The following is a 57,671-nucleotide window of genomic DNA, read 5'->3' as shown; positions in this document are numbered from 1 at the left end:
ATATCAGATGGTAAACATCGCATCATGATGCGCTAAAACCGACCAACGGAGCAATCAATGGAAATCGGCATCGTTCGGCCCGTCAGTATCACCAACGAGATGCGGACGGCCTATCTCAGTTACGCGATGAGCGTTATCGTCTCACGCGCGCTTCCCGATGCGCGTGACGGTCTCAAGCCAGTGCAGCGCCGTATCCTGTACGGCATGTGGGATATGGGCTTCCGCAGCAACCAGCCCTACAAGAAGAGTGCCCGCATTGTCGGCGATGTGCTCGGCAAGATGCACCCCCACGGCGACAGCGCAGTCTACGATGCGCTAGCCCGCATGGCGCAGCCGTGGAGTATGCGCTACCCGCTCATCGATGGTCAGGGTAACTTCGGCTCAATCGACGGTGACCCACCGGCGGCAATGCGCTATACCGAAGCCCGTCTTGCCCCAATTGCCGAAGAGCTACTCAACGAAATCGAGAAGGATACGGTCGATTTCCGCGACAACTTCGATGGCAGCTATCGCGAGCCGGTAGTGTTGCCCGCTATCTTGCCCAATCTGCTGCTCAATGGCGCATCCGGCATCGCAGTCGGCATGGCTACCAATATCCCGCCGCACAATCTGAGTGAGCTGTGCGATGCGATCAGTTATCTCATCGATCATCCGGAAGCGACGGTCGAAGAGCTGATGAAGATCATCCCCGGCCCCGATTTTCCCACTGCCGGCTTGATCCTCGGCACAGATGGCATCCTCGCTGCCTATAGCACCGGTCGCGGTCAGATTACCTTGCGCGCCAAGACTCATATCGAAGAGGCCGGACGCGGCGCATATATGATCGTCGTGACCGAATTACCCTATCAGGTAAACAAAGCCCGTTTGCAAGAGCGCATCGCCGAGCTGGTCAAAGATCGCAAGATCGAGGGAATCCGTGATGTGCGTGATGAAAGCGACCGCAATGGGATGCGGCTGGTCATTTTGCTCAAGCAAGATGCGCAACCGAAAAAGGTGCTGAATGCGCTGTACAAGCATACGCAGATGCAAACCACCTTTGGCGTCAATATGCTGGCGCTGGTCGAGCACGGGCGCCAGCCGCGCGTCTTGACGCTCAAACGGTTGCTGCAAGAGTACATCAGTCACCGCCAGGAGGTGATTCGCCGTCGTACCGAGTTCGATCTGGCCCGCGCGCGCGAACGCGCCCATATTCTCGAAGGGTTGAAGATTGCGCTTGATAATCTCGACGCTGTGATCCAGACGATCCGCAATTCGCGCACGGCTGAAAGCGCGCGCAACAATTTGATGCAAAACTTTGCTCTGACCGAACGGCAGGCCCAGGCGATCCTCGAGCTGCAATTGCGTCGGCTGGCTGCGCTTGAGCGCAAGAAGATCGAAGATGAATATCGCGAGGTGATCAAGCTGATCGCCGAGCTGGAAGACATTCTGGCCAATCCACGCAAGGTGTTGCATCTCATCCAGCAGGATTTGGCGCGACTGAAGGAAAAGTACGGCGACCCGCGACGCACGCGCATCATTCCTGACGTTACCGGTGAAGTCAGTGACGAGGATTTGATCCCTGATGTGCGGGTGATGATTACCTTCACCGATCGAGGTTATATCAAACGTCAGTTGCCTGATGCTTACCGCACTCAGCGTCGTGGTGGGCGCGGCATTAAAGGGATGCTGACCCGCGAACAGGACATTGTGCGTCACCTGTTGACGTGCAATTCGCTCGATAACCTGCTCTTCTTCACCGACCGTGGCAAGGTCTATCAGCTCAAAGCACACGAGGTGCCCGACAGCTCGCGCACTGCCAAAGGTTTGCCTCTGGTGAATCTGGTTTCACTCGAACCGGGTGAGCAGGTGACCTCAATGCTGGCTGTGCGCGAATTCGATGCCGAGTATCTTGTGATGGCAACAGTGCGCGGCAAGATCAAGCGGACACAACTGCGCGAGTATAGTCAGGTGCGCTCGAATGGTCTGATTGCAATCGGGCTGGAAGAGGGTGATGTGCTGGGTTGGGTGCGGGTGAGCCACGGTCATGAAGATATTCTGCTTACAACTGCTCGTGGTCAGACACTGCGCTTCGAGCAGAGTGAAGTGCGTCCAATGGGCCGCCCCGCCACCGGTGTGATCGGGATTAATCTGGCTGAGGGTGACCGGGTTGTCAGTATGGACCTGGCAGAGGACGGCGCCGATCTGCTGGTCGTCACCGCTCGCGGGATCGGTAAGCGCACTGCGCTCAGTGAGTATCCGGTGAAGGGGCGCGCTACCGGTGGGGTGATCACGATCAGACTGCGCAACGAACAAGATGAGGTGGCGGCTGCCGCAGTTGTACACGAGCGCTCGTTGCTGACCTTCATCACGACCGGTGGGATGGTCATGCGCACCAGCGCCAGCGAGATTTCGCGCCTGGGGCGGGCCACGCAGGGGGTGACGGTGGTAAACGTTGCGACCGGTGACCGCGTGGCTGCGCTCTCAGTGGAGGATCCGGACGAAAATGGCAATGGTTTCGCGCCAACCTTGATCGATCCAATGGGATAAGCAAAGCGCGCGAAAGAGGTGTGGAGTCAGGCGACCGGGGCGCAATACGCTGCGCCCCGGTTGCGCTCTGAGTGACCATCGCGCCGTTCGCTATCTTGCGCTCCATCATGATGCTTGCCGGTATCGACTCGACGATCTCTTTATCTTGCTCTGGGAAACGATCATCACTTTTGCATATCATCATTTGCGAGAATGTGCCAGACCAGGTGAGGCCCAATTTGGCATAAATCACCTGGTCTTTGGCGCAGCATTGAATACGGTCTTTTCGTGTCTGGCTGTAAAGTTGCTACCCACGAGAGGCAGGCAGCTCACAGCGCGCTGTGAGCCGGTTTACTCTGTTCAGGGTGATGACGAATCGGGTGTTGGAGTTAGCTCCGCCTCAGGCTCGGCAGTCGCTTCTGGTGTGGGTGAAGGTGTTGGTGTAGGGATCGGCACGATAGTTATCGTCACTTCTGGTGGCTCGCCGACGATACTCACCCCATTGGGGAGATTGGGCCGCACAGGAAATGGGTAGACTCCCGGCGCAAGGTTGCTCAAATCGAACTGAACAACTAATGGCGCAGCAGCCAGTGCCGTCAGTTGATCGCTTATCCCCGAAAAGGTGATCTCAACCACGCCAGGTTGCACCGTTGCGATCACATCACTGCGCGCGCCAGTGAGGGTGATTTCAACCGGTAGCCGCACTTGAAACGGCAAAGCGATGGGCGTGATTTCGACGGTCACGGTCACTACATCGGGTTCGCCCTGCGCCGGCGAGGTTCCGGTTGGTATGATCAACGGCGCGATCCGAACTACTGTCTCGCGCGCATCACTGATGTCAATCACTTCGGTTTGCAAGAGGCTAATCGCGTCAAGCGGACCAGAGCTACCGGTAAGGGTAATCAGTGGTGGTTCAATCTCAATCCTGCTTACGGTATAGCCGGGTGCTGGCGAGCCGATGATAAGTGGGGCAACCGGCACCAGCCGCAATCCGACTACCGGATTGATCGGGATGATCACGGTAATCGTTGCCGGTCGTACCTGTACCCCTTCGATAGGTTGATTATTGGCGTCAACCGGAGTCAGGTTGAGAGGCGCATTATAGGTGGCACGCAACTGGGCAATGTTGGCAACTGTGCGCGCGGCTACCACTCGTAAGACGCGACTTTGGGGGCCGCTGACCTCTACCGCGCGAATCATTTCGCCGTTGTAACGCAGCTCAGGCGTGCCTCGTTCGAAGCTAAATGGCGGTGAGCCGATAATTTCGAGATTGATCGGTACAGTAATGGTCTCGATTGGTTCCAGACGAACAGTAATTGTTGGCGGTTCTACCCCTTCGGATGAGACGCTAAACGAGAGATTGCTCCGAGTTGGTTGTACATTGATCGGCACTATATGATCGCCGGGACCGAGTCCGCTCAGATCGGCCACAACTCGAATGTCAACCGGACGCAATTCTGAACGCTGACGGCGATCAGTGCGTAGAGTGACATCAACTGAAGGAAAGCTGGTGGTGGGAATGCCATTGGCGTCAACGATAGCCAAATCGGTTGCCAGGCCAACAATCTGTAATGTCAAATCCTCGAACCGCGCTGTCTCTTCAGGGTTTTCGCTAAACGAAACGAACGACCAGAGGGCAAAGCTCAGGCCAAAGGCCAGTAATACGCGCAAGACCGTCGAACGCACGCCGTTCATGCTGCCCTCTTCGCTTCTGGTTCAAGCGGCACTTGCATCAAGTCAGCCAGCATTGCCCGCAGCCGACTCTCGGTCAGGTAGCTGACCAGACGACCATCACTGACCAGTGAAATGGCGCCGGTCTCTTCAGACACTACCACCGCCAGTGCATCGGTTTGTTCAGTAATACCCTTGGCGGCGCGATGGCGGGTGCCATAGCGTCGAGGTCCGGAAATGTCTTCGCTCAGTGGAAGCACCACATTGGCGGCTAGAATGCGGTTACCGCGAATGATGACAGCCATATCATGCAGCGGCGAATTAGGATAGAAGATGTTGAGTAGCAATGGCACAGAAATGCGCGAATCGATAATAACGCCGCGATCGGCAAATTCTTGCAACTGGGTGCGGCGTTCGATCACCATCAGCGCGCCAACCCCTTGCTGCGACATTTGCGCAGCAGCGCGGCTGATCACGTTAATAGTTTCGAGCAACTCAGAACGGTTAACTCCGCCGAATGGCCGCCCGAACAGATCGCTTGAGCGACCCAGGCTTTCCAGGGCGCGGCGTAACTCTGGCTGAAAGAGCACCGGAATGGCCACAATCAGCGCCGGTGAGATCACATTCACCACCAGCCAGTTGAGCAAGGTCAGGCGATCGCTGGCAATCGACGGCATCAGAAATGCGATTGCCAGCAAAATACCAACCCCACGCAACAACTGCACTGCGCGAGTACCCCGCACAATGCCCAGTAACCAGTAGAAAAACGCGGCAACGATCAAGATGTCAATCAGCGCAAAGGGCGAGGTCAGTGGATTCAGCCGCGCCCAGAGACGCTCGAACTCTACCATCGTCAACTCTGTGGCGGCGCCGGCTTTCGTTGCTCGAGCATACGATTAGCGGCGCTCAACATCGCTTCGACACGTTCCGTCTCAACACCTGGCATCTTCAACATACGGCGGCACAACTGGCTCGCCTGTCCATACTCTTCGCGCCGCATCAGCATGTCATAGAGCATAAAGTACGCTTCCAGATCTTGCTGATCGAGTCCAATAATCTGGTGCAGCTCGGCGATGGCATTATCGTAATCTCGTTGTTGAGCAAAGATACGGGCGATCTGCTTCTTCTCGCTGATCGCCTCTTTCGTGCGTCGCCCCAGCGTATGCATCAAAGCTAACCACTGGCGCGCCTCAATGTCGTTGGGTGCAATCTGGACGATGCGATCATACATCTCGCGCGCGCGTTCGTGATCGCTCATCATCCAGTAGGTCTGAGCCACTTCCTGCAACGAAGCCACAGCATCTTTCAACTGACCGGCGCGCTTCTGCAATTCGCTGACCCGCACCAGGCCTTTCAATCCCTGATCTAAATAGCCGCGCCGCAGTTGCAACCGGGCCAGCCGATTGCTCATTCCAATGTGACTTGGCGCCAATCGCGCGGCAAATTCGAGCATCTCAATTGCCCGGTCAAGCTGCTGATGCTCTTCGTAGTATGTCGCCAGTTCGTCAAGCTGCGCTAACGCCTCGGCTAATTTCCCCTGGCGGAAATAGACTTCGGCCAGCTTGGTGTAAATTGCTCGATCGTATGGCAGCAGCTTCTTTGCTTCAAGCAACGCCTGTTCGGCGCCGGTCAGATCCTCGCTCAAAGCATAGGCTTCAGCCATGCGGCGCGCGAAGTCGGCCCGCGAAGGTGGAATGGCAAATGGATGCTGAATCGCCGTCTCAGGCGATGTCTGCTCCGAGACTGCCTGACCGCGACGCAACTGATCGAGTGCCGCCTCCGCATTCCCTAAAGCGATATAACTGTCGGCTGCGGCCCGATAGACCAGCGCGGGTGGTAGCAACGGATCGGGTTCGCTTTGCAGGAGCATTTGCGCCTGTTCCAGCGAGAGCAATGCCGACTGATGCTGTTCGTGCTGTTGCTGGATGATTGCCAGCATGTAGTGCAACAGAGCGCGCTCCTCGATCAGGAGGATAGCGACATATTCGGCCTGCACAGCGGTAAAGGCGTTGGGTTGTTGACGCAACTGAGCCAGCACAGTTGCCAGCGAGTCCCAAATCACCTGGGGCTGTTCGCCCATCAGGGCCAGGGTGATATTGAGTCGGGCCAGCGCTACCGGGTCATCAGGCGATCCCAATTCAAGGGCCTGGCGGAACTCATCGAGCGCAGCTTCAAAGCGTTCCAGTTTGAGCAAGGCCAGTCCATATTGAGCGTGCGCTTCCTGATGCTGGGGTGCCCATTGCAACAGGCGGCGAAACTCTTCAAGCGCCTTATTGGTTTGACCGAGACGGAAATAGGTATTGGCAACGTGCAATAATTGAGTTACGGCCTCGTCAATCCGTCCGGTTTGTTTGAGCAACTCAGCCAACTTCGTGCGCGCATTGATTGTATCAGGTGAGAGTTCGATGAAGCGAAAGTAGACATCGATCGCCTTCTCAGCTTCACCGCGCACCCGGTAAGTTTCGATCAGCAATTGATATTTTGCCAGCGCCTCTTCAAAACGCCCCTGCCGCTCATAAATCTCGCCCATCCGCAGATGGATGGGGAGATATTCAACATTGCGGTGAATGACCTCCATGCAGGCATCGAGTGCGGCATCGAACAATTCTTGTTCGAGGTACTTCCCGCTCAACGTCAGCCATTCCGCAGTGATTTCATCAAGGCCGGTCGGATCGAGCGGTGTGGGCGGTGGAAATTTTGGTTGAAGCAGGACAGATGGCGCGCGCTCAACATCTGCTGGCGGTAACTGTTCGACAGCGGTCAGTTCATTGATAAGTGTTGGCTGATCATCGGCGCGACTACCAGAGCGAAGGAAGTCAGTAATCGGGCGAATCTTCCCCCAGCGTTCGCTGGTAGGATCAATCAACGCCGGTGCATCAGAGGGCGCCGGTGGCGGTGATGGTTGTGGTTGCAAAGCGCCGGTGCCCATCGCGCGCAGTCTGGCAAACATATTACGGTCAGCCAGCTCTTTCGATCGACTCTTAAACTCGGCGGCTCGCTCACGGCCCCAGCGTTTACTGGCGAGAAAATCGGCCAGAGTCCCATAGAGGGCTGACGCGCGCGCCAGATCGCCGAGTTGCTCGTAAATAGTAGCAGCGCTCTCGTACATGGCAATCAGATCGTCAGCCTCTGCCTTGCCGATGGTTTCGAGATCGACCAGCCCGATCGTCGTTTCAAACTCTTGCGCTGCTTGCGGCAACTGACCCAGATCGCGGTAGACCTGGCCGAGCGCAAAGTGCGCCGAGAGCGCATATTCCGAATCGCCAGCGGCGCGGGTTAACACACTCACCGCCGCTTTCAGATTGCCGCGACTCTGATAGAGCAAGCCGAGCGAATAGAGCACATCGGCCCGTTCGAGGCCGGCCTGCAATGCCTGCTCGTATAACGTGATCGCCCGTTCTTCATCGCCAGCCTGCTGGCAAGCAATCGCTTCGGTGACCAGTTGTTCTGGTTGGGAAGCTGAACCTCGCAACGCGCTCGTGGGAAGATTCGGGCGCAGACTGCTCGTACCGCGCAGCGGCGTAGCCGATTGGCCGCCGAGCTGTTCGCGCAAGCGATTCGTTAGTTCGCGGGCTACGCGGTGATTGGGCGCCAGGCGCAATGCCCATTCTGCCTCTTTTAGAGCTGCGGGCAGATCGCCCTGCGCGATCAGGCGTTGCGCCAGCTCAAGATGGGTCTCAGCCGCTTCAGGCAAAGCGCCAAAATCCTCGTAGAGCTGAGCCAGGCGACGTCGTTGTCCGTCTAGCTCTGGTTGCAGCGCAAGTAATTCGCGCAACGCTTCTGCCGCCTGCAAGGCGCGTCCCTGCGCGCTATGCAGATCAGCCAGCAGCGTGTAGGCTTCAGCCGCTGCATCAGTGTCGCCTTGCCGGCGGTAGCACTGGGCAATGTAGTCAATGTAGAAAACATTTTCTGGATCGGTCTGGTGCAGGTCACCGAAAGCCTGCAACGCTTTATCGAACCGATTGGTTTGAAAGAGGGCTACTGCCGCTGCCGCGCGCGCCTCGACATCCTGGGGAAATTCTTGCAAGGCTCGCACTGCGGCGCGGAGAGCGTCTTCCCACTGTCCTCGCGCCGATGCGTCCCGGCACTGCTCCATCGCCCGATCGAAAATTGCCCGGTTCCCTGCCATAACGCTCTTTCCACTTCTATTGGCGCTATTTCCCTAACAAGAGCAAGATAAGCGCCTTTTGCACGTGGAGGCGATTCTCTGCCTGTTCGAAAACTACTGACTGCGGCCCGTCAATCACGCCAGCCGTTACCTCTTCACCGCGGTGCGCCGGCAGACAGTGCATAGCGAGCGCGCGCGGTGCGGCGTGTGCCATGAGATCTTCATTGACCTGGTACGGTGTGAAGACCGGACGCCGGCGAGCCGCTTCGTGCTCTTGCCCCATCGATGCCCATACATCAGTATACACAGCATCGGCGCCGCTAACGGCCTCGACCGGCGAAGTGGTAATCATCAGGCTTGCATCGTGTTCTTGAGCTAGCCGTTCGGCCAGTTCGGTAATGTCGGGCGCCGGGCGGTAATCCATCGGACAACCGATGCGCACGTTAACACCGAGTGTTGCGCCGAGCAACATCAATGAGTGACAAACATTATTGCCATCGCCAACGTATGCCAGTGTCAAACCTTGCAGACGACCAAACTTCTCGCGCAGCGTCAACATGTCGGCCAGCGCCTGACAGGGATGTTCACGATCAGACAGGGCATTGATTACCGGTACGCTCGCGTAGCGGGCCAGCGTCTCGACGGTAGCGTGTTTAAAGACGCGCGCGGCGATAATGGCAACCCAGCGACTCAGGTTGCGGGCGACATCGGGCACACTTTCTCGCCCACCCATATCGATATCGTTGGCCGAAAGGTACGACGGATGGCCGCCAAGCTGAGTCATCCCCGCTTCAAACGCGACTCGTGTGCGCAGCGAGGGCTTTTCAAAGACCAGGGCCAGCGTCTGCCCAAGCAAAGGGCGATCATCGGTAACACCAGCTCGCCACGCTGCTTTCAGCGCTGCCGCCCGGTCGAGCAGCGCTTCTGCTTCAGCGCGACTCAGATCAGCCGCAGAAAGAAAATGTCGCAAACTCATGTTCGAAGTGCTTTCTGTTCTTATTAACGTTGCGTATGCGAACTATCGTTGCGCTTTCGGCGCGGATTGTACCGCTGTTCCAGGCTTAAGCGACGGTAATCGCCCGCCTCGATCAAAATTCGTTCCCGGCAAATGGCGGTATCAAACATCCGAGACAGGATGCGCGGATCAATGTCCTTCGGATCACGATTGCTGGTGATCACTGTTGGTAAAGCATAATTATACCGATGGTTCATGATCTGGTAAAGTTTTTCGCGCGCCCACGGCGTTGTGTTTTCAGTACCCAGATCATCAAGAATGAGCAACGGCACATCACGCACCAGCTCGAAACGTTCATCGTAAGCCGTTTCCGAATTGGGGCCGAACGTTGAACGCAGGTGATCGAGCAGGTCGGGCACGACGGTGAAGAGTACCGGTGTGTGACGATCCAGTGCCTCATTGGCAATCGCTGCTGCCAGATGGGTCTTGCCGCAGCCATAGCCGCCAAATAAGATCAACCAGCCCTGCGGATTCTGGGCGTATTCGTAGGCGCGCGCAAATGCTCGTTGCACGCCGGGTACCGCGCGATCGAAGGTCGCAAACGTCTTGTCGCGTAACGGCGCCAGATTTGAAAGCCGCTCCAGCTCTTCATAGCGACGGCGCTCTTTTTCCGCCTGTTTGCACCGACACGTGATCAACACGCCAAAGTTCGGATCGCCGTATGGCACGGCCAGCGTGTAATACCCGGCGCCGCGACAAATCGGACACACCGCTTCAGAGGTCGCTCTCGTCGCTTCCTCGGCGGAAGAGGTGTCCAAGCTGTCCGCTGGTATATTTTTCAATATCGATAGATCGTCCGGTTTGATACGACGCAGATTCTCGTCCATTGGCGGCCCACCTCTCCAGCATGCGCTGAATATAACGCCACGAACGGGCATTGGCCCGCACTGCTTCCCGAATGGCGTCTTCAATCCATTCGGCTGGATAACGGTCGCTGGCAGCGCGCAACTCTTCTAACAGCAGCGGTGTCACCAGCCCGATATTCTGTTCGTACAATTCGATTAACCCTGGTCGCTCGCTTATCTCCTCAAGCGGCGGCGCAATCTTGCCGGCAGCGGCCTGCGCGGCCCATTGCCGGTTTGCCGGCGTGTTAATCAGGTACCAGTTACGCGCTCGTCCGTCGAGTGGTTCGACCAGATGGAGCACCGTGCCGCGTCGCACTGCCGCTGCTAACCCTTCATCGAGCAGCTCTTCAAATGATCGGAGCGAGCTGAGCGCCTGCAATGACCGGCGCAATAGTTCGTCTTTGCGCAGATCGTCCCAACTGATCCGGCGCGGACGGCTACGCAACTGGCTGAGCCGGTAAAACAGATGCAGGGTGACTTTGAGTTCACTCGGTTTGGTGATTGCCGGCAGTACCTCGGTGAAAAATTCCGGTGGAATGCCGGTGAGCCGTTCAGTTGTGAAGCCGTCGAATGCCATGCTGATCCCGCTGCCGGAAGGTGTCGGATCGCCTCCTGATGCCCGCATGATACCGCGATCTGACAATTTATGCTACCACATCTCCATTTCTGGACAAAAGTTGTGCAAAGTATTGACAAAACGTGTGTATTACCATATAATTCGAGAAGCAAACCTTTCTACACGCAAGTGGCCGTCCTTGAGGTAATTGGACAGGCGCGTGCCGACTGACAGAGAAATCTAGTCAGATCAATTAGAGGTTAGCCCTCTTTACGCAATTGGTACGGTGAGGTTCCCAAATCATGAAACGTCGTTCACCACTCGTTTTTATCTTTCTGACCATCTTCATTGACTTGCTCGGCATCGGTATTGTGTTACCGTTGCTGCCTGAATATGTCAAAATTGTTGAACGTTCAAGCTGGCCATGGTTGGCCGACAATCGCGCCGTGATCGTGGGCGCGTTGACTGCTTCCTATGCGCTGATGCAGTTCCTCTTTGCGCCTGTTCTGGGCGCGCTCGGCGATCGTTTCGGGCGACGACCGGTTCTCCTCTTCAGCCTGTTTGGCGCCGGTCTCAGCTACCTGGTCTTCGCGCTGGCCGAGAATCTGACGTTTCTTGGCATAGAGACCGTGATCGGTTTGCTCTTTCTTGCCCGCATTGCTGCCGGAATCACCGGTGCCAGTATCAGCACAGCGCAAGCTTACATTGCTGATGTTACGCTGCCGCAAGATCGCGCGCGTGGCCTGGGGATGATTGGCGCTGCCTTTGGTCTCGGTTTTATGCTGGGGCCGGCCATTGGCGGTTTGCTGGCCAACGTGAGCTTGCAGGCGCCAGCCCTCTTTGCCGCTGCGCTGAGCTTCGCCAATTTCGCTTTCGGTTTCTTCCGTCTGCCCGAGTCGTTGCCACCTGAGAAGCGCGCTCAAACCGTCTCGCGCAACTTTAATCCGGTTAGCCGGCTAATCGCTGTAGCTGCCGACGTTCGCGTGCAACCATTTATTGTCGGTAGCGTTCTGTTTAATCTTGCATTTGCTGGTTTGCAGAGCAATTTTCCGGTTTACAGCGATGTGCGTTTCGGTTTTGGCCCCCAGCAAAACGCGTTGATATTTGCCTTTATCGGCTTGATTGCGGTCATCGTGCAGGGCTTTCTGATCCGCAAGCTGGTGGCGCGCTTCGGTGAGGCGCGGCTGGCTATCGCCGGTCTGACGCTGATGGCTATCGGGTTCATCGCTATTGGTCTTGCTACAGCGTCCTGGATGTTGTTCCCGGCTATCGGTATCGTTGCTCTGGGTAGCGGTATGGTAACGCCGTCACTGACCAGCCTTGTCTCACAGTCGGTGCTGGCTACCGAACAAGGCACAACGCTCGGCGGCGTGCAGGCGTTCACCAGCCTGACAATGGTGTTTGGGCCATTGCTCGCCGGCATGCTGTTCGATCTGATTGCGCCGAGTGCGCCTTACCTGATCGGATCGGCGTTGCTGGTCGGTGCGCTGGTAGTTCTGTTCAGTACCCTGCGCAGCCGCTTTATCACCTTGCCGCAGTCGGCAACAACCGATGTTGCATCAGAGGTGGCGGTTCACGCCGAATAATCGAGGTTTTGTAGAACGGCATATTTCGCCCGTTTGTTCTGGTAAAACGTGGTATACTGAAAGGCAGATTAGTGGCGTCGCCGAAGGGGCGGCGCTTTCTCTTCGTTCGTAGTGTAGCGGAGACGACCGTGGCCAAAACGACAATCGTGATCAAGGGCGCGCGCGAGCACAATCTCAAGGGGATTGATGTCGAAATTCCGCGTGACCGACTGGTGGTATTGACCGGTGTGAGTGGTTCGGGTAAGAGTTCGCTCGCCTTCGATACCCTCTATGCCGAAGGGCAGCGACGTTACGTCGAGAGTCTCTCGGCTTATGCCCGTCAGTTTCTCGGTCAAATGGAAAAACCACAGGTCGATCTGATCGAAGGATTGTCGCCGGCAATTGCCATCGAGCAAAAGAGCGCCAGCAAAAATCCGCGCTCGACAGTTGGCACTGTCACCGAGATTTACGATTACCTGCGGCTCCTGTTTGCCCGGGTCGGACAACAGTATTGCCATCGCTGCGGCCAGCCGGTGGCCGCTCAATCAGCCCAACAAATGGTTGATCGGATTATGACGCTGCCGCCGGGCACGCGCTTTATGGTGCTGGCGCCGGTCGTGTCACAACGTAAGGGTGAGTACAAGGATATTTTCGCTGAAGCCAAAGCCGAGGGGTTCGTCCGGGTGCGGGTTGATGGCGAGATCCGCTCACTCGATGAAGAGATTAAACTCAACAAGAAGGTGAAACACTCTATTGAGGTGGTGATCGATCGGTTGGCTATCCCGCAGGCCATTGCTAATGGCGATCTCGACTCGTTTACAACCCGCCTGACCGATAGTGTTGAGACGGCTTTGCGGGTTGGTGAAGGGAAGGTCATCATCAGTCTGGCCGATGAGCCGACCGATCCCGCCCAACCACGTGAGTGGTTGATGAGCGAGAGTAATACCTGCCCGTCGTGTGGGATCTCGTTTCCCGAATTGACGCCGCAGATGTTCTCGTTCAATTCGCCTCAAGGGGCCTGTCCGACGTGTACCGGCCTGGGCGCGCGGCTCGAAGTTGATCCGGGCTTGCTTGTGCCCAACGGCGCGCTCTCGATCCACGACGGCGCCGTCACCTACTGGGGCGAGATGCGCAAGAAGCAGGATACCTGGGCTTACAAAGCTCTCCTCGCTATCGCTGCCCATTATCGTATCGATCTTGATGCGCCCTGGGATGAGCTGACCCAGCGTCAACGTGATGCCATCATTTACGGCAGCGGTCAGGAGCGTATCCGATTCGCCTGGGAACACGAAGGTGGCTCGCGTGGCGAGTATTATCGTGTGTGGGAAGGGCTGGCCAGTGAAATCCGTCGCCGCTACATGCAGAGTGGCTCGGATACGATGCGCGAATATTACACCCAGTATATGAGCGAACAGCCATGCCCTGACTGTGAAGGCGCCCGGTTGCGCCCCGAAAGTCTGGCCGCGCGCGTAGCCGGGCGCTCGATCCGCGATGTGACCCGCATGAATGTTGCCCAGGCCCTCGATTGGGCGCGTGAGTTACCTAACCATCTCAATGAAACCGCGCTGGCGATTGCAGGCGATGTGTTGAAAGAGATCCGCGAGCGGCTCGGTTTTTTACACAATGTCGGTCTGCACTACCTGACGCTCGACCGCGCTGCGCCGACCCTCTCTGGTGGCGAAGCGCAGCGGATCCGTCTCGCTTCTCAAATCGGTTCAGGGCTGGTCGGCGTGATGTACATCCTTGATGAGCCGAGTATTGGCTTGCACCAGCGTGACAATCGCAAGTTGCTCGACTCGCTCTTACGCCTGCGCGATCTCGGCAATACCCTGATCGTAGTCGAACACGACCTTGAAACGATGCAGGCCGCCGACTGGATTATCGACTTCGGCCCTGGCGCCGGTGTCAAAGGGGGGCAAATTGTTACTGCCGGCACACCTGCTCAGGTTGCCCAACACCCGACCTCGCTCACCGGTCAGTATCTATCAGGGCGATTGACCATTCAGACCCCGCCGACCCGCCGCCATCCCAACAACGGCTGGCTAACGCTCGAAGGCGCAACCCTCAACAATCTGCGTGATGTTTCGGTCAGCTTCCCGCTCGGCTGTTTCATCGCAGTGACCGGCGTCTCTGGATCGGGCAAATCATCACTGATTACCGAGACGCTTTACCCGGCGCTGGCTAATCGGCTCAACCGCGCTCAGCTCAAACCTGGCCCCTTCCGCGCTCTGCACGGCCTGGAACGCCTGGATAAGGTTATCAATATCGATCAGCAACCGATTGGGCGCACGCCGCGCTCGAATCCGGCTACCTATGTTAAGTTGTTCGATCTGCTGCGTGAGTTGTTTGCCGAGACCCCTGAAGCCAAACTGCGTGGCTATGGGCCGGGACGCTTCAGTTTCAATATTCGCGGTGGGCGTTGTGAAGCCTGTGAAGGCAATGGCGAGATCAAGATCGATATGCAATTTTTGGCCGATGTCTGGGTGCGCTGCGCCGAATGTAAGGGTAAACGGTACAACCGTGAAACGTTGCAGGTCAAGTACAAGGGCAAGACGATTGCCGATGTGCTTGATATGGATGTGCAGACGGCGCTAGAGTTTTTTGCCAATGTGCCCCGCGTTCGTCGGATCTTGCAAACCCTGCACGATGTTGGTCTCGACTATATCAAACTTGGTCAACCGGCAACAACGCTGTCGGGTGGCGAGGCGCAGCGCGTAAAGCTGGCGAAAGAGCTGGCCCGGGTGGCAACCGGTCGCACCATTTACATTCTTGATGAGCCAACGACCGGTTTGCATTTTGCCGATATTCAGAATCTCTTACAGGTGTTGCATCGTCTGGTTGACTCCGGTAATACGGTGGTGGTTATCGAACATAATCTCGATGTGATCAAGACCGCTGATTATGTGATCGATATGGGACCGGAAGGCGGCGATGGCGGCGGTGAAGTGGTGGCGCTTGGCACTCCCGAAGAGGTTGCCCGTCATCCCACATCGCATACCGGTCGATTTTTGCGTGAGATTCTCGAACCGGTTGTGCCGGTGATGATTGAGAGTGGCTCTTGAATGTGATGAGGGTGGCAGTGATGTCAGGCGCGATAGGGGGCGTCGTCTGGGTTTTGATCGACGCTGAGGGTGTCGCGCAACCACCCTCAGCGCGACTGTCGGCCTATCATACATTCAACCCTTTAACGCCGGTCAGATCGCAATCGGTCAGATCGGCATCAGTGAGATCGGCATCGGTCAGATCGGCGTCAGTCAGACTGGCTTCGCGCAAATTGACGCCGCGCATATGAGCGCCACGCAGGTTAGCGCCACTCAGATTGGCCCGGGCCAGGTTGGCCCGACTGAGAATGGCGTTGCGCAGGTTGGCTCCGCAGAGATAGACTCCGCTCAGGTTAGCATCGCTGAAGTCAGTATTGCACAGGCTCGCTTCTGCGCAATAGAAAGTAGCTGGCAGTAACGTCGTTACTGCCAGCTAACCCCTCTCTCCAGGTATCACTTATTCGCCCTGTTCGGTTGAGTTCACCTGCCGGTTGTCAACCTGTGAGGCTACTCACCCTTGATCTCTGTCCACAGATCGTCGAACGCTGTTGTGCCTTCGTTTCGCACTGCCCACTCAAGTCGCTTGTACATCTCTTCGTCGGGAGCGAAACCCTGCTGGTAGAGTTCTTTGATCTCGTCTGACAACAGGTCGAGCGCATCTTTATTCGGTGTGAGATAGCCGATGTACTCGGTATTCTGCGCCGACACTTTCGGGCGCATGAGGAAATTCATAAATACGTGGGCTGTGTAAGCATTGGGAGAGTCCTTCAGGATCATCAGATTATCCATCCAGATCATCCCGCCTTCTTTCGGGATAACAAAGGCAATGTCTGGATTGCCGCTGAATTCATCGCCCAATCCATTGCGAGCCTGCATTGCCGAGCCGCTCCACGAATGCGCCAGCACATACTCTTCACTTGCCAGCTTGCGGTTGACATCTGAGCTGTTGTAAGCAGCCAGATACGGCTTCTGCGCCAGCAAAATCTCCTTTACCCGCTCAAGCGCCGCCGGATCGGTTGAATTAAGCGATTGTCCGATGTAACGTAGGGCTGCGCCTGGCGTTTCACGCGCGTCATCAAGCATGCTGATTTTGCCTCTGAACTCAGCAATCTGCTCCGGTTCGAAAATAGCAGCCCAGCTATCAATCCCATCGGGGAAGAATTTGGTATTGTAGGCAATGCCGGTAATGCCGTACATATACGGGATCGAGTAGACATTCCCCTTATCGAAGTACTGATCGAGCAAATTCGGATCGAGATGGACAAGATTAGTCAGGAGCGACTTGTCAAGCGGCGCGGCCAACCCCTCGGCGATCATAATTTGCACCGCGTAATCCGTTGGCACCACAATATCGTAGCCTGAATTGCCGGCCCGGATTTTCGCCAGCATGTCTTCATTGCTATCGTAGGTGTCAACAATCACCCTCACACCGTATTCAGCCTCGAACTGTTCGAGAATAGCGGGGTCGATGTAATCTGACCAGTTGTAGAAATAGAGTTCGCGGGCCAAACGGCTTCGATCAACTCCGTCACCTGACTCAGGGGTATCACCGCCGCTGGCGCCATACTCATTTCCCGGACTTGTTGCCGGCTGGCCACCCCCGCCACACGCGGCAAGCGCCAACAACAATGTAACTAACAACACTCGTAGCATCTGCATTACTCTTCTCCCTTCCTGATAGGTTCTTCGTCTCACCGCCGGCGCTGGAGCAATTGAGAGAGCGCCACCAGCGCCATCGACAGGATCAGCATGAGGGTTGAAATCGCGTTAATTTCTGGCGTCACCGCTCGCCGCACCCGGTTGTAGACCTCTACCGGCAAAAGAGATGTTCCCGGCCCTGACAGGAACAGTGAAATGATGAAATCGTCGAGCGATAGCGTGAATGCGAGCAGAGCGCCGCCAACAATACCGGGCAAGATGAGCGGAAAGGTAATGCGCCAAAAGGTATTCCAGCTATCGGCGCCGAGATCGGCTGCCGCTTCCTCCAGCCGGCGGTCAAAATTCTTAAGACTGGTGCGCACTACGACCACAACAAACGAAATGCTGAACGCGATGTGACCGATGGTTACTGTCGTCAGGCTGCGGCGAAGTGTTTCGCCGGTTGCCAGCTTGATCAGGTCGAATACGATCGCCGAAAAGGCCAGTAGCGCTACCGCCATCACGATTTCGGGCACAACAATCGGCAAGTAGATCAATCCCTCCATAGCGTTGCGCCCGCGAAACCGGTAGCGTTCCATTGCCATCGCCAGCAGGGTGCCGATAATCGTTGAGACGATTGTTGAAACAGTCGCCACCACCAGCGTATTCCACGCCGCTCCCATCATCCGCGGATTGTTAAAGAGCCGGATGTACCAGTCAAGCGTGAATCCCGTCCAGCGCACGCCAAACTCATCGCGGGTGAACGAAAAGACGACCAGAACGATGATCGGCGCGTAGAGAAACAGGTAGACCAGAATTGAGAAGACGGTCAGGGCAAGACCGCTCCAGGTCAGGCGACCTTCGCTAAACGCGGTCTGCATCCGCGCCGCAGTGGTTGTGGCAGGCGCTGTCTTGATCATCGCTCTTCCTCCGTTGTGGCGCGGAAGTACAACATGATCAACACCAATAGCACGATCATCATCAAAACCGCCATTGCCGAACCAAGCGGCCAATTGATAGGGTTGGCGCGCAGGAAGAGACGCTGAATCAAATTGCCGAGATAGTCAACTTTTGCTCCCCCTAACAGTTCAGACACCACAAATTGACCCAGCGTTGGAATGAATACCAGCACCGAACCGGCAACAATCCCCGGCATCGTCATCGGCAACATGATGCGGAGAAAGGCCTGAATTTTATTGGCGCCGAGATCAGCCGCAGCCTCCATCAGGGTGAAATCAAACCGGTCAATGGCGGCATAGAGGGGCAAAACCATAAACGGTAACTCGCCGTAGATCAGGCCGATCAGCGTTGCGCCTTCATTGTTCAGGAGCGGCAATCGCCCTACTCCGATCAGCTCGAGAAAGCCGTTAATGATCCCATTGTTGGCCAAAATGATCTGCCAGGCGTAAATGCGCACCAGAAAGTTGGTCCAAAACGGAATCAGGATCAGCATCAGTAATGGCATCCGCCACTGCTGCGGACTGCGAGCAATAAACACGGCCAGCGGATACCCGATCAGCAAGCAGATGACGGTAGTGAGTACGCTGGTCCAGATTGATCGCCAGTAAGCATTGATGTACAGGCTCTGCGTAAAGACAGTAATGTAGTTGTCGAGGGTTGGCTGGTAAACGACCCGGCCCAGCGCATCGTTGGTCATAAAACTGTAAACAAAGATGATGACCAGCGGTAGAGCAAAGAAGAGCACCAGCCAGAGCAAACCGGGAGTGAGCAGGAGTGCCAGTCGGATCCGGTCGCGGCCCTGTTGCTGTTGTTGCAACGTTGCCATCACACCCTCCTTCTACTCGCTGAGCACGAGTGCGTTATCAGGCGGGCAGACAATCACGGCTGCTTCACCCGGTTGCCAGTACTCGTTTCGATCAAGGGTCGAGCGGGTATTCTGTTCCCAGACATCGATGATGCGCCGGTCGTTGATTCGCACCGTAATGCGGGTATCACTCCCGATATAGTTCACACTCATCACCGTACCAGCTAGCCCATCGGGTGGCAATGCGCCATCAGGCGTCAGCAGGCGCACTTTCTCGGGTCGAATCGAGTAAGTAACGCTCGTGCCATCGCTCAATGGGCGAGCAGCCAGTCCGCGGAAGCGCAATCCCTCTGGTGTTTCCAACACCGTGTAGTTGCCATCTCGCCCGATCACCACCCCATCGATAAAGTTGGTTTCACCAATAAAATCGGCCACAAACCGGCAATTAGGTCGCTCGTAAATTTCGGTTGGCGTGCCGACCTGTAGAATTTTGCCCTTGTTCATGACCGCAATCCGATCCGACATCGTTAACGCTTCTTCCTGATCGTGAGTCACGAATACAAAGGTAATCCCTACCCGGACCTGCAAACTCTTCAATTCGAGCTGCATCTCTTTGCGCAGCTTTTGATCGAGTGCGCCGAGCGGCTCGTCAAGCAGCAATACTTCGGGATGATTGACCAGCGCGCGGGCCAGCGCTACCCGCTGTTGCTGTCCACCAGAGAGCTGACGCGGACGCCGCTCTTCCAATCCCGATAGTCGCACCAGATCGAGCGCCTCCTGGACGCGGCGCGCAATTTCATTTTTCGGTGTCTTGCGCATCTCCAGGCCGAATGCAACGTTCTGCGCCACCGTCATATGGGGGAAGAGGGCATACGATTGAAAGACGGTATTGACCGGGCGCTGGTGAGGTGGGGTGATGCCCATCTCGCGGCCATGAATGATAATGCTGCCGGAAGTCGGCAACTCAAACCCGGCAATCATGCGCAGACTTGAGGTCTTGCCACATCCGCTTGGCCCCAACAATGAAAAAAACTCGCCATCGCGAATCTGAAGATTAACGTGATCGACCGCGACCACATCGCCAAACCGTTTGACGACGTCGCGGAGTTCAATCGCGATCGAGTCGCTCACCTGAACACTCCTCCCAACTGGTTTGCCAACCAGTGATGAGTAGCGAACGACAATCAGGCTGACTGTTGCAGCCGTCTCGCGTCGCAACGCTTCACCCAAACAAGGTCAAGAGAAGCCGCTGGCATCGTGGCCTGCTTGCATCACGCTATGCTGTGATTTAGCAATAGTATACCATAACCCTTTGTCGAGATTCTTGTGCGACATTGCACAATAAATGAATCCATGTGACAGCGGGGAATAGTTCAATAACTCTAAATATGCTTAATATCTCTAATTATGAGGATCTAACGTTTCAACACGATAGTTGGCGCTGCAGCGAACGATAGCCGTGACCTGAAGTTCGAAGGGGCGCAGCGCGCTGCGCCCCTTCGCTACCGCCAGCGATGACGACCATTTCACCGGATCAGCCACAACTCTTCTTGTGGCGGGCCGATCCATTCACAGCCGGTCGGCGTGACCAGGATCTCTTCTTCGAGTGAGATATAGCCGTAGCGGGTGCGCACACCCAGTTCAAGTGTCAATACCATACCGGCATCAATTGTGCCGTAGGGTTTATCGCCGTAACGTTCCCAGCGCGGGTAAAAGCCGACGCCGCCGTCATGCACGGCGCGCCCAACCTGATGGCCAAGCGCATGCGGGTATTCGGGGTAGCCGGCAGCGGTAATGGTCTGGCGGGCAATGGCATCGATTTCCCAGCCTACCACGCCGGGCCGAATTGCCGCTGCCGCGGCGCGTATGGCTGCTTTCACAGCGTTGAACGCATGTTGTGCCTCCTCTGGTGGGGCGTTTTCACCCGGTCGCAGGCAATACCAGACGCGCTGGTGATCCGAGCAGTAACCGTCGAGCTGGACGCCAAAATCCATGTGAAACACTTCACCGGGACGGACAATTTCATCCGACGGGCCAACGTGTCCCCACGGTGAATTAGGGCCGGCGTTGAGTCCAGGGCAATGGGCCGGATCCCACGCGGTTGTTGCGCCGGCAGCCTGCGTTTGAGCGTGGACAAATGCCGCTACCTCTCGTTCACTAACGCCGGGATGCAGGAAGTCACCAACGGCGGTAAAGATGCGCATACTCAACTCGGCTGCTGCCCGCATCCGCGCTACTTCTTGCGGTGTCTTTCGGCTGCGTAACGCGGCGACAAAATGTTCTGCCGAAACCAGTCGCTCACGGTAAGGGGTGCCTGCCAGATAGTCGCAGAGATTAAGGTACATTCCGTAACTTAGACCATCGGCGCTGACATCGCTCCGACTGACGTTGATCCCGATTCGTTGCGGATCGTAGCGTTGCAATACCCGCAACAGTTCGGGGCCGATGCTCTGGGTGTAGGGTCGTACCTCGTCAAACAGTCCCGCGTGGCGCACCGCTTCATCATCGCCCAAACCGGTGATCGCCAGCGCGCTCCCGCTGCGCGTCAGGATGATCGCGGTTGGCCACGTCAGCGAAAAATGGCCGAGCAGCTTCAGTGCGGGATCAGTGTGTTCTGAGGTTTCCCGTACCAGAATTAGCCACAGATCAAGGTTGTGTTCGGTGAGCAATTCTCCGGCCTGGTGAAGTTTCTCCTGATAGAGATTGTTCGCAATCCTTTCGCTAGCTTGTACTGCCATACAAACTCCTGGTGGTTATCATCATCGAAACCGCTTTGACCGCTTAATTCCGATACCTTTTAGTCTGTCACTGTCAGCTCACCGGCAGGCACAAATTTGCCGGTAGGGATCGTCGAGAAACTGGCAGCCGGACTAATGCTCGCGAGGTTTTATTCGTTCCTTCCGTCTTTAACCCGGCACAATGCGCTGGCGAATCGCCGTCGGCGCATCGACATGTCTTCTGTCAACGGATTAGCGCTCGAAGGATGGTTATGAGAGTATATCGGCTCAACCGGCGAATACGGGCCGGCGAGTGACCATGCGGCAGGAAGTCAGCGCACTGCTTACTGCTTTCTCTACGGTCGTTATCGCCAGAGACTATTCCACAGATCCTGCAAGGTGCTTTGCACGCCGGCTATCGTTTGCCGAATTGGATCGGGTGAGAGGCGCGCATCGAGTCGGGTGCGGGCATCTTCGATCACTTCGGTCAGCATGCGATGGGCCTCTTCAGCATGCAAACGGGTGAGCAACTCAGCATATGCGTCGAGCAATTGCTCGCGGTCAGCCTTGGGGGTTTCCTCCAGCATATTGGCCAGAATGCGCCGGGCGCCGGTATAAAAATCTTCGATCGCCATTGCAACTGCCTCCTGAGCGAGATGTATTGCCGCTTAGACGCGCCATTGCGCTCAAACGTTGCAGATACCATCTGCATCTGTTCGCAGTGTCAGGGCACATCTTATAGAGTCTGGTCACCACCGATGCTACTGCCCGGTAACCATCCCGTCCCGTATCACAGATCAGGATTGGGCTGATCCATCACGCCGCAGCACTTCGCGCGAGCGACCACCATCGGCAGGGCCGACATAGCCTTGTTGTTCAAGGAGTTCGATCAACTGTTGGGCTTTGGAATAGCCAATGCGCATGCGACGCTGCAAGAGCGATGCTGATGCGCGCTGGTGTTGCGAGACCAGCGCAATTGCCTGCGGCAGCAGCTCATCTTGCTCGGCAGGCGAGAGGAATTCGGCGGGTGGCTGAAAACCTTCCCCGCTGGCGGTAGACTGGTTCTCGCCGTCGCCCGGTTTCTGCTCATCTGATTTAGTCAGGTCAGGTGGCGCGGCTTTACGCCAGAATTCGACAATGCGCTCGACTTCGCGGTCGGCGACATACGTGCCCTGAATGCGGATCAGCTTGGCCGAGTCGGCAGCCATGTAGAGCATATCGCCGCGCCCTAGCAGATGTTCGGCGCCGGGCACATCGAGGATCACCCGGCTATCAACCTGCGAAGTAACGGCAAAGGCGATCCGCGAAGGGAAGTTGGCCTTGATGAGACCGGTGATAACATCAACCGATGGCCGTTGCGTAGCGATAATGAGATGAATCCCGGTGGCGCGGGCCATCTGCGCCAGGCGACAGATATAGGTCTCGACCTCATCGGCGGCCATCATCATCAAATCGGCCAGCTCATCGATCACAATCACAATGTAGGGCATTGGCTCAAGATCGGCTCGCTTCCGGGCCAGTTGACGGTAACTGTCAATATTGCGGCAGGCATTGCGAGCAAAGATCTTGTAGCGCCGTTCCATCTCGCGGGTTGCCCATTTGAGGGTTGGGACAACGCGCTCAACTTCGGTGACAACCGGTGAGAGCAGATGAGGAATGTGATTGTAGACAATCATCTCGACCATCTTGGGGTCGATCAGAATCAGCTTCAGCTCATCGGGGGTATGTTTGAGCAGCAACCCACAGAGAAAGGCGTTAATTGCCACCGACTTGCCCGAACCGGTTGCGCCGGCGACCAGCAGGTGCGGCATTTTGGTCAGATCGGCGATGATTGGCGTGCCGCTGACATCCTTGCCGAGTGGCAGCTTCAGGCGACCGCGGTGGAGTTCATACTCTTCACTATCGAGCACCTCGCGCAGCGAGACCATCGCGATGGCGCTGTTAGGAATCTCGATGCCAACTACATTTTTGCCGGGGATAGGCGCCTCGATTCGGATCGACTGGGCTGCCAGCGCCAGCGCCAGATCGCGTTCGAGCGTCATAATCTTCGCCACTTTCACCCCAACCGCCGGTTGCAATTCAAACTGGGTCACTGCCGGCCCGGTATTGACGCCAACGACGCGCGCTTCAACTTTAAAGCTGGCCAGCGTCTCTTCAATCACGCGCGCTTTGAGCCGGCGCTCTTCATCGGTAATCCCACCATCGATTGAGCGTTCAAGCAACAGATCGAGTGATGGTAATGGCCAGGCGCGCCGAACCGGTGAGATCTCGAACCCATCCAGCGCTTCTTGCACCACCTCTTGAACCGGCTCTGGCTTCGATGCCGGCGCTGATGGTATCGTCACGGTTGGCGGGAGCGGCTCGGCGGCTGGGGGCGGTAATTCAGGAGTAGGCCGCTTAAACAGACTGGCCCGCGTTGGGCGAGCGGCGATCGGGGTTGGCACAATATCGTCGCTTTCAGGTTGGGGCGGTGGGCTGAAGATCAGCTCGGCGCGTCGATCGGCATTGACCGGCTCGGCAGGACGGCGCGGCCCGCTCCAGAGCATCTGCCAGAATGAGGTTGTCCACTCAGTCATACCCAGCACAAGCTCGCGCACGGTGAGATTGAAGGTGAGCAACAATCCGGCCAGACCAATGGCTAAAATAACGACCACTGCGGCGATGGATCCGATTGCTACCTGCAAGAGTTCGAACAGCCAGTAGCCGATGAAACCGCCACCTTCATTCATCCGATCGGCGATCAGGATGTCGTGTACCGGCACTTCGAGCAGGCCAAGCATTGATAACAGCACGAGCGTTGTGCCCAGCACATTCGCGCCGCTCAGACTGGCGTCGCTCATTCGCTCTTGCCAGAGGATGGCAATTCCGATCAAAAACAGCGTGAGCGGCACAAAAAAGATGCCGGCGCCAAACAGCGCGCGCACCCCGTTAAGGTAGATGCGCCCTAGCTCGCCGGCCTCGCTGGTGAGCACAAAGATAATGGTAATCGTCGCGACCAGGATCAGCCCTAACGCAAATAGCTCGCGCTGATGTTCAGGCCGCAATGCGACCTTCCAGTCCGACTTCGCGCTGCTCTTTCGGCTGTGACTGCCGGCAGCGCGCCGGTTACCTGCTGATTTTTTGCCGCCGCGTGAAGCCATAAGGTATCTACTGCCTGATGCGTGCCATCCGCTCTTCGATTATAGCATATCTGTGCGAGTATTTTCGAGTTGGGCGAGGAACCGTCTTTACAAATTGCCTGTGACCCCATATAATTGTGCTAGGGTCTGGCTCAGATGAAGGTAGCCTCCACCCACAACTGAGAGATGCGCTCTCAGTTATTCTTTTTATATTGCGGTTTCCCGGTGGATCATCGGTATCGCCGGGGCAGTGTAGAGGCAAGAGTGATGACAGACAAGCCGACATACCTGACTCGCGAAGGTCGCGCCCGTCTCGAAGCGGAGCTTGAGCATTTGATGACTGTCGAGCGCAAGCAAATCGCCGAGCGGATTGCTGCGGCCAAAGAATTAGGTGACATCTCTGAGAGCGGTGAATACGAAGATGCAAAGAAAGCGCAGGCGTTGCTGGAAGGTCGTATTCGCGAACTGAAACATTTGCTCTCGCGGGCCGAACTGATAGATGAAGATCAGGCGAGCAATGGCGAGGTTCGTGTCGGTTCGTCGGTAACTGTGCGCTTCGAAGATGATGGCACCGAAGAGACCTGGACGATTGTCGGCAGCGCCGAAGCCAATCCTCGCCAGGGTCGCATCTCGAATGAGTCGCCATTAGGCGCTGCCCTGCTCGGCAAACGTGCCCGCAATAAGGTGACGGTTCACACCCCTTCTGGCGTGATGAAGCTCACCATTCTCAAAGTTCGTTAGCGCTTGTCTCTCAAGAAAGCCTCTTGATAACGCGGAAAGGGCGACATGTTTGTCGCCCTTTTCTTTGTTAAGAAATGGTTTTCGTGCTCTGTTGCGCGCAAGCAATGATACTGTCTCAGACGAGATTATTCGACGCCAGGCATGTTCCAGGGTCATTGCATTTTCCAGTATAATGGGGAAAGGGTGCCGGCATCGACGGCATAGGCCGGCAATACAATTGTTTGTTGACGACTATGGAATTAACCGACCTGCAAGCCCAGCGCGCCGCCAAGCTGGAACAGTTGCGCGCTGCCGGTATCGATCCCTTTCCGCCGCGCTGCCAGCGTAGTCATACGATCGGCGCAGCACTGGCCGCGTTTGACAATCTGGTTGCTCGAGAAACGACGATCACCCTGGCCGGTCGCATTATCGGCGCGCGTCGGGTTATGGGGAAGATTGCCTTTGCCCATATCGAAGATGGGAGCGGCGAGATCCAGCTCTGGCTGAGCCGGGCTGATGTCGGCGATGAGTGGTTTGAACGCTTCCGTGATCAGATCGACACCTTTGATATTGTTCAGGCTACCGGTACCCTTCGTCGCACCAAAACTGGTGAACGTTCGCTCTTTGTCCGCGAGCTGCGCGTTCTGGCGAAAGCGATTAACCCCCCGCCTGAGAAGTGGGCCGGTCTACAGGATGTCGAAGAGCGTCATCGCCAGCGCTATCTCGATCTCATCGTAAATCGAGAGCGACGCGATGTGTTCCGCGCCCGGGCCCGGATCATCACAACGATGCGGCGCGCGCTTGACGAACGCGGCTTTCTCGAAGTTGAGACGCCGGTGTTGCAGCCACTCTACGGCGGCGCGGCTGCGCGCCCTTTTACTACTTATCATAATGCGCTTGGCCAGAATCTTTACCTGCGCATCGCGACCGAACTCTACCTCAAGCGCTTGATCGTCGGTGGCTTTCCCGGTGTCTACGAGATCGGCAAAAACTTTCGCAATGAGGGGGTTGATCGCTCGCACAACCCTGAGTTTACAATGATGGAGTGCTATCAGGCGTATGCTGATTACCACGCGATGATGGCACTGGTCGAAGAGATGCTGGGTGAGATTTGTCTGGCTGTGCATGGCACGCTGACGATCACATACCAGGGTCGTGAACTGGATTTTCGGCCACCCTGGCCCCGTATCACGATGGCTGAGGCGATTGCCGAACGGACCGGGATCGATATTACCCGTCATACCGACCTGACCTCGTTGCATGCTGCGATTGCCGAACGCGGGTTGCGCGTTGATCGCAAGGCGTCGTGGGCAAAACAGGTTGACGAACTCTTCTCAGAGTTTGTGCAGCCCCATCTCGTCCGACCAACATTTGTGATCGATTACCCGGTGGCGATGTCGCCCCTCGCCAAGCGGATTCCTGAGCGGCCTGATTTTGCCGAACGGTTTGAAGCCTTCATCGCCGGTATGGAGATCGGTAACGCCTTTACCGAATTGAATGATCCGTTCGACCAGGAAGAGCGTTTCCGTGAACAGTTGCGCGCTTTCGCTGCCGGCGATGAAGAGGCGCATCAGATGGACGAAGATTTTATCAATGCGTTGCGCTACGGTATGCCGCCAACCGGCGGTCTCGGTATCGGTATCGACCGCTTGGTGATGGTGTTGACCGATCAGCCCACGATTCGTGAGGTGATCCTCTTCCCGCATTTGCGGGAGCGAACCGATTAAGTCTGGCAGTCGCGTCGGAGATCCAGTTCGACGCGACTGTTCGCTAGCGCAACATCTTACCTGTCGCTTCTGTTGCATAGATGGCGCAGCGGCTGGTTGAGCGAAAGATGTGATTATGGGGCTGCCGACCAGCCTCATAATCAGGCAGACTTCGGAATCGATTGTTCGGTGCTGGCAAACCGAGATCGGAAAGGAGGCGCCTATGCCCCGCTCGTTTACGGTCGAGCGCGAAAGTTTGCCGGCGGTGGTGCAGCGCTGGATTGAGGCAATCGGGCTTGGGGAAGAAGAAGTTGTCGAGCTGGTTTTTACCGAACGCGAGTTGCTCATCCGTCGGCCAATGAGTCCACATCTGCGCGCGTGGGCTGAAGCCATGTGCGATCAGTATGATCGGGCCTTTCGGCAGATTGTCGGGATTTGATCAGACGGGTACCTTGATGATGGCATTGCGCTTGCCGGTGGCTCATTCTGATCAAACGCCGCCAGACAAGCGCAAGTCGATCGGATACACGTCATGCTAGACGAGGAAACGACGCCGATAGTCTACCTTTCCCAGGACGACCTGCTCGATCTGCATACGTTTGTGATCGAGCGGTATGGTGGATTGCTGGGAATCAAGAGTCAGGATCGTCTGCAAATGGCCTTGCAAGCGCCACGCCAGATCTTTTTTGGCTCGGAACTCTACCCGGATCTGTGCAGTAAGGCGGCAGTGTTAACCTTTATGATTGTCAAGCATCATCCTTTCAACGCTGCCAATGAAGCAACCGCTTTTTTCTGTCTCTTGCGCTTTCTGGCTATCAATGGAGCAGGTTTGCGGCCTGAAGTCGGGCCTGACGAAATCGGCTGGGTCTTTCGCGCATTGAGTCACGGCGATATGGATCGGGAAGAACTTGAGCGCTGGTTGCGCGAAAATGTGGAAAGAGTGCCATGACGCGAGTGTTGATCAATGGCGCGACCGGGCAGTTGAGCGTTCGCGCGGCGCAATTGCTGAGTCAGCAGCACGATACGATCGTAGTCGGGAGACATCCGCCAGCGGGACCAATTGGCTGTGCCGAATGGCTAACTGCGCGCCTCGATCGCAAACAATGGCTGGAATTGCTGCGCACTGCAGCGATCGAGACCGTGGTGCATTTCGACCTGCTCGGCTTCAATGAAGCGCTACCCGATCACGAGACGACAGTGCAGCATAATGTGATCGGAACGATGGAGTTGCTGGGAGCCTGTCGGGCAGCCGGTGTGCGCCACATTGTGGCGCGTAGCCACGGATGGATCTATGGCGCAAGTCCGCTCAATCCACTGTTGATCAGCGAGGATCGTCCGATCAAAACGCAGCATACTCGGGGTTTATTGCGCACGCTGGCTGAAGTAGAGCAGATTGTAGCCGATTTTGCCGCGCGCCATCCACAGATCACGGTGACACTTCTGCGTTGTGTGCCGATACTCGCGCCAGACGATCCGGTGATGCAATATCTGAGTTCGCTATCGCCCCAAATGTTATTCGGCTTTGATCCAATGATCCAGTTGCTGCATGTTGATGATGCTGCCAAAGCTGTGCTTGCGGCTGTCGATCAATCAGCGGGCGGGGCGTTTAACATTGCGCCTGAACACCCGCTGCCTTTGAGTCAGGTGATTCGACGCCTCGGACGACAGCCAGTCCCGGCCCTCGGTCCACTCTTTAATAACCAGCCTCCGCCAGGATGGCCGTTTGAGGTTGATTATCTACGCTATCGCTGCACGATTGATCCACAACGCGCTTGCCGGGTTTTGGGTTGGACGGCAGATTATGAGATGACTGCCGCTCTTGACGCGCTTAAGCCATTGACACCAGAAGAAGAACAGCAAGCAGCCGCGCGCGCGTTGAGCGAATTTCTCAACCGGAGGAGGAAGGCATGAACCACGATGAGCTGGATGCTGCTCAGACCAATGAGCCGGTTGAGCGCCGACGCCCTCGCCGCAGTCGCGCTCAGGTCGTGATCGAAGGCGTGCAGGAATCGCCGGTTATCGATCATCCTGATGCCGATAGCGCTGATCCGTCGGCGGCGGTAGATCCACCTTCAGCAGCTTCGGCATCATTCACATGGGATGAGACGGCAACAGCTCGCCGTTCGGCTGAACAACTATTCGAGGTTGAGATTGACATTCGCCAGCAGAGTGACCAGCAATCAGGCCCGCAGGCGGCCCTGGGCAATTTTGCGGCTGGCGTTGTTCGGCTCATCGGCGAAAACCTTCAGCGCATGACCGGTGAACAGGTTGAGCGGATCAATGCGATGCTGCAAGGGGTTGATCTGCGCGATTACCTCGATCCCGATTTCTGGAAGGGGATCGGGATGGTTTTGCGTTATCAGATCGACGAGCAGGTCAATTTTATTCAGCGTCGGCTGCGTGGCGACTACTCAACCGATCCGTTTGGCATGGATCGCGAGATTATCGAAGTGGCGCGACCCTTTCTGTCGTTTATGTATCATACCTGGTGGCGGGTAACGGCGACTGGCCTGGAGCATGTGCCGGCTCAGGGGCGGGGGTTACTGGTTGCCAATCATAGTGGCGTCCTGCCCTGGGATGGCGCTATGATTGCCACCGCGGTATTTAATGAACATCCGGCGCAAAATGAACGGATCGTCCGCTCGCTCCATCTCCACTGGTTTACAACCTTGCCGGTGATTGCGCCGACGCTGGCGGCGTTAGGACAGGTGCCGGGGTTACCCGAAAACGCGATTCGGCTCCTCGAGCGGGATGAGCTGGTTTGTGTATTTCCCGAAGGTCTAAAGGGGGTTGGTAAGCTCTTCAAAGATCGCTACAAGCTGGCTCGCTTTGGTCGAGGCGGGTTTGTGCAGACTGCGCTGCGCGCGCAAGCGCCACTGGTGCCGGTAGCCGTGGTGGGCGCTGAAGAGATTTACCCCATGCTTGCCAATGCCGAGGGGATTGCCAGACTGCTCGGTTTTCCCTATTTCCCGCTCACGCCCTTCTTTCCCTGGTTTGGTTTGCTTGGCGTGATTCCGTTGCCGACGCGCTGGTCAATCACCTTCTGTCCGCCGATTGATACAACGGAATACGGACCCGATGCTGCCGATGACCCGATCACAGTGCTGGCGCTCTCTGAGCAGGTGCGAGAGATAATTCAGTCAACGATCAACCAGAAGCTGGCTGAGCGCACTTCAATTTTTTAAACCATAAGGCGAATCAGTTTTCTGGTTCACCCGGCTGAATCTGTTGTGGGGTCTCAATCCAACCGCGGCGCAGGGCAAAAATGACAGCCTGGGTGCGGTCGTTGAGGGATAGCTTGCGCAAAATCGAAGAGATATGATTCTTCACGGTCTGCGCACTGATACCGAGCGCGTCAGCAATCTCTTTATTGCTATTGCCGGCAGCGATTCGCTCCAGCACTTCAATCTCGCGTTCACTCAGAGGGGTGAAAATCTGCAAGCCGAGAGTATCGTCCGGGATTTGCACTTCGGGTAAATTGCGAAACTGGGAGAGAATGCGACTGGCGATGCGTGGCTCTTCCATCAGCATATCGTTGATCACATACTCACCGCGCGCTACCCGGCGAATGATGTCGGCCAGCGCCGCCGGTTTGATGTCTTTTGAGCGATAGGCGGCAGCGCCGGCGCGCAGCGCATTGAAGGCCGCTTCGTCGCTTTCATGCATACTTAACATTACCACGGCAATGCCGGCATACTGCCGCCGCACCTGTCGGGTCAACTCAAGACCACTCATGCGCGGCAAATTGAGGTCAATCAGCATCACATTTGGTTCGAGATTCGGTTCGACCTGGGCCAGCCAGCGCAATGCTTCTTCACCGTTGGCCGCTTCGCCGACAATTTGAAAACCTGGCTCCTGCGAGAGTGCCCAGCGCACCCCTTGCCGGAAGAGCGGATGGTCATCAACGATTAGTAGCTTTACGGTTGGGTTGGCCATGGAGCAGGTTCCTTTCCCTGACTGCGCAGCCATGAGAGGTATGCTTCAATAGGATCGACCGGTGTCGTCATGCCGACGACGCGCAGCAATTGCGCCACTGCCGGTAGTGGTAACCCTACAACGTTGGTGTAGCTGCCTTCAATCTTTTCGATCAGGGCCGCGCCTCCGCTCTGCAAGCCGTAGCCACCAGCCTTGTCGAGCGATTCGCCCAACGCGACATAAGCGGCAATTTCATCGTCACTCAACGGGCGGAAATAGACCTGGCTGGCAACAAGATCAAAGAGCGCGCGGCGTCCATCGTAGAGCACGCCTGCTGTGGTTGCCGCGGATGGCAGTAAAAGGCATAGACCGGTAAGCACAGTGTGCGCCCGCCCGGCCAGGCGACGAATCATGGCGCAGGCGTGATCGGCGTCACGTGGTTTCCCTAACACTGTGCCATCAATGACAACTTCGGTATCGGCAGCGAGGACAACTGCGTCAGGGTGTTGGCTGCCGATGTCGGCGGCCTTTCGCCAGGCGATCAGGGTGGGATGCTGCGCAAGTGGCATCGCGGTTGGCAGCGCAGGTAAATGATCAAGCAGATCGGATGGTGGCGGCGCCGGCTGATCTTCAGCCAGACTGGGCAGACAGATGTAATCAACCCCTAGCTGAGACAGTAACTCGCGTCGGCGGGGCGATGCTGATGCGAGAATGAGATGTCGGGTAGCCGGAAACATAACGCTCCTATCGCTTTGCGGTGGCGGCTCGATCATAGCATGGGCGGTAATGACGCGCAAGATATAACAGTGGCTACACCTGACCTGCTCTCGGCGACTTGCGTTTGCCAGTCTGATTCGCCAAACCTGGCTACAAGACGAGGCTGGCTAAGCGCAATGATGATGGTGAGCGCTGAACACCGCAGATGATCTGGAAGGAACCGGTGTTCTACGCGGGTTGCGGATCCCGTTTACTGTTGGTAGCGGCCAGAGGCCAGATGGCCAACCTGCACCCGCTGTTCTCATTTGATTTGGTTTCAGCTTTGTTACTTGGTTGACAGTCGCAAACAGAACCGTTATAATCCCGCCTAACGATGAACAGTCTTGCACCAGCGTTTGTCGATCGTCGCCGCACCTCGCCTCGCTATATCCACTGAGACAGGCTGACCACAGCCTTTGTTCGTTCGTCAGCAGATCGTTATTTCGGTGACGGACAGGTGGCATGTTCAAAGATCTGGAAAGGGGGTGATGCGGCGAAGCAAAGAACGCAATGGCGCGGCTGATCGACGATTTACGTCTGGTCAAGGCCTGGAAATCGTTGGTTTCGTTGCCCTCAGATTTAAGGAGGACACAGACAGATGGCTAGCTTTACCAAGCGAATCGTTGCCGTTGCGATGGTGATGGCAATGGTGATTCCCATGCTGGCGGCTTGCGGTGGCGCAGCTCAACCCCAAGTCGTCCGCGAGACCGTTGTTGTGGTGCAAACCGCTGAGCCGGTGCGCGAGACGGTAGTCGAGACAGTGGTGGTGACGGAGGAGGTTGTCAGCGAGCAGTATACGACTCCGCACCCGATCTTGAGTGATGTGCGCGTCCGCCAGGCGATTGCCTACTGCACCAATCGGCCAGAGTTGATCGCATCGGTGTATCCGTATCTGACTCCTGAGCAGCAAGAGCAGTTGCTCATGGATACATTCCTGCCGAAGGCGCACTGGGCTGCGGCAAATCAGAACATCACCGTTTATCCGTTCGATCCCGAGAAGGGTAAGGCGCTGCTTGAGGAAGCCGGCTGGACCGGCGAACCGGTTCGCACTAACGCCAATGGTGATGCGTTGGCGCTGAGCTTCACAACCACAAATGCCCAGTTCCGCCAGACCTGGTCGGCGGTCTTTATTCGCCAGATGGCTGCCTGTGGTATTCAGGTCATCCCGACTTACGCGCCAGCCTCATGGTGGTTCGGCAGCAGCACAGGCCTCCGCCGACGCGACTTTGAGCTTGGCGCCTTTGCCTGGGTTGGTCAGGCCGATCCGGGCGGCCAGACGCTGTACGCCTGTAACCAGATTCCGCTGCCTTCCAACAACTGGGAGGGCCAGAACTACATGGGCTGGTGCAACGAGCGGGCCAGCCGCGCCATCATCGCGGCGAATAATACGCTCGATCGCGCCGAGCGCATTCGCCAGTATGCTATCGTCCAGGAAGAGTTCACCAAGGACATGGTGAGCCTGCCGCTCTTCAACCGACTTGAAGCGTATGCTGCTACCAACCGCTTGCTCAACTTCAAGCCGAACCCCACCGAGTATTACACGGCCAACGCCGATGAGTGGGAATTGACCGATGGCGGCGACACGCTGGTACTCGGTTTCACTCAGGAGCCGCAGACGATGTGGTCGCTGATCGAGAGCGCGGCAGTGCAGCGGATCGCGGTTAACCTGCTGGGCGTTCCGGCAGTGACGAGCTACGACTATGACTATCAGCCGGTTGGTCTCGATGGTCTCTCAACGATTGAGAGCGGTCGGGCTACCAATGTTGATGTTGAGGTCAAGGAAGGCGACATCGTCTGGAATACCGATGGTGAAGCTGTGCCGCTGGCGCCGGGTGTCGAGATTACGACTGCCGATGGCGAGACGATTACGTACCAGGGCGGCACTGTCAAGATGAAGCAGTTGACCGTGACCGACAAGTGGATTTCGGGTATTGTCTGGGAAGACGGCGAGCCGCTGAAGCAGGCCGACTTCGAGCTGGCCTACAAGATCAACTGCGATCCGGATTCGGGCGCGACCTCGTTGACCTACTGCAACTCGATCGCTAATATCGAGTTCAAGAGCGATACCGAATACACGGTTACCTTCCACCCTGGCGTGCAGTGGCCGACCTATTTCGCTGGCGCCGGCCTTGGCGCTTACCCGTCGCATCAGGTGCTGAGCGATGGCCGCCGCCTGGCCGATGTGCCGGCTGCCGAGTGGCAGACGCTGCCCGAGATCATCGAGCGGCCTCTGAGCAACGGCCCCTACATCCTCAAGGAGTGGGTGAAGGGTCAGAGCATGACCTTCGAGGCCAATCCCAATTACTTCAAGGGTGAGGTCAAGATTAAGAACGTGATCATCAAGTTCATCGCCGACACCAATCAGGCGGTGGCTCAGTTGCTGACCGGCGAAGTTGATGTGCTGGGTAGCGAAACGCTGGGCGCTGGCGCTGAGGTGCAGACCGTGATCGAGGCCGGCAACCGCGGTGAAATCCAGGCCTTCGTTGTTGCCAGCCCGACCTGGGAGCACATCGACATGAACCTCTTCACCAAGTAAGCGGTTGCGTTGATCGGAATCGGTGCGGCGATGGGTCTACATGTTTCCCATCGCCGTGCCTTCTGTCATTGCTTGATGCCAAGACGCGATGGTGAAAAGGGTATTGTAGGTGAAGGGTAGAGATCAGGTCGGCTGAACGGCATCCTTTGCGCCCTTGCGTCTTTGCATCAACTGCGATCAAAATGGTAAGAAGATGACGAGCCAGCGCGCAGCGTGATGTAATCTGGTAATTTTCCTACACCTCTGAGGAGTATTGCTATGGCAGGTTATCTTGCCCGCCGCTTTGTGCAAATGTTGTTAGTGGCACTGGTCGCTGCCATCTGTTCGTATGGCATGTTGTACCTGGTGCCCGGCGGGCCAATCGATCAATTACTGGCCGAGCGCCAAAATGCCGGTCAAAATCGCATTTCCGAAGATGATATTCGACGGGTGCGCGAACGGTTTGAGTTAGACATCTATGTGCCATTCCGGTTCACCCGCTGGCTGATCGGGTGGCCAGCGGGACCGCTACCCGGTGGGATTGGCGCCGACTGGCAGGTAGGTTGTGCAGTGCCCGGTCAGATGCGGCTGCGCTATCCCGATGGCCGGGTTGAGGTGGTCGAAGAGGGTTGTGAGGTTCCGGTAACGATGGCCGACCTCGAAGGTCGCAAGGTGAGCCGTGGCATTGTGTTTGGTGATTTCGGTATCTCGCAGGTCATGCTCCGAGGCCGACCGGTCACCGATCTGATTATGACCCGCCTCCCCTATACGCTCTATTTGATGGGAGCGTCGATCTTTCTTTCAATCCTGATTGCGGTGCCGATTGGTGTCTATTCGGCGGTGCGTCAGTATTCGCGTTTCGATTACATTATGACGACGCTGGCCTTTATTGGCGCATCCTTGCCGAGCTTCGTCTTTGGGATCTTTGCCATCCTGTTGTTTTCAGTCCTGGCCAAAAATGCCGGTCTGCCATATTTGCCCCCCGGTGATGCGGTTGGAGTGCGTGATTACACCATCCCGTGGATTGGCGCAGTCGAAGCTGGCTCATTCCTTGACCGCTTCCTGCGCTTCTTGATGCCATGCGGTGTGTTGACCTTCATTAACATCGCCGGCTGGAGCCGTTTCGTGCGTGGCAGTATGCTCGAGGTGCTCAGTCTCGATTATGTGCGCACGGCTCGCGCTAAGGGCGTGGCCGAACGAGTGGTGATTCTCAAGCACGCGCTGCGCAATTCACTGATTCCGTTCGTTACGTTGCTGGCCGGTATCCTGGTTGCGCTCTTCAGCGGCGCGCTGATTACCGAGACGGTGTTTAACTGGCCGGGAATCGGTCGCCTCTTTATCGATGCTCTTGGTCGCAATGACTATAATGTCGTGATGGCATTGCTGATCATCAACGTGGTCTTGCTGCTAATCGGTATTTTGATTACCGATATTCTGTACACGGTGGTTGATCCACGCATTCGCTTAACTTAACATCACATTATGGGCTACCGCGGCAGGTCATAAGGTCTGTTGCGGTAGCCCAATATGATGAGCGAGAGACTCGAAAACGGAGTATCATACACGGTACAACTGGCGACGCTGCCAGAAATAAACAAAACACTACGAGGAGAAGTTGAATGGCCACCAGCACGACTGCCGTACCGCTCGAAGAGACCGCTCCCCGGCGGTCTGAAGGGCAGTGGGCAATTGTCTTTCGCCGTTTTCGCCGCCACCGGCTGGCGATGTTCTGCGTGGGCTTGCTGTCGGTTTTGTTATTGCTTTCGGCAGCCGCTCCCCTGATTGCTCCTTATGAGCGCGATGAGCCAAACCTGACCGGTCGCTTCCTCACCCCAATGGGGATTGATGCCGATGGCGGTTTGCATATTCTTGGTACCGACCATCTTGGCCGCGATTATGCTACCCGCTTGCTCTACGCTTCGCGGGTCTCGCTGGGCACAGCATTTACTGCCACGCTCATTGCCTCTACAATTGGGATTTTGCTCGGAATGCTGGCCGGTTATTTCGGTGGTTGGGTTGATACCATTATCAGCCGTGTCCTTGAGATTGTCGCCACCTTCCCCACCTTGCTCTTGCTGTTAATCCTGTCAGTTATCCTGGTGCAAAACATTAATGCCATACCGTTGCCTTCATGGGCTGCGTCGGGATTAGCCTTCATCTTCGCCGTTTCAGAGCGCGAGGCACGCATCATTTTTGCCGTTATTCTAGTGCTTGCCTTCTTTGGCTGGACTGGTACGGCCCGTCTGATGCGCGGTATGGTGCTCTCGGTGCGTGAAAATGTGTATATCGAATCGGCGCGAGCGTTGGGGGCGAGTAACTTGCGCATCCTGTTCCGCCACGTTTTCCCCAATGCGTTGCCGCCGATGATTGTTGATTTTACCCTTGGCGTTAATGGCACGCTGGTTGCCGAGTCAGCGCTCAGTTTTCTCGGTTTCGGTATCCAGGATCCAACCCCAACCTGGGGAAATATGCTTGGTTACGCGCAAAGCTACATGTTCCAGTATCCGTGGATGCCGTTGATTCCGGCAATGCCAATTCTGGTAGCGTCGATTGCAATCAATTACATTGGTGATGGCCTGCGTGATGCCCTTGATCCGCGTCAACGTGGCTAACGTATTAGTGAAATATACGGAGTTCCTGTGGCAACCGAGTCTCGTGTTGTAGCGGGCGCAGCGCGCCCAACTGGTCGTCGTGGCGCTGAGCTGCTGCGCGTGGAAGGTTTGAAAACCTACTTCTTTACCGAAGATGGTGTCGTGCAGGCAGTCGATGGGGTGGATTTCACCCTTCGCCGCGGCGAGACACTTGGCATTGTCGGTGAGTCGGGTTCAGGCAAAAGCGTCACGTCACTCTCGATTATGCGGCTGGTTAGTCCGCCTGGTCGGGTCGTCGAGGGAAAGATAATCTTCGACGGGATCGATTTGCTCAGCCTTGATCCTGAAGAGATGCGGAAAATTCGTGGTGATCGGATTGCGATGATTTTCCAGCAGCCGACGACTGCGCTCAATCCGGTCTTCCGCGTGGGCGATCAGATTATCGAAACCCTTGAGATCCACCAGGGTCTCAAGGGTGAAGAGGCAGAAAAACGCTGTATCGAGCTGCTGTCTATGGTGGGTTTGCCCGATCCTCAGCGGCGTATGCGTCAGTATCCCCACGAGTTGTCAGGCGGGCAGTGTCAGCGGGTGATGATTGCGATGGCGCTGGCCTGTAACCCCGAATTGCTGATTGCTGATGAACCAACCACTGCGCTCGATGTGACCATTCAAGCGCAGATTCTCGATCTGATGCGTGAATTGCGTGAGAAGATCGAGACGGCTATTATGCTTATTACCCACGATATGGGCGTGATTGCCGAGATGGCCGATAGCGTGGTGGTGATGTATGCCGGCCAGGTAGTAGAATACGCCGATGTGCAATCGCTGTTTAGCGATCCAAAACATCCGTATACTCGCGGCCTGCTCAATTCGATGCCGGTGCTTGGCGATGAGCGCGAAGAGCTTGAGGTGATCCCCGGTACGGTGCCGAGTCTGATTAACCCGCCGAAGGGCTGTCGCTTTGCCTCACGCTGTAGCAAGCGCTTTGAGAAGTGTGATCTGCCGCCGCCAATGATCGAGTTAGGATCAAACCGGCGGGTGCGCTGCTGGCTCTATGAAGATTAACGTCAGCGCGCTGCTTTGTTGATTGGTTAGCGATAAGATGGAGTGCGAGTATGGCTACTCCGGTGGTACAACCGGCAAATGATACACTGCTTGAGGTGCGCAATCTCAAGAAATACTTCCCGATTAAGGGCGGATTTTTGCGCCGTACCATTGCCGAGGTGCGCGCCGTCGATGATGTCAGTTTCACTGTCAAGCGCGGCGAGACGTTGGGCCTGGTAGGCGAGAGTGGCTGTGGCAAGACAACGACCGGTCGCACCGTGCTGCGCCTTGAACGAGCGACTGCCGGCGAGGTGATCTTTGAAGGTCAGGACGTGATGCGCGCTAATAGCCGCACGATGAAGGCGCTACGGCGCGACATGCAGATCATCTTCCAGGATCCTTATGCCTCGCTTGATCCGCGGATTACGATTGGTGAAAGCGTGGCGGAAGGTCTGGTCATTCACGGGATCGGCACGCCGGCTGAACGACGCGAGCGAGTGCGCGAGGTGCTGGCGAAGGTTGGTCTGAGCGCCTCGCATATGACCCGCTTTCCACACGAGTTTTCTGGCGGTCAGCGGCAGCGCATCGGGATTGCTCGCGCCTTGATTATGGAGCCGAAGCTGATCGTCTGCGATGAGCCGGTTTCGGCGCTTGATGTATCGATCCAGTCGCAGGTGCTCAATTTGCTCCGCTCACTCCAGCGTGAGTTCGGTCTAACCTACCTGTTCATCGCTCATAATCTGGCCGTAGTTGAGCATATTTCTGATCGAGTAGGGGTGATGTACCTGGGGAAACTGGTCGAATTGACGACCAGCGCCGAGCTGTTCCGCGAGCCGCTGCATCCCTATACCAAGGCGCTAATCTCGGCTATCCCACACCCGAACCCGTTCGTTAAGCGCGAACGAATTGTGTTGCAGGGTGATGTGCCCAGTCCGATCAATCCGCCGAGTGGGTGTCGCTTCCATCCGCGCTGCTGGATTGCTAAGAGTATCTGCAAAGAGCAAGAGCCGCCGTTTGAAGAGAAGCGCAAGGGGCACTGGGTGGCATGTCACTTCGCCGGACAGTTCTGACCAGGATGTAAATCTGCTATACTCCAGGGCACGGTATTGCCGTGCCCTGTTGATTGTGGGACATCGCCGCTATGATCCGCATGCTTCATCTGGCCGATCTGCATCTGGGGGTAGAGAATTACGGTGCGCTCGATCCGCGACGTGGCCTTCATTCGCGCCTGATCGATTATCTCGACCGGCTCGATGAGGCGATTACAGTCGGGCTGGATCACCAGATCGATCTTTGCCTGATCGCTGGCGATATTTATAAAAACCGTTCACCCAATCCAACCGTCCAGCGTGAATTTGCCGCGCGCATCCGCCGTTTGCGTGAAGCGGGTGTGGTGGTGATGATCCTCACCGGCAACCACGATATTTCACCGGCGCAGGGCCGTGCCCATTCGGTTGAAATCTTTGCAACCCTGGCGCTGGAAGGAGTCATCGTGGCTGACCGATTGCGTCGGCATCGCGTCAACACGCGCAGCGGTGACGTGCAGGTGATCGCAGTGCCCTGGGTGACGCGCCAGATGTTGCTTACGCGCGATGAGATGGTGGGCGCGTCATTTACAACGATTGAGTATGAGCTGCGTCGTCGGATCGAACAGTTCATCGAGCGGGCAGTTGCCGAGCGCGAGCCTGATCTTCCCACCGTGCTGGCTTTTCACGGTACAGTCGAAGGGGCACAGTTAGGATCAGAGCGGGCAATGATCCTGGGGCGCGACCTGAGCCTGCCACGTTCGGTGCTGGCTCAACCCGGTGTTGATTATGTAGCTCTGGGTCATATTCACCGTCATCAGGCGTTGGCTCAACAGCCACCAGTCGTCTATCCCGGTAGTATCGAGCGGATCGATTTTGGCGAACGTGAAGAACCCAAAGGTTGCGTACTGGTTGAACTGGCGCCAGGGCACGCGCGCTGGCGGTTTGTGCCACTCTCTGCTCGCCCCTTCGTGAGTATTGAGCGTGATCTACGTCGTAGCAGCGATCCGGTCGGCGCATTGCAAGCCGCGATCGCGCGTTCCGATTTGCGCGATGCCGTCGCGCGGGTGGAAGTTCAACTCACCCGTGAACAGGCATCACTGCTACGTGAAGAACAGGTGCGTGGATGGTTGCGCGAGGCTGGCGCAGCCGTGATTGCCGCCATCGTGTTTGACGTGGAGCGTCCGGCGCGGCAACGGTTTGCCGGTGTCGCCGAAGCTCTGCGTGAGGGGTTGACCCCGCGTCAGGCGCTCGAACTCTACCTCAAAAGCAAAAATGTTCCCCCCCAACGGATTGCGCAGTTGCTAGCAGCAGCCGATGAGTTGATCGGCGAATCAGAGTCATAGGGTCGGTCGGTGCTGTCAATCGCCTGAACCACATCAGTAGAGCATCTGGCGATAGAGCGAAGGTTTTCACTGCTCAAGCCAGGTAACCTCATGTTGCGCTTATTCCCCGCCTGGCGGATGCGCTGCCACATCATTCCCTGCGTCAGGTAAAGAATAGTGAACGCTTCACGCTACTTATGTTGGTAGCAGGCTTGTTATTGATACATCTGTTTGTGACGAGTCAACAAACATAACGAACATCTTATGTGCTGTTGCTTTCCTGTCACGCTCTGGTAATCATACTTTCGTATGATAGCAACGAACGATGTTATCGTTCGCTTCATTCTGAATTGATCAAAGGCAGGTGTCATCATGATCGGCATTGGCGTCATCGGATACGGTTACTGGGGTCCCAATCTTGTGCGCAATTTTGCCCAGGTTGCCGGAGCACGGGTAGTGGCTGTCTGTGATCAGCGCGCCGAGCGACGGGCGTTGGTCGAGCAGGTCTATCCGTCAGTCAAGACCTACGCCGATGTTGCTGAAATGTTGCGTCATCCCGGGCTTGATGCGGTTGCTGTCGCAACACCGGTATCATCACACTTCGAACTGGCATTGATGGCGTTGCAAGCCGATAAGCATGTGCTGGTTGAAAAACCTTTTACCGTGACAGTTGCTCAAGCCGAGCGACTGGTCGAGGAGGCGGAGCGGCGTGGTTTGACGCTGATGGTTGATCATACGTTCATCTACACCAGCGCGGTGCGCAAGATTAAAGAATTGATTGACAACGGCACGCTTGGCGCACTCTACTATTACGACTCGGTGCGGGTCAACCTCGGTCTGTTTCAGAATGATGTGAATGTGCTGTGGGATCTGGCCGTCCATGATCTTTCGATTATGGATTATCTGATTGGCAGGTTGCCCACAATGATTGCGGCCACCGGTATGGCCCACGTGCCGGGCAAGCCGGAAAATATGGCCTACCTCACCTGCTATTTCCCCGGCAATTTGATTGCTCATTTTCATGTCAATTGGATGGCGCCGGTGAAGATTCGTCAAACACTGATCGGCGGTTCAGAGAAGATGATCGTTTACGACGACATTGAAATGAGCGAGAAGGTGAAAGTCTACGATAAAGGCATCATTGTGAGTGAGAGTGAAGATGCTGTCTACCAGCGTCATGTTGGCTACCGAACCGGCGATATGTGGGCGCCGCGGCTCGACAACATCGAGGCGCTAAAGGTTGAAGCCGAGCACTTTGTCGATTGCGTGCGCAATGGGCGCCGGCCAATGTCAGATGGCTACGCTGGCTTGCGTGTCATCCGCGTGCTTGAAGCGGCGACTCGCTCGATGCTCAACCGCGGTCAGCCGATTGCGCTTGATGGGTGAGTGAAAGCTGCGTGGAAAACCCTCAGCGTCAGGTTAACAGCCTATTCGGTATCGCAATCGATAACCTCTGAAGGGGGAACGTATGATCCCGTTTGTTGATTTGAAGGCTCAATATCTCTCGATTAAGGAAGAGATTGACCGGGCCGTGCTGGATACGCTGGCCAGCACCCAATTCGTGCTGGGTAAAGAGGTGGCGGCATTTGAAGAGTTATTTGCCGCTTACACGCAGTGCCAGTATGCAATTGGCGTCAATTCTGGCACCAGCGCGCTGCATCTCGCGTTGCTTGCCGCTGGTGTCAGACGCGGCGATGAAGTGATCACGACGCCGCATACCTTTATCGCGACGGTTTCAGCAATTGATTACACTGGCGCGCGACCCGTCTTTGTAGACATCGATCCGGTGACCTTCACGATCGATCCGGCTCAGATCGAGGCGGCGATCACGCCGCGCACCAGGGCGATCATTCCAGTGCATTTGTATGGTCAGCCGGCTGATATGGATCCGATCATGGCGATTGCGCGCAAACACGGTTTGGTTGTGATCGAAGATGCAGCGCAGGCCCACGGGGCCGAGTATAAGGGGCGACGAGTCGGCAGCATCGGTGATTTAGGTTGCTTTAGCTTCTACCCTGGCAAAAATTTAGGCGCGTATGGCGAGGGTGGCGCGGTTACAACCAGCAACCCTGAACTGGCGCGGACGGTGCGTATGTTGCGCGATTGGGGCGCCGAACGTCGTTACCATCACGATCTGAAGGGCTTTAACTATCGGTTGGAAGGGATACAGGGCGCCGTTTTGCGAGTAAAGATGGCGTACATCGAGCAGTGGACTGAGCTGCGACGCGCAGCGGCGGCGCGCTACGATGCGCTTCTGGCTCCGATTGGGGCACGAACGCCGACGGCCCTGCCTGATCGCCGCCATGTCTATCACATCTACGCCATTCGTGATGCCCGGCGCGACGAGTTGCAAGCCTACCTCCACGATCACGGTGTCAGCACCGGTATTCACTATCCGATCCCGGTACACTTGCAGAAAGCATTCGCCGAATTGGGTTATCAGGCAGGCGATTTTCCGCAGGCAGAAGCGGCAGCGGCTGAGGTGCTGTCACTGCCGATGTTTCCGGAATTGACTGCCGACCAGCAGCAGGTGGTTGCCAATGCTATGCAGGGATGGATGCAACAGGTGGTTGCCGTCAGGTAGCATTGTAAGCGTAGCGAGAAGCTGTCGGCGGTGTTTGCAGATGGTTGAGCTTCAAGATGACCTCGTTCAGGAATAGGAACTGAACGGGAACGAATGAGGATATGGTATGACAACGAAGCGGATTCTGGTGACCGGCGGGGCCGGCTTTATCGGGAGTGAACTGGTAACCCAACTGGCTGCCGCCGGTCATCGCGTGATCGTCGTGGACAATCTGATCAATGGTAAACGGGAAAACCTCACTCATCTGACTGATGCCGATGTTGAACTGGTGGTAGCCGATATTCGCGAGCGCGGTACGATGGCGCGCCTGTTGCGCGGCGTAGAGCTTGTCTACCATCTGGCGTGCCTGGGGGTTCGTCACAGCCTGCACGATCCCCATGAAAATCATGATGTCAATGCGACAGCGACGCTTACCCTGCTCGATCTGGCCCGGCAGGCCGACGTAACGCGGTTTGTGTACGTGTCAAGTTCAGAAGTGTATGGCACGGCGCGCTGGGCACCGATGACCGAAGAGCATCCGACCTTTCCGATGACGGTCTACGGCGGTGGCAAGCTGGCTGGTGAGTGCTATACCCGCGCCTTCTGGGAAAGCTATCGGTATCCGACCGTCGTGGTGCGGCCATTTAATAGCTTTGGCCCGCGTAGTCATCATGAGGGTGATAGCGGTGAAGTCATTCCCAAGTTTATGTTACGGGCAATGGCGGGCAAGCCGATGGTCATCTTCGGTGATGGTACGCAGACTCGTGATTTCACCTATGTCAGTGACACTGCGCGCGGCATTCTACTGGCCGGCATGATCGACGAAGCGGTCGGCGGCACGTTTAATATCGGGCAGGGACGCGAGATTTCGATCAACGAACTGGCGCGCGCGGTGGCTACAGTGATTGGGAAACCTGATGCTCCTGTCATTCACGATGCGCCGCGACCAGGCGATGTGTTGCGGCTTTATGCCGACAGCGCGCGCGCGCAGCGCGTATTGGGCTTTGCGCCATCTGTCTCGCTCACGGAAGGATTGCAACGGCTCCGTGAGTGGTATCTGTCTCGCGGCGTATCCGTGGAGGATCTGCTGGCCGAAGAGCGCGTTCATAACTGGAAAAAAGAGGAGAGCGTTAACCTATGACGACTATCGCGAACCGCCAGATTCCGCTGGCCAAACCGGTCATGGGTGAAGCTGAAGCCGCTGCTACTCAGCGGGTGATCTTGTCGGGCTGGATCACGCAGGGGCCAGAGGTAGCTGCTTTTGAGCAAGAGTTTGCCGCCTATACCGGCGCTGCCCATGCTGTGGCCGTCTCAAACTGCACTACGGCTTTGCATCTGGCATTGCTGGCAGTAGGAGTAGGGCCAGGTGATGAGGTGATTACGGTCAGCCATTCTTACATTGCCACTGCGAATAGTGTGCGCTACTGTGGCGCCGAGCCGGTCTTTGTCGATATTGATCCGGCGACACACAATATGGATCCAGCGCTGATCGAGGCGGCAATTACGCCGCGCACCAAAGCAATTCTGACGGTGCATCAGATGGGTATGCCAGCCGATATGGAACGCATTCTGGCGGTGGCGACGGCGCATGGATTGCCGGTGATCGAAGATGCTGCCTGCGCGATCGGTAGTGAGATCTGGTGGCAGGGGCGTTGGGAGAAGATCGGGAAACCGCATGGCGTAATTGCGTGTTTCTCGTTTCATCCCCGCAAAGTGCTCAGCACTGGCGATGGTGGCATGCTGACAACCAACAACGCCGGGTATGCCGACTTGTTCCGTCTCTTGCGCCAGCATGGGATGAGCATCAATGACCGTACCCGTCATCTGGCCAATCAGGTCATTTTTGAGGAATACAACCTTGTCGGCTACAACTATCGGATGACCGACATTCAGGCCGCAGTGGGACGCGAGCAATTGCGACGGTTGCCGGAAATTGTGGCTACGCGGCGCCGGCTGGCCGAGCGGTACGCCGAGCTGTTGCGGGCTATTCCAGGGGTGGGTGTGCCGGAAGAACCTCCGTATGCGCGCACCAACTGGCAAAGCTACCCGATCTACCTGCCGCCATGGTGCGATCAGCGGGCAGTGATGCAATACATGCTTGACCGTGGCATCGCGACCAGGCGCGGTATCATGTGCGCCCATCGCGAGCGACCCTACTGGCGCGCTGAAGGGTTTCAGTTACCGCATTCGGAATACGGGCAAGATCGCAGCATATTGTTGCCCCTCTACCCTCAAATGACGAGCGACGATCAGGAATATGTGGTAACCGTTTTGGCGGCAGCTTGCGCTCGTTGAGGTGTAGGGACAGAAACCAGGGTGGTGATAGGGTCTATTGTATACAGGCGTCGCGCAAAAAGATAAACTCCGCTTTGATGGCGGTTAATTCCATTGATGGGAAGGATAGGAGCTATGTCGGCGGACAAGGATCGTCCCCTGCTTTCAGTCACCGTGTTAAATTACAACTATGCGCGCTTCTTGCCCACCTGCCTCGGTTCAATCCTTCAGCAGAATTTTCGCGATTTTGAAGTCATTCTGATCAATGACTGTTCAACCGATAATTCGCTTGAAGTGATCCAGCCCTATCTACGCGATCCACGAGTGCGCCTGATCAATCACGCTCAGAACAAGGGCTTCGTATTGTCGCTGATCGAGGGCATGCAGGAGTCACGAGGTCAATACCTGAGTGTGATTTCGGCTGACGATTGGGTGGTTTCACCACGCGCCTTCGCTCGTCAGATTGAGTTGCTCGAACAACATCCGCAGGCAGTAATGGCATTTAGCGCTTATGGCCTCTATGCCGATGAACAGACGTTAAGTTTTGTCAGCCGGGCGGCGGAAACAAGTTATGTGCGCGATGGACGATCGGTATTTGCCGATTTTCTGCTGAAGGGCTACCCTCAGCACAGCGGCACGATGATCCGCAAAAGCGCCTACGACGCGGTTGGTGGCTACGATCCGACGCTGCGCTGGTCGCTCGATGCGCAGATGTGGTTGGGATTGTGCCATTTTGGCGACATCATCTACATTGATGAAATGCTCTACGCTTACCGCCGCCATCCATCGAGCATGTCGAAAGATCCAACGGCGTTGCGCAATGCCATTCTGGAACTGTTTCGTATCTTTGACTGGACGTTCAGCCTGATCCCGGTGGCAGAGCGTTCGCAATGGCAATGGTTGTATCGCAAAGCGCGCCAGCGGGCATTAATCTCATTTGCAGCGGATGCGGTTTTCAGCGGGCAGTTGCGGCTAGGCTGGCGCTTCTATCGAGTTGGCTTGCAGGTGAGTCCCTGGGAGACCCTCTGGCAGAAGGGGACTGTAGCTATCGCACTACGGGCATTGTTGGGCGCAAAACTGTACGATAAACTGTTTCGTCGCTCTCGCCCGATGACCGATAGGGGGATGACGGCTTCATCGCTGACCTGAGCCGGTCAATGCCATGACAATGCTCTACCGGTAGTTATATCACCGATTCGGTTTATCTCGCATCATCCCAGGGAAGTCACAACTATTGAGGCGATGTATGAATGTGCGCGCAATGTTAACCAAAGCGATTGATCAGACAGGCAACCTCTTACTCAGCCCGCCGTATGGAGGGTTTGGCTACTATCACAATCACGGGCCGCGCACACGTCGGGCCGTCGCTTTCACCTTCGATGATGGTCCGAGTAAACCTTGCACCGAGTTGCTGCTCGACACGTTGGGTGAGTTGGGCGTGAAGGCTACGTTCTTTTGTGTCGGTTTAAGCGTGCAGTGGCATCCCGATGTGGCGCAACGCGCCTTTGCTGAAGGGCATATTATCGGCAATCATTCGATGATGCATAGTCGGAAAGCAGGTTTACGGCTGCGTGGCGCCGATCATATCGATGCTGCAACTGCCGTGATTGCGCAGGTCATCGGGCAACGACCAAGACTGTACCGACCGCCATGGGGTTGGTTGACGCCGTGGGAAGGGCGGCGGTTACGGCAGCGTGGTTATGCAGTGATTGGGTGGGATATTTACCCCGACGATTGGAAGGTGCCGGAGGTGCCTGCTGCGCGACTGGTCGATCAAATTAAACCGTTGATCAAACCAGGATCGATCATTCTGATGCACGACTCGGTTTCAAACCAGATCCGATGGGAAAAGACCGAAACTGCACGGGCAGTGCGTATGCTCACCCCCTGGTTACGCGATGAAGGGTATGAGATTGTGACAGTGCCGGAGTTATTGGGCTTGCCGGCGTATGGAGGAATACAGGAGGCTGGTCACGTACCGTCGGCGACCGGGGAGCTTTGACGGGGGCACTGGGCAGCAGTCACGTGCCTCCAGCGACTGGGGAGCTTTGCTCTGGTCCATCGGGAAAAGAGGAATAATATGAAAGAACCGACCATCAGCGTGGTAGTCTGCACTCGTAATCGGGCAGAGAGCGCGGCAATTGCTGTTGCGAGTATTCTGGCTAATGATCATCCGGCCTTTGAGCTGATCGTGGTTGATCAAAGTACCGATACAGCAACGGAGGTGGCGCTGCGGCGCTTTCAGCACGATGAACGCCTCCGCTATGTGGCCTCGACTACGAAAGGTCTGGGCGTAGCGCGTAATATTGGCTTGCAACTGGCGCAGGCGCCGCTGGTGGCCTTTACCGACGATGACTGTCGGACACCATCTGACTGGTTGCGAGTGATCGAAGCCGAGCTTCAGCAAGAACCAAAGGCTGCAGTTCTCTTCTGCAATGTATTGTCGGGGCCACACGATGCCGACGTCGGCTTCATCCCGGCCTATCAATGTCAGCGGCCAAAGCTGGTGATGACATTTTGGGACAAATGCCGCGCGCGCGGGATCGGCGCAGGGATGGCAGTGCGGCGCGAACCGGTGTTAATGATGGGTGGGTTCGATGAGGCGCTGGGTGCAGGTGGCCTATTTCCTTCGGCAGAGGACGCCGATATTGCCTTGCGCGCGATTGCGGCTGGCTGGTATGTTGTCGAGACGCCGGCTACCTTCGTTATCCACGATGGATTTCGCACCTGGCGCGAGGCGCGTGAACTGGCTGCGCGAGACTGGGAAGGTTTGGGTGCGGCGTATGTTAAGCCGCTCAAGGCCGGAAACTGGCGCGCCGGTATTGTCTTTTTGTATGAACTATTAGTGCCGGCTTTGCTCGAACCATTGTTGCCGGTGTTTCGTTTGCGGCGTCCTCGTGGTCTGGGTCGGTTCGTTGCCTTCGCGCGGGGTAGTCTACGCGGATTAGCCTATCCGATTGATCGTGAGCGATTGGTGTATCGAGCAGTCACTCCACTCTCCGCGCCGGTGGAACAATCGTTGTAGTTGAAGGGAACAAGCGACATGCTGGTATCGATTGTCATTCCAACGAAACAGCGTCCGCAGGCTCTGTACCATGCTGTGCAGAGCGTATTTGGTAGCACATACCAGCAGTTTGAATTGTTTGTCGTCGATCAGAGTCCTGATGACGAGAGTGCAATCATCCTGGCGCCATTTCGCAGTGATCCCCGGTTTCACTATCTGCTTAATCGGCGACCCGGTTTTGGCGCGGCGAGTTCACGCAATCTGGGAATTGCCGCGAGTAATGGCGAGGTCATCGCGTTAATTGACGATGATGTCGAAGTGCAGCCCAACTGGCTGGAACAAATTGTGACCGAGTTTCAGGCCGATCCGGAGCTAGAATTCATTGCCGGGCGACTGACAGCGCCACCCTACGATCCGGCGACCGGCTTTACGCCGGCATTCGACGCCTGGCCACATTTGTCACGCTGGCATTTTCCGTTGCATGCCTCTGGGGCTAATTTCAGCATGCGTCGCCGCCTGTTCGATCGGATAGGGGGGTATGATGAGTTTTGTGGCCCTGGCAGTCGATTACGGGCTTCTGACGATACCGATCTATGCTGGCGGATTGTGCGGAGCGGCGCGCGTTATAAGATCTGCCCGCATATTGAAGTAGTGCATACATACGGTTTCCGCCCGCGCGCCGAAGCTGAGGCACTCTTTGCCCGCTACCAGTATGGGAATGGTGGTAACTTTGGCCGTTTCACTCGTCGCGGTGATCTCTTCGCCGGGGCGTGGTTTTTGGCCCGTGAAGGGAAGCATCTGGCGCGTGCCATCTGGTCGGCATTGCGTGGTGACCGGCGGGAGTTGTTCTATGCAGGGCGGCGTTTGCGTGGTTTTTGGGATGGCTTTCGGTTGCCGCCAGGAGAAGGTCTTGTCAATGGCGAGCAGCTTCGGCACATGCAGAGTGCAGCGCGAGCTGCGGAAGTTCCAGTTGCAACACCGACGTCGAGTGTCTGCTTGTAGTTGCCGAAGCGATGTATGAGCGTGTTCAGGGCAGGTATGAGTGCCTGCCCTGCATTCATTTATCAGGCGCCGCCGGTCATAATATGCTGAAGTGGTAGATTGTTTGCAAACCAACGGGCAACGAAACTGTTAACTCACGTGTCATGCGATTTTAGTGTCTGTTCATCTCATTCGGGTAATGTAGATGTGGAACAATGTAAGGGAGGAGCCAGATGCCATCACGTTCTCTGCCTGGCATACTCAGTGACATTCTGGCGGTATTGCGGGCACGCTGGCATCTTCGCCACGCCGAGTTAGGGCCGCGGGTGCGATTATGGGGAAAGCCGGTGGTGCAGAATGGTGGTCGCTTAATCATTGGCGAACGGGCGCGGCTGGTATCGACAATTGTGCCGCTTGAGCTGGCAGTGGCGCATGGGGCGCGGTTAGAGATCGGTGAAGGAACATTCATCAACTATGGTTGCTCAATTGCGGCAACTGAGCTGGTATGTATTGGGCCGCGTTGCAACATTGGCACGTATGCCATGATTATGGATAACGATTTTCATCGGCTAGAGCCGGAGCGACGACAGGAACGACCGCCATCAGCACCGATTATTCTGGAAGAGAATGTCTGGCTGGGAGGACGGGTGACGGTGTTGAGTGGAGTCACTATTGGCGCAGGCAGCGTCATCGGCGCGGGCAGCGTGGTAACCAGGAGTATTCCGCCGCGCTCGCTGGCCGCTGGGGTTCCGGCGCGTGTAATTCGGCAATTGTGAGTGTATGATGCAATCAATCGCAGTCAGTGTTATTATCCCAACTTACAACCGGGTAGCCCGGTTACGGCGTGTACTGGAAGCTTTAGCTACGCAGAGCTATTCATCAGAGCGGTTTGAAGTTGTTGTTGTCTCTGACGGTTCGACCGATGGCACTGAAGCCTATTGTCGGCAAGCCCAAACGCCGTTTCATCTGACGTTCATCCAGCAAGCAAATGCCGGCCCGGCTGCGGCGCGCAATCGTGGCCTGACAGCAGCGCGTGGAGCGATTGTGCTGTTCCTTGATGACGATGTTGTGCCAGTGCCGGATCTGATCGCCGCGCACATGCGCTTGCATGGAGAGCGTAGCCGGCGGGTAGTGCTAGGGACAATGCTTACCCCACCTGATGCGCGTTTGTCGCCTTGGGTAGCGTGGGAGCAGGCAATGCTCGAAAAACAGTATCGGGCGATGACCAGTGGGGTATGGCCGGCGACTGCGCGCCAATTTTACACCGGTAATACATCGCTGTCGCGTGATCTGGTGACGACAGCCGGCGGTTTTGATGAACGCTTCCGTCGCGCTGAAGACATCGAACTCGCGTATCGGCTCGATAAGTTAGGAGTTGAGTTCGTATTTGCGCCACAGGCGGTTGGCTACCACTACGCTGAACGCAGCTTTGCTTCCTGGCTGGCGACGCCGTACATCTACGGACGTAACGACATTATCTTTGGTCGCGAACATCAGATTGATCTGTTGGGGTTTGTCCAGCGTGAATTTGGTCAGCGTAACCGGCTGACGCGCTGGCTGGTCTGGCTGTTGCTGGATCGGCCAAGGGCGAGTGCTGTGGCGCTCGCAATGATGCCCCAATTGGCGTATCTGGCCCACCGATTGTTTGGCGAGCGAGGTAGTCGTCCCCTTTACAGCGCTATCTTCAACCTGCGCTACTACCAGGGTGTAGCCGATGAGTTGGGTGGTCGCGATCGTTTTTTTGCGCCGGTCACGGCTGTGGAAGCTGCTCAGGCCTGAGATATAAAGGGGAATATGTATGTTCGATCTCTTCCTGCAAGATGCCCGGCGATGGGTTACGCCGGGGCAGGTAAGCACAGCGCCGTTGAGTCTCCGTCAACTGTTAGCTTTGCTTTTTCGCCACCTGCCGTTGCGCGCGATGCTCTGGTTTCGATTCGGCTCGTGGTGCAAGCAGCGTGGCATCCCCTTTTTGCCTGGTTATGTGCAGCGGCGGTTATACCGGCGTTATGGATTGGAAATTGTCGTGGGGGCCGATATTGGTGGCGGCCTCTATATTGCCCATCCGGTTGGGACGGTGATTTCGCCACAACGGATCGGTCGTAACTGCACGATTGTCGCCGCCGTTACCATCGGGATGCGTAACGAGTGGGAATTTCCGGTAATCGGTGATGAGGTGTTTATCGGCGCAGGTGCGCGCGTGCTGGGTGGGATCACGATCGGCGACCGCGCTCGGATTGGCGCAAATGCCGTGGTAACGCGCGATGTGCCGGCAGGCGCAACTGTCGTCGGGATTCCGGCGCGCGTGGTCAAGGTAGCAGAAACGGAAGTCAAGGCGTCGGAAGTAGCCAGTTTTAAACTATCCTGATAGCAAGCGATATATCTGGCATCTCAGAAGCCCTGGATTGTGATGGAATAATGGTTCGAGCGTTATTCGTGCTGGAACAACATCTTGGCCACCGCACCTATGCTGAGAATCTGCGTTTCGGCTTTTCTCATCAGCCGCAGATCGTTACATATTGGTCTGAAATCACGTACTATGAAGCGAATGGCTGGATCGAGCGATTGCCGTTGCCCTCCGGCGCGCGAGGGTTATGGCGAGGTCGACAACAGGCGCGGCGCGCGTTACGTTCAACCGATTGCGATGTGGTCTTGTTCAATACGCAGGCGCCGGCAGCACTGGCCGGAGGTCTGGCGCGTCGCCGACCGTATCTGATTGCCACCGACATTACGCCGCGACAATACGATGCAATGGCCTCATTCTACCGGCATCGCGCCGATCGGCCAGGGTTGATTGCCGAGTTCAAGCACCGGATAAACCGGCATTTGTTTCAGCGGGCGGTTTGGGTCTTACCCTGGTCACACTGGGTGCGTGATTCACTGATACGCGATTATGGTGTGTCACCCGATCGGATACGGGTGATCCCGCCGGGTGTTGATGTGACGCGCTGGCGCCCGCGACGCGAGCGGCAGCCCGGGCCATTGCGGGTGTTGTTCATCGGCGGTGATTTTGAGCGCAAAGGCGGTCCGATCCTCCTCGCGGCGCTGCGCCGTATTGAAATGCCGGTGGAAGCGCATCTGGTCACGCGCAGCCCGATTACGTCAGGATCTGGAATGTATATCTATCGCGACCTGACGCCGAACTCACCTCGCTTGATCGAATTGTGTCAGCAGGCCGATGTCTTCGTCTTTCCAACGCAGGCTGAAGCATTTGGGATAGCGGCTGTGGAGGCAATTGCGTGCGGTGTACCGGTTATTGCAACAGCATCTGGTGGCCTGACAGATATTGTCATTGATGGCACAACCGGATTTCTTGTGCCACCGAACGATCCCGATGCAGTGGCGGCCCGGATCCGGCACTTGATCGAGCAACCCGATGCGCGATTACGAATGGCGCGGGCCGCGCGACAGCATGCCGAAACGATGTTTGATGCCGTTCATAACGCGGCCCAGATTGCTGAACTGATGGCGCAAGCCGTCATCGATGCCAAAGTCGGGAGCATTGTTGCCTCGACGCAGCATTAGGGTAGCGCCCAAACGCTGATGTCGCGCGCATGCCAGTCGCCTCCCCACCATCGATCGCCACGAAACTCAATTCGAGTGACGCCGGCTGGGATCGGCATCCAGAAACTGCGGAAATGCTCATCCTTGAAAGCGACACCGTGGCTCTGTACCTGTGCCGCCTGCCAGTTACCGCCATCAAATCGTACCTGGAGGTTGGGACCAATGCCGGCAAAACGGAGTCGCGCATTTGCCGGCGCCGGTGCGGTCAGGGTAATGGCGGGATTGGCCCGATCAACGTAGCGCCGATTTGCGTCGATGATGGTGAAGGGGCGCGCCGGGCTAATGGTCACATTATCCCAATGCCAGGTGCCTGGACGGCAGGTAGTTGGACAATCTTTCAGCGGATTGTAGGAATGGTGACCAAACTGAACAACCCCTTGATTCCAACCGAGATCGGCGATGCTGGTATCTACCCAATAGAAATTGTAGGCCGGCATGCCAAACTTGATCCTGGTGCGTGAGATCTGCAATTCAAAAGTGTCGCGCCGGGTCGGGCTTGGTTCGAGAAACTGGTCATAAGGAATGGGCAGGCCTTCAATGACGGTCGGCTGGAAATTGCGGTAGATGACCACGTCAAAGAAATTCCCGCTGAGATCCATCCGAACCTGCACCGCGTTGCGCGGTGGGCCACTCAGATCCACCTCCATATCGAGTGGCAACTGGAGATGATCGTTGTAGGGGCTAATCCAGAGGTCGATCCAGTCGCGCAGGGTGGTGCGCAGAGTCGATACATCGAAGCGAATAGTCGCCGTGCCGCCGCTAAAATCAACCAGATGGTCGGGTGTAAGATAGATCATACCGTAACCACTGGCCCTGATAGCAGTCATCACGTGATTGCGGCAGAGATAGACGGCGTCCTCATAGGCTTGAATGGTATGCGTTGCCGGCGCCGGCGCGCAGTCTGCGCCATGATCAGCGGCCATCGCTTCAAGCTGATACCACGTCTGCACATCGCGCGAGTGTACGGTGACATCCCAATTGGCCGGATTCCAGCGTTGGGGTTGAGAGGGTTCACCGGTGAATGTTTCGGTGAAGATCGATGGTTTTACCACCAGTGGGATAAACTGGCGCTGGCTGCTAGTCGCAACAACCTGTGGTGTTGGTTGCCATACTGACCAGAGTAAATGACTCAACCCAATGATACTCACAATAATCAGCCAGTATCGTTGTTGCATAATCTCCTCATAATAATGAAGCAGACAGCGATGCTTTCGGGATTCATCTTTGTCCTGATAGCATCGTTGCCTGCCCGTTGATCATTCGTTGTTGACTGAAACGATATGAGCCGCGATGATAGCGTTTACATTGTATCGTCATTTGTTTCCGGCACGTTACCATTATCGTACAACCAGTGGAAGGTGGACACGCGGAGTCGTCGCTGGCTGGCTAATCCGTACCTCACTGGAAGCGCTGTTCGCCAGATTGAGCACGGCGGCAGCCGCATCTGACCATTGTCCGGTGCTATCATTGACATTGAAGTACGGCCAAAGCCACACTCCGGCGTAGCAGTTAGCGCGCAGCTCATTCAGCAACTGGGTTGGGGTACGGTTTGTGCCGCCAGCATTGGCCGGCACTTCGCCGATCACGACCGGTTTATCGAATTGCCCCTCGAACCAATCGATAAACAATGGCGAGTAACTCCAGAAGGCTTCGTCGCCATTCATCCAGCCGTAGTAATGAATCTGATAAAAATCGAGATAACCCTGTGGATCGTAAGCCGTCAGGGCCGCATCGCTCCAGAAATTACCGGCTGCGCCGAGCGCGCCGGTGCTGTTCCACTTCATTGATGCGCTACCGACGGTGGTTAGCTGGTTAGAGTTGCGATGAATAGCGCCAGAGATCTCGGCAATAAAGCGTTGCATCTGCGCTAAGGTAACCGGTTGTGCAACCTCGCTGGCCGGAGAAAAATGTGGCGGTTCATTGATCCCAAATTCCGGCTCGTTGAAGATGTCCCATGCCAGGACATGTGGATGGGTGCCAATGGTGTAGCCGCTGTTACCTACCGGATAGCGCAGCATTGGCAGCAGCGCATTGTTGATGAACGATGCCCGTTTTGCCGCATCGACGATCAGATCGCGGTGCCCACCGGCGTGCTGGCCGCGTCCAGAGGCAGTCGAGTCGGCAAAGAGCATATCGAAACTCCACAGCGTGGGAATGAGATAAATATCTTCTTCGGCGGCAATCTGAATGGCGCTGGCCAGGCTAGGAAGAAAACTGGTATCGAGACCGGTCACCGAACCGCCACTGGTTGCGCTAAATTCAGGCGCGCCACGACCATCGGCAAAGAGCCACCAGCGCGCGGAATTTGCTCCCTGCTGTCGCATAGCGCGAAACATAGCGCGGGTCTGGTCAGGGTTATACGTATGTTGATTCCACTCTTCCACGGTGGCAAAATCGGCGCCGTAACCGCCATTCAACCAGGGCACATTGGCGCCAAGCATGAACCAGCGTTGACCGAAACGTGGCAAGAGATGTGAACGATCGGCGGGGCAAGTCGGTGATGAAGCGATGGTGGGGGAAGCAAGGGTTGTCAGGTTGAGCAGAATCAGGGCTATACAGACAAACCGCAGGATGCTGATCATGATAAAACCCCAGGTTGTGAGAATTGATCTCCATTCTAGTTTTGCCCGAAGCTACTTTAGCACCTGATGAAAAAAAAGTCATTAGCTGAGGAATAGGTATATAGTACTAAAAACGTTGCTCACAGGCATAGTGATATGCCATCAGCTCTAACAACGATAGCATTCAACATCAGCAGGGGTGCAAGGATTGCACCCCTGCTGGTATGGCATTCATTGCCTGTGAGTCGGGCACGGTTCGGCAAAACCGGAGAAGACAGTGAAGAGTTTCAACCAGATTTACCACGAGGTGAGACCGTGGCGCTGGTATCGTGAAAAGGGTTCTTATCGACGAACGAAGAAATCCATCTGTTGTTCTTGAAACTGCCCGATTGAGCGATACTTCTGATAACGTTCCCGCAGCAAGGTATCGAGATCGCGTTGTTGCAGATCGATGAGATGGGCGCGGATCCGTTCACCGACAGTCGTGATCGCGGCGAGACGGTCGGTATGAGCGCCGCCCGGTGGTTCGGGAATGACTTCATCGATAATATGCAACTCGTAGAGATCAGTGGCAGTGAGCTTAAGCGCCTTGGCTGCTTCGGGCGCTTTAGCTGCATCGCGCCACAGGATTGAAGCAGCAGCTTCAGGTGGAGCCACCGAGTAGATCGAATTCTCTTGCATCAAGATGCGATCGGCGACACTGATTGCCAGAGCGCCACCGCTACCGCCTTCACCAATCACGACCGCAATGCTCGGCACGCGCAGCGTTGTCATCAACATAATGCTCTCGGCAATTGCATTCGCCTGACCGCGCTCTTCTGAACTCTTAGTTGGGTCAGCAGCGGGCGTATCGACGAAGCAAATGACCGGCAGGCCAAATTTCTCTGCGTGCCGCATCAGGCGTTGTGCCTTACGATAACCTTCAGGGTGTGGCATACCAAAATTACGCCGCATATTCTCGCGGGTATCATTGCCCTTCTGATGTCCAATGACCATCACCGTTTGGCCGGCAAAGGTGGCCATACCCCCAACCATGGCCGGATCATCGCCGAAGCGACGGTCGCCATGCAATTCGACAAAATCCTCGCAGAGAGCGGCGATATAATCGAGTGTATGCGGGCGCTGAGGATGGCGCGCCAGTTGCACGCGATCCCAGGGAGTCATCGTCTCTTGAGCTGGAGTCTCTTCCATAGCCGTCCTCGGGTGACATCACATAATTGCCTGGGGCAATGTAGCCCGTCGAGTCGCCAGATCGGTCTTGGTGGCTGAAGCTTGCCGCTGTTGATAGAGCCGAAGCAGGCGGGCCAGTGTATCCCGCATTTCGCTGCGGGGAACAACCATGTCGATCATTCCGTGCTCAAGCATGAACTCGGCTGTTTGGAATCCGGCAGGCAACTTTTGGCGCATAATCTGCTCAATTAGTCGTTTGCCGGCAAAACCAATATTAGCGCCTGGTTCAGCGATAATGATGTCGGCAACGGATGGATATGAAGCAGTTACACCACCGTAACACGGATCAACTAGCAAGGCAATATGTGGTTGTCCTGCCTCTGCCAGGCGGGTGAGAGCCATCGTTACTTTGGCCATCTGCATCAATCCAATGACACCCTCTTGCTGACGAGCGCCACCCGAGGTATTAATTGTCAACAACGGGACACCTAGCTCTGCAGCGCGTTCAGCGGCGCGTGCCATCTTTTCGCCGTAAACGCTACCCATCGATGCTCCCATGAATGAGAAGTCACCAACCGCAATACACAACTTGATCCCGTTGATCGTCCCAATGCCGGAGATGACTGCATCAGCCATGCCGGTACGCTGCTGCGCTTTGGCCAGTTTGGCGGCATAGCTTTCATCGGCAGCGACGAAGCCAAGTGGGTCGGTCGGCAACAAGTTGGAGTCCATCTCGCGGAATGAACCAACATCGAGCAGACCAAGCCACTCGTGGGCGCTCATGCGCATATGGTGCCCACATTTTGGGCAGACTTTTAGATTGTCGTTGAGCTGCTTTTTATAAATCAGCTCGCGACACTCGCTGCACTTCACCCACAGATCGTCCGGAATTTGAGAGCTGTCTTGATCGTCAGGTGCGGTAAACCCTTTGCGACTGAGGCGAAAGAACTCTTTCACGGTCTCCTGCGCTTTCACTGGGCGCGTATGCGCGCATCTGCTGGTGATTTTATTCACAGTCACATCGTTGCTCTATATTATAACATGGCGTGTAAAGGGGGTGGCAATGTAATGTTGTATCGAACTGATTGTGAGAAATGGCAGTGAGGTTGCAGTCAGGTGGTCGAGCAGTATTTCTGATTGAAATCAGGTAAAACGTGTTTTCAATCCGCTCGCCGTTCACCTCTTGACAAAATCGGCCCTGCCTGCTATACTCCCTAGCGTCAATCGCACCGCGATTGACCCGGAGGACGGCCCACCGGGCGCGCTCCGTAACAAATGGCCCGTCGTCACCCGGCGCAGCGCAGTTTGCCTGCTCCGCTTTTTTTCGCCGTCGGGCCGGTCGTACCTTGACAACTCACGCGATTGCTGATAGATCCTCGACCACCCCGTAGTGTCACCGACCGAGGTGACGAGTA

At 56.3% G+C, this 57,671-nt stretch carries 47 protein-coding genes; 27 read left to right on the top strand and 20 right to left on the bottom strand.

The annotated features are described in order from the left end of the window. Window positions 1–57: 57 nt before the first annotated feature. Complete coding sequence (gyrA, locus tag Q0650_RS09890) at window positions 58–2,526, top strand: DNA gyrase subunit A (RefSeq protein WP_298818462.1); 2,469 nt, start codon at window positions 58–60, stop codon at window positions 2,524–2,526. Between the two features lie 339 nt (window positions 2,527–2,865). Here gyrA and Q0650_RS09885 read toward each other — a convergent pair whose 3' ends face one another. From Q0650_RS09885 to Q0650_RS09860, 6 genes are read right to left on the bottom strand one after another with little or no spacing between them, the layout of a single operon-like run. Next, window positions 2,866–4,200 (bottom strand): YbbR-like domain-containing protein, encoded by a 1,335-nt coding sequence (locus tag Q0650_RS09885; RefSeq protein WP_298818460.1) that lies wholly within the window; start codon window positions 4,198–4,200, stop codon window positions 2,866–2,868. Further along, on the bottom strand, window positions 4,197–5,027 hold the full coding sequence (cdaA, locus tag Q0650_RS09880; RefSeq protein WP_298818458.1) for a diadenylate cyclase CdaA: 831 nt from the start codon (window positions 5,025–5,027) through the stop codon (window positions 4,197–4,199). The genes Q0650_RS09885 and cdaA overlap by 4 nt, the downstream gene beginning before the upstream one ends. Before the next feature lie 2 nt (window positions 5,028–5,029). After that, window positions 5,030–8,305: a tetratricopeptide repeat protein gene (locus Q0650_RS09875; RefSeq protein ID WP_298818456.1), complete on the bottom strand. Its 3,276-nt coding sequence runs from the start codon at window positions 8,303–8,305 to the stop codon at window positions 5,030–5,032. A gap of 25 nt (window positions 8,306–8,330) precedes the next feature. Next, complete coding sequence (gene argF / locus Q0650_RS09870) at window positions 8,331–9,260, bottom strand: ornithine carbamoyltransferase (RefSeq protein ID WP_298818454.1); 930 nt, start codon at window positions 9,258–9,260, stop codon at window positions 8,331–8,333. A gap of 23 nt (window positions 9,261–9,283) precedes the next feature. Next, window positions 9,284–9,967 carry an ATP-binding protein gene (locus Q0650_RS09865; RefSeq protein ID WP_367280809.1) on the bottom strand — a complete coding sequence of 228 codons (684 nt, stop codon included), beginning with the start codon at window positions 9,965–9,967 and terminating at the stop codon, window positions 9,284–9,286. Between the two features lie 46 nt (window positions 9,968–10,013). Further along, window positions 10,014–10,721: a DnaD domain-containing protein gene (locus Q0650_RS09860; RefSeq protein ID WP_367280808.1), complete on the bottom strand. Its 708-nt coding sequence runs from the start codon at window positions 10,719–10,721 to the stop codon at window positions 10,014–10,016. Between the two features lie 281 nt (window positions 10,722–11,002). Here Q0650_RS09860 and Q0650_RS09855 point away from each other — a divergent pair, with 281 nt between their 5' ends. Then, window positions 11,003–12,286: an MFS transporter gene (locus tag Q0650_RS09855; RefSeq protein ID WP_298818447.1), complete on the top strand. Its 1,284-nt coding sequence runs from the start codon at window positions 11,003–11,005 to the stop codon at window positions 12,284–12,286. A gap of 128 nt (window positions 12,287–12,414) precedes the next feature. After that, window positions 12,415–15,327 (top strand): excinuclease ABC subunit UvrA, encoded by a 2,913-nt coding sequence (gene uvrA, locus Q0650_RS09850; protein ID WP_298818502.1) that lies wholly within the window; start codon window positions 12,415–12,417, stop codon window positions 15,325–15,327. Window positions 15,328–15,433: 106 nt separating this feature from the next. Here uvrA and Q0650_RS09845 read toward each other — a convergent pair whose 3' ends face one another. The 8 genes from Q0650_RS09845 to Q0650_RS09810 form a co-directional block, all read right to left on the bottom strand. Beyond that, window positions 15,434–15,688 (bottom strand): pentapeptide repeat-containing protein, encoded by a 255-nt coding sequence (locus Q0650_RS09845; RefSeq protein ID WP_333691598.1) that lies wholly within the window; start codon window positions 15,686–15,688, stop codon window positions 15,434–15,436. A 125-nt stretch (window positions 15,689–15,813) separates the two neighbouring features. After that, the gene (locus tag Q0650_RS09840) at window positions 15,814–16,965 is read right to left on the bottom strand and encodes a spermidine/putrescine ABC transporter substrate-binding protein (RefSeq protein ID WP_298818445.1); all 1,152 of its coding nucleotides are present in this window, start codon (window positions 16,963–16,965) and stop codon (window positions 15,814–15,816) included. 32 nt (window positions 16,966–16,997) lie between these two features. After that, entirely contained in the window at window positions 16,998–17,864 is an 867-nt protein-coding gene (locus tag Q0650_RS09835; RefSeq protein ID WP_298818443.1) for an ABC transporter permease, read from the bottom strand. Further along, window positions 17,861–18,730, bottom strand: a complete 870-nt coding sequence (locus tag Q0650_RS09830; protein WP_298818441.1) for an ABC transporter permease — start codon at window positions 18,728–18,730, stop codon at window positions 17,861–17,863. The genes Q0650_RS09835 and Q0650_RS09830 overlap by 4 nt, the downstream gene beginning before the upstream one ends. A gap of 12 nt (window positions 18,731–18,742) precedes the next feature. Then, window positions 18,743–19,840: an ABC transporter ATP-binding protein gene (locus Q0650_RS09825; protein WP_298818438.1), complete on the bottom strand. Its 1,098-nt coding sequence runs from the start codon at window positions 19,838–19,840 to the stop codon at window positions 18,743–18,745. A 395-nt stretch (window positions 19,841–20,235) separates the two neighbouring features. After that, complete coding sequence (locus Q0650_RS09820) at window positions 20,236–21,447, bottom strand: Xaa-Pro peptidase family protein (RefSeq protein ID WP_298818436.1); 1,212 nt, start codon at window positions 21,445–21,447, stop codon at window positions 20,236–20,238. Window positions 21,448–21,791: 344 nt separating this feature from the next. Continuing rightward, window positions 21,792–22,061, bottom strand: coding sequence for a hypothetical protein (locus Q0650_RS09815; RefSeq protein ID WP_298818434.1), 270 nt, complete (start codon window positions 22,059–22,061; stop codon window positions 21,792–21,794). Window positions 22,062–22,223: 162 nt separating this feature from the next. Continuing rightward, a complete protein-coding gene (locus tag Q0650_RS09810; protein ID WP_298818432.1) occupies window positions 22,224–24,566 on the bottom strand; it encodes a DNA translocase FtsK in 2,343 nt (780 codons plus the stop codon). A 246-nt stretch (window positions 24,567–24,812) separates the two neighbouring features. On the opposite strand from Q0650_RS09810, the gene greA reads away from it, so the two are divergent. The 6 genes from greA to Q0650_RS09780 all read left to right on the top strand — a co-directional run bounded on the left by greA (window position 24,813) and on the right by Q0650_RS09780 (window position 30,156). After that, window positions 24,813–25,286, top strand: a complete 474-nt coding sequence (gene greA, locus Q0650_RS09805; RefSeq protein WP_298818430.1) for a transcription elongation factor GreA — start codon at window positions 24,813–24,815, stop codon at window positions 25,284–25,286. Between the two features lie 233 nt (window positions 25,287–25,519). Next, complete coding sequence (lysS, locus tag Q0650_RS09800; RefSeq protein ID WP_298818428.1) at window positions 25,520–26,992, top strand: lysine--tRNA ligase; 1,473 nt, start codon at window positions 25,520–25,522, stop codon at window positions 26,990–26,992. Window positions 26,993–27,194: 202 nt separating this feature from the next. Next, on the top strand, window positions 27,195–27,410 hold the full coding sequence (locus tag Q0650_RS09795; RefSeq protein WP_298818425.1) for a hypothetical protein: 216 nt from the start codon (window positions 27,195–27,197) through the stop codon (window positions 27,408–27,410). Window positions 27,411–27,503: 93 nt separating this feature from the next. Beyond that, window positions 27,504–27,920, top strand: a complete 417-nt coding sequence (locus Q0650_RS09790) for a type II toxin-antitoxin system death-on-curing family toxin (RefSeq protein ID WP_298818423.1) — start codon at window positions 27,504–27,506, stop codon at window positions 27,918–27,920. Then, entirely contained in the window at window positions 27,917–28,882 is a 966-nt protein-coding gene (locus Q0650_RS09785; RefSeq protein ID WP_298818421.1) for an NAD-dependent epimerase/dehydratase family protein, read from the top strand. Before Q0650_RS09790 ends, Q0650_RS09785 begins: the two co-directional genes overlap by 4 nt. Next, window positions 28,879–30,156 (top strand): lysophospholipid acyltransferase family protein, encoded by a 1,278-nt coding sequence (locus Q0650_RS09780; protein ID WP_298818419.1) that lies wholly within the window; start codon window positions 28,879–28,881, stop codon window positions 30,154–30,156. Before Q0650_RS09785 ends, Q0650_RS09780 begins: the two co-directional genes overlap by 4 nt. Window positions 30,157–30,169: 13 nt before the next feature. On the opposite strand, the gene Q0650_RS09775 is transcribed toward Q0650_RS09780, so the two are convergent. Both Q0650_RS09775 and Q0650_RS09770 read right to left on the bottom strand, forming a co-directional pair. Further along, entirely contained in the window at window positions 30,170–30,907 is a 738-nt protein-coding gene (locus Q0650_RS09775) for a response regulator transcription factor (protein ID WP_298818417.1), read from the bottom strand. Beyond that, complete coding sequence (locus Q0650_RS09770) at window positions 30,889–31,623, bottom strand: nucleoside triphosphate pyrophosphatase (RefSeq protein ID WP_298818415.1); 735 nt, start codon at window positions 31,621–31,623, stop codon at window positions 30,889–30,891. The genes Q0650_RS09775 and Q0650_RS09770 overlap by 19 nt, the downstream gene beginning before the upstream one ends. Before the next feature lie 617 nt (window positions 31,624–32,240). Between Q0650_RS09770 and Q0650_RS09765 the strand changes: the two genes are divergently transcribed. The 18 genes from Q0650_RS09765 (at window position 32,241) to Q0650_RS09680 (ending at window position 52,486) form a co-directional block, all read left to right on the top strand. Then, on the top strand, window positions 32,241–34,178 hold the full coding sequence (locus Q0650_RS09765; protein WP_298818413.1) for an ABC transporter substrate-binding protein: 1,938 nt from the start codon (window positions 32,241–32,243) through the stop codon (window positions 34,176–34,178). Between the two features lie 258 nt (window positions 34,179–34,436). Next, a complete protein-coding gene (locus Q0650_RS09760) occupies window positions 34,437–35,630 on the top strand; it encodes an ABC transporter permease (protein ID WP_298818411.1) in 1,194 nt (397 codons plus the stop codon). 146 nt (window positions 35,631–35,776) lie between these two features. Further along, window positions 35,777–36,769: an ABC transporter permease gene (locus Q0650_RS09755; RefSeq protein ID WP_298818409.1), complete on the top strand. Its 993-nt coding sequence runs from the start codon at window positions 35,777–35,779 to the stop codon at window positions 36,767–36,769. A gap of 27 nt (window positions 36,770–36,796) precedes the next feature. Continuing rightward, window positions 36,797–37,813, top strand: a complete 1,017-nt coding sequence (locus tag Q0650_RS09750; RefSeq protein ID WP_298818407.1) for an ABC transporter ATP-binding protein — start codon at window positions 36,797–36,799, stop codon at window positions 37,811–37,813. Window positions 37,814–37,863: 50 nt separating this feature from the next. Then, the gene (locus tag Q0650_RS09745; protein ID WP_298818405.1) at window positions 37,864–38,862 is read left to right on the top strand and encodes an ABC transporter ATP-binding protein; all 999 of its coding nucleotides are present in this window, start codon (window positions 37,864–37,866) and stop codon (window positions 38,860–38,862) included. Between the two features lie 71 nt (window positions 38,863–38,933). Then, window positions 38,934–40,163: an exonuclease SbcCD subunit D gene (locus Q0650_RS09740; protein ID WP_298818403.1), complete on the top strand. Its 1,230-nt coding sequence runs from the start codon at window positions 38,934–38,936 to the stop codon at window positions 40,161–40,163. A 351-nt stretch (window positions 40,164–40,514) separates the two neighbouring features. Continuing rightward, window positions 40,515–41,528 carry a Gfo/Idh/MocA family protein gene (locus Q0650_RS09735; RefSeq protein WP_298818401.1) on the top strand — a complete coding sequence of 338 codons (1,014 nt, stop codon included), beginning with the start codon at window positions 40,515–40,517 and terminating at the stop codon, window positions 41,526–41,528. An 82-nt stretch (window positions 41,529–41,610) separates the two neighbouring features. Continuing rightward, on the top strand, window positions 41,611–42,726 hold the full coding sequence (locus tag Q0650_RS09730; protein WP_298818399.1) for a DegT/DnrJ/EryC1/StrS aminotransferase family protein: 1,116 nt from the start codon (window positions 41,611–41,613) through the stop codon (window positions 42,724–42,726). A 106-nt stretch (window positions 42,727–42,832) separates the two neighbouring features. Next, complete coding sequence (locus Q0650_RS09725; RefSeq protein ID WP_298818397.1) at window positions 42,833–43,846, top strand: SDR family NAD(P)-dependent oxidoreductase; 1,014 nt, start codon at window positions 42,833–42,835, stop codon at window positions 43,844–43,846. Next, window positions 43,843–45,000 (top strand): DegT/DnrJ/EryC1/StrS aminotransferase family protein, encoded by a 1,158-nt coding sequence (locus Q0650_RS09720; RefSeq protein ID WP_298818395.1) that lies wholly within the window; start codon window positions 43,843–43,845, stop codon window positions 44,998–45,000. The genes Q0650_RS09725 and Q0650_RS09720 overlap by 4 nt, the downstream gene beginning before the upstream one ends. A gap of 114 nt (window positions 45,001–45,114) precedes the next feature. Beyond that, a complete protein-coding gene (locus Q0650_RS09715; RefSeq protein WP_298818394.1) occupies window positions 45,115–46,128 on the top strand; it encodes a glycosyltransferase in 1,014 nt (337 codons plus the stop codon). A gap of 97 nt (window positions 46,129–46,225) precedes the next feature. Then, window positions 46,226–46,981, top strand: coding sequence for a polysaccharide deacetylase family protein (locus Q0650_RS09710; RefSeq protein ID WP_298818391.1), 756 nt, complete (start codon window positions 46,226–46,228; stop codon window positions 46,979–46,981). Between the two features lie 78 nt (window positions 46,982–47,059). After that, window positions 47,060–48,004, top strand: coding sequence for a glycosyltransferase family 2 protein (locus Q0650_RS09705; protein WP_298818389.1), 945 nt, complete (start codon window positions 47,060–47,062; stop codon window positions 48,002–48,004). Between the two features lie 18 nt (window positions 48,005–48,022). Beyond that, window positions 48,023–48,985, top strand: a complete 963-nt coding sequence (locus Q0650_RS09700) for a glycosyltransferase family 2 protein (RefSeq protein WP_298818387.1) — start codon at window positions 48,023–48,025, stop codon at window positions 48,983–48,985. A 212-nt stretch (window positions 48,986–49,197) separates the two neighbouring features. After that, window positions 49,198–49,740 (top strand): DapH/DapD/GlmU-related protein, encoded by a 543-nt coding sequence (locus Q0650_RS09695; RefSeq protein WP_298818385.1) that lies wholly within the window; start codon window positions 49,198–49,200, stop codon window positions 49,738–49,740. 4 nt (window positions 49,741–49,744) lie between these two features. Next, the gene (gene epsD / locus Q0650_RS09690; protein WP_298818383.1) at window positions 49,745–50,743 is read left to right on the top strand and encodes an exopolysaccharide biosynthesis glycosyltransferase EpsD; all 999 of its coding nucleotides are present in this window, start codon (window positions 49,745–49,747) and stop codon (window positions 50,741–50,743) included. Window positions 50,744–50,762: 19 nt separating this feature from the next. Beyond that, a complete protein-coding gene (locus tag Q0650_RS09685) occupies window positions 50,763–51,329 on the top strand; it encodes a serine O-acetyltransferase (RefSeq protein ID WP_298818380.1) in 567 nt (188 codons plus the stop codon). A gap of 50 nt (window positions 51,330–51,379) precedes the next feature. Next, window positions 51,380–52,486: a glycosyltransferase family 4 protein gene (locus Q0650_RS09680; protein WP_298818378.1), complete on the top strand. Its 1,107-nt coding sequence runs from the start codon at window positions 51,380–51,382 to the stop codon at window positions 52,484–52,486. Here Q0650_RS09680 and Q0650_RS09675 read toward each other — a convergent pair. From Q0650_RS09675 to accD, 4 genes are all read right to left on the bottom strand, one after another. Next, window positions 52,483–53,700 (bottom strand): hypothetical protein, encoded by a 1,218-nt coding sequence (locus Q0650_RS09675; RefSeq protein WP_298818376.1) that lies wholly within the window; start codon window positions 53,698–53,700, stop codon window positions 52,483–52,485. The two genes, Q0650_RS09680 and Q0650_RS09675, sit on opposite strands and share 4 nt — an antisense overlap. Window positions 53,701–53,862: 162 nt before the next feature. After that, window positions 53,863–55,107 carry a hypothetical protein gene (locus Q0650_RS09670; protein WP_298818373.1) on the bottom strand — a complete coding sequence of 415 codons (1,245 nt, stop codon included), beginning with the start codon at window positions 55,105–55,107 and terminating at the stop codon, window positions 53,863–53,865. Window positions 55,108–55,428: 321 nt separating this feature from the next. Then, a complete protein-coding gene (locus tag Q0650_RS09665; protein WP_298818371.1) occupies window positions 55,429–56,277 on the bottom strand; it encodes an acetyl-CoA carboxylase carboxyltransferase subunit alpha in 849 nt (282 codons plus the stop codon). A gap of 18 nt (window positions 56,278–56,295) precedes the next feature. Continuing rightward, entirely contained in the window at window positions 56,296–57,213 is a 918-nt protein-coding gene (gene accD, locus Q0650_RS09660; RefSeq protein ID WP_298818369.1) for an acetyl-CoA carboxylase, carboxyltransferase subunit beta, read from the bottom strand. Window positions 57,214–57,671 lie beyond the last annotated feature (458 nt).

Source organism: uncultured Chloroflexus sp., from assembly GCF_937129525.1.
Classification (GTDB): Bacteria; Chloroflexota; Chloroflexia; order Chloroflexales; family Chloroflexaceae; genus Chloroflexus.
This window is presented reverse-complemented; position numbering and strand designations above follow the sequence as displayed.

Coding starts and splice junctions, on each gene's coding strand:
- Q0650_RS09670 (WP_298818373.1), bottom strand. CDS start 55,107: ATGATCAGCATCCTGCGGTTTGTCTGTATAGCCCTGATTCTGCTCAAC.
- Q0650_RS09785 (WP_298818421.1), top strand. CDS start 27,917: ATGACGCGAGTGTTGATCAATGGCGCGACCGGGCAGTTGAGCGTTCGC.
- cdaA (WP_298818458.1), bottom strand. CDS start 5,027: ATGGTAGAGTTCGAGCGTCTCTGGGCGCGGCTGAATCCACTGACCTCG.
- Q0650_RS09665 (WP_298818371.1), bottom strand. CDS start 56,277: ATGGAAGAGACTCCAGCTCAAGAGACGATGACTCCCTGGGATCGCGTG.
- Q0650_RS09795 (WP_298818425.1), top strand. CDS start 27,195: ATGCCCCGCTCGTTTACGGTCGAGCGCGAAAGTTTGCCGGCGGTGGTG.
- Q0650_RS09835 (WP_298818443.1), bottom strand. CDS start 17,864: ATGATCAAGACAGCGCCTGCCACAACCACTGCGGCGCGGATGCAGACC.
- Q0650_RS09725 (WP_298818397.1), top strand. CDS start 42,833: ATGACAACGAAGCGGATTCTGGTGACCGGCGGGGCCGGCTTTATCGGG.
- greA (WP_298818430.1), top strand. CDS start 24,813: ATGACAGACAAGCCGACATACCTGACTCGCGAAGGTCGCGCCCGTCTC.
- Q0650_RS09765 (WP_298818413.1), top strand. CDS start 32,241: ATGGCTAGCTTTACCAAGCGAATCGTTGCCGTTGCGATGGTGATGGCA.
- Q0650_RS09830 (WP_298818441.1), bottom strand. CDS start 18,730: ATGGCAACGTTGCAACAACAGCAACAGGGCCGCGACCGGATCCGACTG.
- Q0650_RS09680 (WP_298818378.1), top strand. CDS start 51,380: ATGGTTCGAGCGTTATTCGTGCTGGAACAACATCTTGGCCACCGCACC.
- Q0650_RS09810 (WP_298818432.1), bottom strand. CDS start 24,566: ATGGCTTCACGCGGCGGCAAAAAATCAGCAGGTAACCGGCGCGCTGCC.
- Q0650_RS09705 (WP_298818389.1), top strand. CDS start 47,060: ATGAAAGAACCGACCATCAGCGTGGTAGTCTGCACTCGTAATCGGGCA.
- Q0650_RS09820 (WP_298818436.1), bottom strand. CDS start 21,447: ATGGCAGTACAAGCTAGCGAAAGGATTGCGAACAATCTCTATCAGGAG.
- Q0650_RS09685 (WP_298818380.1), top strand. CDS start 50,763: ATGTTCGATCTCTTCCTGCAAGATGCCCGGCGATGGGTTACGCCGGGG.
- gyrA (WP_298818462.1), top strand. CDS start 58: ATGGAAATCGGCATCGTTCGGCCCGTCAGTATCACCAACGAGATGCGG.
- Q0650_RS09745 (WP_298818405.1), top strand. CDS start 37,864: ATGGCTACTCCGGTGGTACAACCGGCAAATGATACACTGCTTGAGGTG.
- Q0650_RS09760 (WP_298818411.1), top strand. CDS start 34,437: ATGGCAGGTTATCTTGCCCGCCGCTTTGTGCAAATGTTGTTAGTGGCA.
- Q0650_RS09710 (WP_298818391.1), top strand. CDS start 46,226: ATGAATGTGCGCGCAATGTTAACCAAAGCGATTGATCAGACAGGCAAC.
- argF (WP_298818454.1), bottom strand. CDS start 9,260: ATGAGTTTGCGACATTTTCTTTCTGCGGCTGATCTGAGTCGCGCTGAA.
- Q0650_RS09790 (WP_298818423.1), top strand. CDS start 27,504: ATGCTAGACGAGGAAACGACGCCGATAGTCTACCTTTCCCAGGACGAC.
- Q0650_RS09875 (WP_298818456.1), bottom strand. CDS start 8,305: ATGGCAGGGAACCGGGCAATTTTCGATCGGGCGATGGAGCAGTGCCGG.
- Q0650_RS09730 (WP_298818399.1), top strand. CDS start 41,611: ATGATCCCGTTTGTTGATTTGAAGGCTCAATATCTCTCGATTAAGGAA.
- Q0650_RS09720 (WP_298818395.1), top strand. CDS start 43,843: ATGACGACTATCGCGAACCGCCAGATTCCGCTGGCCAAACCGGTCATG.
- Q0650_RS09675 (WP_298818376.1), bottom strand. CDS start 53,700: ATGCAACAACGATACTGGCTGATTATTGTGAGTATCATTGGGTTGAGT.
- lysS (WP_298818428.1), top strand. CDS start 25,520: ATGGAATTAACCGACCTGCAAGCCCAGCGCGCCGCCAAGCTGGAACAG.
- Q0650_RS09780 (WP_298818419.1), top strand. CDS start 28,879: ATGAACCACGATGAGCTGGATGCTGCTCAGACCAATGAGCCGGTTGAG.
- Q0650_RS09695 (WP_298818385.1), top strand. CDS start 49,198: ATGCCATCACGTTCTCTGCCTGGCATACTCAGTGACATTCTGGCGGTA.
- Q0650_RS09700 (WP_298818387.1), top strand. CDS start 48,023: ATGCTGGTATCGATTGTCATTCCAACGAAACAGCGTCCGCAGGCTCTG.
- Q0650_RS09770 (WP_298818415.1), bottom strand. CDS start 31,623: ATGTTTCCGGCTACCCGACATCTCATTCTCGCATCAGCATCGCCCCGC.
- Q0650_RS09860 (WP_367280808.1), bottom strand. CDS start 10,721: ATGGCATTCGACGGCTTCACAACTGAACGGCTCACCGGCATTCCACCG.
- Q0650_RS09840 (WP_298818445.1), bottom strand. CDS start 16,965: ATGCAGATGCTACGAGTGTTGTTAGTTACATTGTTGTTGGCGCTTGCC.
- Q0650_RS09855 (WP_298818447.1), top strand. CDS start 11,003: ATGAAACGTCGTTCACCACTCGTTTTTATCTTTCTGACCATCTTCATT.
- Q0650_RS09755 (WP_298818409.1), top strand. CDS start 35,777: ATGGCCACCAGCACGACTGCCGTACCGCTCGAAGAGACCGCTCCCCGG.
- Q0650_RS09735 (WP_298818401.1), top strand. CDS start 40,515: ATGATCGGCATTGGCGTCATCGGATACGGTTACTGGGGTCCCAATCTT.
- Q0650_RS09740 (WP_298818403.1), top strand. CDS start 38,934: ATGATCCGCATGCTTCATCTGGCCGATCTGCATCTGGGGGTAGAGAAT.
- epsD (WP_298818383.1), top strand. CDS start 49,745: ATGATGCAATCAATCGCAGTCAGTGTTATTATCCCAACTTACAACCGG.
- Q0650_RS09815 (WP_298818434.1), bottom strand. CDS start 22,061: ATGGCGATCGAAGATTTTTATACCGGCGCCCGGCGCATTCTGGCCAAT.
- Q0650_RS09775 (WP_298818417.1), bottom strand. CDS start 30,907: ATGGCCAACCCAACCGTAAAGCTACTAATCGTTGATGACCATCCGCTC.
- Q0650_RS09715 (WP_298818394.1), top strand. CDS start 45,115: ATGTCGGCGGACAAGGATCGTCCCCTGCTTTCAGTCACCGTGTTAAAT.
- Q0650_RS09885 (WP_298818460.1), bottom strand. CDS start 4,200: ATGAACGGCGTGCGTTCGACGGTCTTGCGCGTATTACTGGCCTTTGGC.